This is a genomic window from Pseudomonas sp. Tri1, from assembly GCF_017968885.1.
In the GTDB taxonomy this organism is placed as follows: Bacteria; Pseudomonadota; Gammaproteobacteria; order Pseudomonadales; family Pseudomonadaceae; genus Aquipseudomonas.
This window is the reverse complement of the sequence record NZ_CP072913.1, coordinates 517,141-574,811: the sequence shown is the minus strand read 5'-3', so window position 1 is coordinate 574,811 and position 57,671 is coordinate 517,141. Positions and strand designations below refer to the sequence as shown.

40 protein-coding genes (2 of these 40 only partly in view) are annotated in these 57,671 nt (G+C 60.7%); 13 read left to right on the top strand and 27 right to left on the bottom strand.

What is annotated here, in order from left to right; all coding sequences use genetic code 11:
- From J9870_RS02485 to J9870_RS02455, 7 genes are all read right to left on the bottom strand, one after another.
- Positions 1–81 carry the 5' end (the start) of a hypothetical protein gene (locus J9870_RS02485; protein WP_210642557.1) on the bottom strand. The gene continues 621 nt to the left of window position 1, outside the view, so 81 of the gene's 702 nt are visible here — the first part of the coding sequence; it begins with the start codon at positions 79–81; the stop codon falls past the left edge of the window.
- 5 nt (positions 82–86) lie between these two features.
- Positions 87–1,061 (bottom strand): glycosyltransferase, encoded by a 975-nt coding sequence (locus J9870_RS02480; RefSeq protein WP_210642556.1) that lies wholly within the window; start codon positions 1,059–1,061, stop codon positions 87–89.
- Positions 1,062–1,169: 108 nt separating this feature from the next.
- Positions 1,170–2,591: a bifunctional D-glycero-beta-D-manno-heptose-7-phosphate kinase/D-glycero-beta-D-manno-heptose 1-phosphate adenylyltransferase HldE gene (gene hldE / locus J9870_RS02475; RefSeq protein WP_210642555.1), complete on the bottom strand. Its 1,422-nt coding sequence runs from the start codon at positions 2,589–2,591 to the stop codon at positions 1,170–1,172.
- Positions 2,592–2,691: 100 nt separating this feature from the next.
- Complete coding sequence (cysC, locus tag J9870_RS02470; protein WP_210642554.1) at positions 2,692–3,300, bottom strand: adenylyl-sulfate kinase; 609 nt, start codon at positions 3,298–3,300, stop codon at positions 2,692–2,694.
- Entirely contained in the window at positions 3,293–3,997 is a 705-nt protein-coding gene (locus tag J9870_RS02465) for a sulfotransferase family 2 domain-containing protein (protein WP_210642553.1), read from the bottom strand. Before J9870_RS02465 ends, cysC begins: the two co-directional genes overlap by 8 nt.
- A 179-nt stretch (positions 3,998–4,176) precedes the next feature.
- A complete protein-coding gene (gene msbA / locus J9870_RS02460; protein ID WP_210642552.1) occupies positions 4,177–5,982 on the bottom strand; it encodes a lipid A export permease/ATP-binding protein MsbA in 1,806 nt (601 codons plus the stop codon).
- Positions 5,983–5,997: 15 nt separating this feature from the next.
- Positions 5,998–7,170: an O-antigen ligase family protein gene (locus tag J9870_RS02455; RefSeq protein ID WP_210642551.1), complete on the bottom strand. Its 1,173-nt coding sequence runs from the start codon at positions 7,168–7,170 to the stop codon at positions 5,998–6,000.
- Positions 7,171–7,277: 107 nt separating this feature from the next.
- On the opposite strand from J9870_RS02455, the gene J9870_RS02450 reads away from it, so the two are divergent.
- Positions 7,278–7,883: a toluene tolerance protein gene (locus tag J9870_RS02450; protein WP_210642550.1), complete on the top strand. Its 606-nt coding sequence runs from the start codon at positions 7,278–7,280 to the stop codon at positions 7,881–7,883.
- Here the strand turns inward: J9870_RS02450 and J9870_RS02445 are convergent.
- The 14 genes from J9870_RS02445 to glnE form a co-directional block, all read right to left on the bottom strand.
- Positions 7,869–8,972: a glycosyltransferase family 4 protein gene (locus J9870_RS02445; protein WP_210642549.1), complete on the bottom strand. Its 1,104-nt coding sequence runs from the start codon at positions 8,970–8,972 to the stop codon at positions 7,869–7,871. The genes J9870_RS02450 and J9870_RS02445 overlap by 15 nt on opposite strands.
- Positions 8,973–9,345: 373 nt before the next feature.
- Entirely contained in the window at positions 9,346–10,302 is a 957-nt protein-coding gene (locus J9870_RS02440; RefSeq protein WP_210642548.1) for a glycosyltransferase, read from the bottom strand.
- Between the two features lie 84 nt (positions 10,303–10,386).
- Positions 10,387–11,790 carry a PIG-L family deacetylase gene (locus tag J9870_RS02435; RefSeq protein ID WP_210645080.1) on the bottom strand — a complete coding sequence of 468 codons (1,404 nt, stop codon included), beginning with the start codon at positions 11,788–11,790 and terminating at the stop codon, positions 10,387–10,389.
- Positions 11,791–11,797: 7 nt separating this feature from the next.
- The gene (locus tag J9870_RS02430) at positions 11,798–12,694 is read right to left on the bottom strand and encodes an antimicrobial resistance protein Mig-14 (protein WP_210642547.1); all 897 of its coding nucleotides are present in this window, start codon (positions 12,692–12,694) and stop codon (positions 11,798–11,800) included.
- Positions 12,694–13,824 carry a glycosyltransferase gene (locus J9870_RS02425; protein ID WP_210642546.1) on the bottom strand — a complete coding sequence of 377 codons (1,131 nt, stop codon included), beginning with the start codon at positions 13,822–13,824 and terminating at the stop codon, positions 12,694–12,696. The genes J9870_RS02430 and J9870_RS02425 overlap by 1 nt, the downstream gene beginning before the upstream one ends.
- Entirely contained in the window at positions 13,808–15,565 is a 1,758-nt protein-coding gene (locus tag J9870_RS02420) for a carbamoyltransferase (protein WP_047225903.1), read from the bottom strand. The genes J9870_RS02425 and J9870_RS02420 overlap by 17 nt, the downstream gene beginning before the upstream one ends.
- Positions 15,566–15,866: 301 nt before the next feature.
- Positions 15,867–17,318, bottom strand: a complete 1,452-nt coding sequence (locus J9870_RS02415) for a lipopolysaccharide kinase InaA family protein (RefSeq protein ID WP_210642545.1) — start codon at positions 17,316–17,318, stop codon at positions 15,867–15,869.
- On the bottom strand, positions 17,318–18,070 hold the full coding sequence (locus J9870_RS02410) for a lipopolysaccharide kinase InaA family protein (protein WP_210642544.1): 753 nt from the start codon (positions 18,068–18,070) through the stop codon (positions 17,318–17,320). The genes J9870_RS02415 and J9870_RS02410 overlap by 1 nt, the downstream gene beginning before the upstream one ends.
- A complete protein-coding gene (locus J9870_RS02405) occupies positions 18,067–18,801 on the bottom strand; it encodes a lipopolysaccharide kinase InaA family protein (RefSeq protein WP_210642543.1) in 735 nt (244 codons plus the stop codon). The genes J9870_RS02410 and J9870_RS02405 overlap by 4 nt, the downstream gene beginning before the upstream one ends.
- Complete coding sequence (rfaP, locus tag J9870_RS02400) at positions 18,801–19,607, bottom strand: lipopolysaccharide core heptose(I) kinase RfaP (protein ID WP_210642542.1); 807 nt, start codon at positions 19,605–19,607, stop codon at positions 18,801–18,803. The genes J9870_RS02405 and rfaP overlap by 1 nt, the downstream gene beginning before the upstream one ends.
- On the bottom strand, positions 19,604–20,728 hold the full coding sequence (locus J9870_RS02395) for a glycosyltransferase family 4 protein (protein WP_210642541.1): 1,125 nt from the start codon (positions 20,726–20,728) through the stop codon (positions 19,604–19,606). Before J9870_RS02395 ends, rfaP begins: the two co-directional genes overlap by 4 nt.
- Positions 20,728–21,786 (bottom strand): lipopolysaccharide heptosyltransferase I, encoded by a 1,059-nt coding sequence (gene waaC, locus J9870_RS02390; RefSeq protein WP_210642540.1) that lies wholly within the window; start codon positions 21,784–21,786, stop codon positions 20,728–20,730. The genes J9870_RS02395 and waaC overlap by 1 nt, the downstream gene beginning before the upstream one ends.
- Before the next feature lies 1 nt (position 21,787).
- Positions 21,788–22,822: a lipopolysaccharide heptosyltransferase II gene (gene waaF / locus J9870_RS02385; protein ID WP_210642539.1), complete on the bottom strand. Its 1,035-nt coding sequence runs from the start codon at positions 22,820–22,822 to the stop codon at positions 21,788–21,790.
- A gap of 192 nt (positions 22,823–23,014) precedes the next feature.
- A complete protein-coding gene (gene glnE, locus J9870_RS02380; RefSeq protein ID WP_210642538.1) occupies positions 23,015–25,954 on the bottom strand; it encodes a bifunctional [glutamate--ammonia ligase]-adenylyl-L-tyrosine phosphorylase/[glutamate--ammonia-ligase] adenylyltransferase in 2,940 nt (979 codons plus the stop codon).
- A gap of 383 nt (positions 25,955–26,337) precedes the next feature.
- Between glnE and aceE the strand changes: the two genes are divergently transcribed.
- From aceE to msrA, 5 genes are all read left to right on the top strand, one after another.
- Positions 26,338–28,983, top strand: coding sequence for a pyruvate dehydrogenase (acetyl-transferring), homodimeric type (gene aceE / locus J9870_RS02375; RefSeq protein WP_063323231.1), 2,646 nt, complete (start codon positions 26,338–26,340; stop codon positions 28,981–28,983).
- A gap of 11 nt (positions 28,984–28,994) precedes the next feature.
- A complete protein-coding gene (gene aceF / locus J9870_RS02370; protein ID WP_210642537.1) occupies positions 28,995–30,638 on the top strand; it encodes a dihydrolipoyllysine-residue acetyltransferase in 1,644 nt (547 codons plus the stop codon).
- Between the two features lie 420 nt (positions 30,639–31,058).
- On the top strand, positions 31,059–32,450 hold the full coding sequence (locus J9870_RS02365; RefSeq protein WP_210642536.1) for an alkaline phosphatase D family protein: 1,392 nt from the start codon (positions 31,059–31,061) through the stop codon (positions 32,448–32,450).
- Between the two features lie 194 nt (positions 32,451–32,644).
- The gene (locus J9870_RS02360; protein ID WP_210642535.1) at positions 32,645–35,338 is read left to right on the top strand and encodes a GGDEF and EAL domain-containing protein; all 2,694 of its coding nucleotides are present in this window, start codon (positions 32,645–32,647) and stop codon (positions 35,336–35,338) included.
- Positions 35,339–35,422: 84 nt separating this feature from the next.
- Positions 35,423–36,070, top strand: a complete 648-nt coding sequence (gene msrA / locus J9870_RS02355) for a peptide-methionine (S)-S-oxide reductase MsrA (RefSeq protein WP_210645078.1) — start codon at positions 35,423–35,425, stop codon at positions 36,068–36,070.
- Between the two features lie 139 nt (positions 36,071–36,209).
- On the opposite strand, the gene rlmJ is transcribed toward msrA, so the two are convergent.
- From rlmJ to tssI, 3 genes are all read right to left on the bottom strand, one after another.
- Positions 36,210–37,049, bottom strand: coding sequence for a 23S rRNA (adenine(2030)-N(6))-methyltransferase RlmJ (gene rlmJ, locus J9870_RS02350; protein ID WP_210642534.1), 840 nt, complete (start codon positions 37,047–37,049; stop codon positions 36,210–36,212).
- An 81-nt stretch (positions 37,050–37,130) separates the two neighbouring features.
- Positions 37,131–37,862, bottom strand: a complete 732-nt coding sequence (locus J9870_RS02345; protein WP_210642533.1) for a DUF4123 domain-containing protein — start codon at positions 37,860–37,862, stop codon at positions 37,131–37,133.
- Positions 37,859–39,913 carry a type VI secretion system tip protein TssI/VgrG gene (gene tssI / locus J9870_RS02340; protein WP_210642532.1) on the bottom strand — a complete coding sequence of 685 codons (2,055 nt, stop codon included), beginning with the start codon at positions 39,911–39,913 and terminating at the stop codon, positions 37,859–37,861. The genes J9870_RS02345 and tssI overlap by 4 nt, the downstream gene beginning before the upstream one ends.
- Before the next feature lie 265 nt (positions 39,914–40,178).
- Between tssI and J9870_RS02335 the strand changes: the two genes are divergently transcribed.
- Together J9870_RS02335 and J9870_RS02330 are read left to right on the top strand one after the other, a co-directional pair.
- Entirely contained in the window at positions 40,179–40,673 is a 495-nt protein-coding gene (locus J9870_RS02335) for a DUF2165 domain-containing protein (RefSeq protein WP_210642531.1), read from the top strand.
- A 224-nt stretch (positions 40,674–40,897) separates the two neighbouring features.
- Positions 40,898–41,662 carry a heparin lyase I family protein gene (locus J9870_RS02330; protein ID WP_210642530.1) on the top strand — a complete coding sequence of 255 codons (765 nt, stop codon included), beginning with the start codon at positions 40,898–40,900 and terminating at the stop codon, positions 41,660–41,662.
- A gap of 149 nt (positions 41,663–41,811) precedes the next feature.
- Here J9870_RS02330 and putP read toward each other — a convergent pair whose 3' ends face one another.
- A complete protein-coding gene (gene putP / locus J9870_RS02325; RefSeq protein WP_210642529.1) occupies positions 41,812–43,296 on the bottom strand; it encodes a sodium/proline symporter PutP in 1,485 nt (494 codons plus the stop codon).
- Positions 43,297–43,758: 462 nt separating this feature from the next.
- Here putP and putA point away from each other — a divergent pair, with 462 nt between their 5' ends.
- A complete protein-coding gene (putA, locus tag J9870_RS02320) occupies positions 43,759–47,712 on the top strand; it encodes a trifunctional transcriptional regulator/proline dehydrogenase/L-glutamate gamma-semialdehyde dehydrogenase (RefSeq protein ID WP_210642528.1) in 3,954 nt (1,317 codons plus the stop codon).
- Positions 47,713–47,954: 242 nt separating this feature from the next.
- Positions 47,955–49,757, top strand: a complete 1,803-nt coding sequence (locus tag J9870_RS02315; RefSeq protein WP_210642527.1) for an acyl-CoA dehydrogenase — start codon at positions 47,955–47,957, stop codon at positions 49,755–49,757.
- Positions 49,758–49,975: 218 nt separating this feature from the next.
- Here J9870_RS02315 and J9870_RS02310 read toward each other — a convergent pair whose 3' ends face one another.
- Entirely contained in the window at positions 49,976–50,278 is a 303-nt protein-coding gene (locus J9870_RS02310) for a cell division protein ZapA (protein ID WP_210642526.1), read from the bottom strand.
- A complete protein-coding gene (locus J9870_RS02305) occupies positions 50,275–50,505 on the bottom strand; it encodes a hypothetical protein (protein ID WP_210642525.1) in 231 nt (76 codons plus the stop codon). The genes J9870_RS02310 and J9870_RS02305 overlap by 4 nt, the downstream gene beginning before the upstream one ends.
- A 258-nt stretch (positions 50,506–50,763) precedes the next feature.
- Between J9870_RS02305 and J9870_RS02300 the strand changes: the two genes are divergently transcribed.
- The 3 genes from J9870_RS02300 to mscK form a co-directional block, all read left to right on the top strand.
- Positions 50,764–52,389 (top strand): methyl-accepting chemotaxis protein, encoded by a 1,626-nt coding sequence (locus tag J9870_RS02300; RefSeq protein WP_210642524.1) that lies wholly within the window; start codon positions 50,764–50,766, stop codon positions 52,387–52,389.
- 164 nt (positions 52,390–52,553) lie between these two features.
- Positions 52,554–54,296: a potassium/proton antiporter gene (locus J9870_RS02295; protein WP_210642523.1), complete on the top strand. Its 1,743-nt coding sequence runs from the start codon at positions 52,554–52,556 to the stop codon at positions 54,294–54,296.
- Positions 54,297–54,330: 34 nt separating this feature from the next.
- Positions 54,331–57,671: the 5' portion of a mechanosensitive channel MscK gene (gene mscK / locus J9870_RS02290; RefSeq protein ID WP_210642522.1), read on the top strand. It continues 22 nt past the right edge of the window; 3,341 of the gene's 3,363 nt are visible here — the first part of the coding sequence; its start codon is at positions 54,331–54,333; its stop codon lies beyond the right edge, outside the window.

Below are 57,671 nucleotides of genomic sequence, written 5' to 3'. Positions count from 1 at the left end.
CGCAGCGAGTACCGATTGATGACCACCAGGCAGCTCGTCGAGCGCCATTTCGTCACTGGTTTGAGCCCCTCGGTCATCCATGTCGTTTATTCCGGCACCTTCATGCCATAGCGCAGCTTGACCCACCAACGGGTGAACGCCGAAGGGGCTTGCCAGGGACGCATGTCACGTTGAATTTCATCGGCCAGGGCACGCCCGACGCGCGCAAAAGAATACCGGCTTTCGGCGAAGGCCTGGCCGTTATGAGCGATCCGCGCGGCCAGTTCCGGGTCTTGCTGCAGCAGCTCAAGCTTCTGTAGCGCCTCGTCCTCGGAGCGGTAGAAGACCACGTTAATCATGTCCTCAAAGCCTAGTAATCGATCTTCCTCGCCCTGACTCCAGGCCAATAGCACGCAGCCGCAGGCCATGGCCTCGAAGTTCTTGATCATGAACTCCCCCATGCCCAGGTCGGCGCTGACAAAGATCTTGATGCGGTTGAGCGTTTCCAGATATTCATTACCTGACTGAGTTCGGGTCACGAGCATGCCGGTGCGCCGAACCAGGGATTCAAGCAATGCTTTGCGCTGGGCGTATTCGGTGCTCTTGAGGCTTCCGAGAAATCCCACGGGAATATCGCGGACGCTGCCGGTGTTGCGCAGCATCTGTTCGTCATAGCCCTTGGAAACGAACACCGCATCGATGTTCTCGGCTTGCATCCGCCGGGCCACCACCGCCCCCGACACCAAGACACGACAACTGGGCAGACGCCGATACAAGCGCGAGTAGACACCTTTGTATTTACTTTCGCGCATGTAGTTCTGATAAGCGTCGTGCTCAAGGAAGATCAGCCCCGGAATGCACTTCAATACGCTCAGTTGTGGGACGAGGCGTTTAACTCGCGAAAAAATCACCACCCGATCGAAATCCACCCACTTGATCGACGCCAGGAACCGACCGAGGTTCATCTGTTGTTGCTTACTCAAGCGATAGATCGTGCAATCGTCGCAGCTCTCTCGCACGACGTCGTACAGGCGATCAAGGATCACACGCTGCTCATCCATAACCAGGAGCATGACCTTCATAAGAAAATTAACCGTAACTCAAAGAAAGTAGCACCGATGCCCGGCCTCCATTATCCGGGGACAGGCGCTTGCCACGCGAGGCCTCCCCCGGAGTGTAGGGTAAGTCCGTCAACGACTGCGGATCTTCTCGACAATCGCCGTCGTCGAGCTGTTTTCCACCAGTCCCAACACCTTCACCGTGCCGCCGTAGGCCGTGACGATGTCAGCTCCGACGACCTGATCGATCCCATAATCGCCACCCTTGACCAGCACATCCGGCTTGACCTGGCGCAGCAGGTTTTCCGGCGTGCCTTCACTGAAGCTTATCACCCAATCCACCGCACCAAGACCGGCCAGGACCGCCATACGCCGGTCGACGCTGTTGATCGGGCGGCCCGGCCCTTTGAGACGACTCACGGAGGCGTCGTCATTGACCGCGACGATCAGACGATCGCCCTGGGCCCTGGCCTGCTCGAGGTACGTCACGTGGCCGGCATGCAGAATGTCGAAGCAACCGTTGGTAAAAACGATTCTCTCGTTGTGGGCCCGAGCATCATCGACAGCCAGCAACAATTGCTCCAAGCCCAGGACGCCTCGCTCGGAACCCTCCTCGCGTTGGATGGCGCGCCGCAGTTCCGGGGCGCTGATCGCCGCCGTACCCAGCTTGCCGACGACGATGCCCGCCGCCAGGTTCGCCAGCGCCACCGCATGGGGCAGTTCCTCACCTGCGGCGAGCGCGGCGGCCAGGGTGGAGATCACGGTGTCGCCGGCCCCCGTCACGTCGAACACCTCTCGGGCACGGGCCGGCAGGTGCAGCGCAGGGTGATCGGGACGCAGCAGGGTCATGCCATGCTCGCCGCGAGTCACCAGCAAGGCGCCAAGCTCCAGGTCCTGCATCAACAGCGCGCCTTTGCTCACCAAGTCGTGCTCATCGACGCAACCGCCGACGATGGCTTCGAACTCGCTGAGGTTCGGTGTGATCAGGCTCGCGCCACGGTAGATGGAAAAATCCTTGCCCTTGGGGTCGGCCACTACCGGAATGCCACGGGCACGGGCGGCCTGGATCAGCGCCTGATGGTTTTTCAACGCCCCTTTGCCGTAGTCCGACAACACCAGCACCTTGACGCCTTCGAGCAAGCGATCGACCTCGGCTCCAAGAGCCAGGGGATCGGTGGCGAACGGTTCTTCGAAATCGATCCGCAGCAGTTGCTGGTGACGGCTCATGACCCGCAGCTTGACGATGGTCGGCTGGTGCGCAATGCGCTGGAATATGGCCCGCACCCCCGCGCCCTTGAGGCTGTTGGTCAGGCTTTCGGCCGCTTCATCGTCACCGGTCACACCCACCAAGGAGGCCGGCGCGCCGAGGGCCGCGATGTTCAGGGCAACGTTGGCGGCACCACCGGGGCGATCCTCGATGTGCTCGACCTTGACCACCGGTACCGGCGCCTCAGGGGAAATCCGTGAGGTACCGCCATGCCAATAGCGGTCGAGCATGACATCGCCGACCACCAATACAGGGGCTTGATCGAATCGCGGCATGGACAACTTCATGGAGCATCCCACATACAAAATGAACAGGGCGGGGATATTAGCACAGGGTTGGCGCAAGGCTCGCCCATGGCTACATCGGGATGCTGGAGGGCGTTTTCAATCAGCTCTTCAGGAGTACCGACAGTCGCTCACAGGCCTGGGCCAGCTCCACCTCGCAAGTATTGATCTCGCAGTCCGGCGCAAACGGCGCCTCGTAAGGGCTGTCGAGGCCAGTGAAATTCTTGATCCGCCCGGCACGGGCCTCACGGTACAAGCCCTTGGGATCGCGCTGGGCACAGACGTCGAAAGGCGTGCTGACATACACCTCGATAAAGGTGCCCTCGGGGAATAACTGTCGGGCCGCGTCCCGGTCGGCGCGAAACGGTGAGATAGCCGCAACGATGACGATCAGGCCAGCATCGACCATCAGACGCGCCACTTCGGCGATACGTCGGATATTTTCCTTGCGGGCTTCGGCATCCATTCCCAAGCCTCGGCACAACCCCTGGCGCAAGTTGTCGCCGTCGAGCAAGGCCGTATGCAAGCCTTGCTGGTTGAGCCGCACCTCCAAGGCATTGGCCAGCGTCGACTTGCCGGCCCCCGATAGCCCGGTCAGCCAGATGCAGCGTGGTCGCTGGGCTTTGATGGCGGCCCGATCCTGCGGCGTGAGCGCCGGCGCATAAGGGCGAATCCGCGCCTGTTGCATCGATACCTTTGACGTCTCATTCATAACCGAGCATCTCGTAGTCACGTTGGTACACCCGGCGCACCAGCCGACGGGTGCGCACCGAACAGATTTCCCGCACCGGCACCGAAGCACGCTGCTGGGAGAAATTCACATGGGGCAACGTCGCGCTCAGCCCCAGATGTTCACACACCCGCTGATAATCGCGCTCCAGATACTCCTGATAACCGATGAAGTCCATTGCCAGATGGCCAAGGGAGTCAGTAAGGAAGTCCGTCTGGGCGGCGAAGTGCATTTGCCGTGCAATGTTTTCTGGGTGCAGCCACCGGAGGACGAAATCATCGAAGTCGCGGTATTGGCTCACCAGTTTCTGCGCCGCATGGTCGCGCGCGCCCAATTTATTGCCCCGCAGAAAAGCATAGGCCGAATACGCACGTTCCAGCGGATCGCGAACAAAAGCAAACTTGAAACTGGCCGCATACTGCACTGGAAATTGCTGTTCATACCAATACAGCGGCAGGTGCCCGGGGCTGTAGCCATCGAACATGCCTACGCAAACGCTGCTGCCGGCGCATTTGGGCACATGGATGAACAAACAGGCGCGTTGGGCGAAGGCTTCGGGGAAACGGCAGTTGGCCGACATCGACTTGTTGACCACCTGTCGATCGACAACCGACAGGCGTCCCAATAAAAAGGAGCGCTGCGACTTGGGCAGCAGCTTCCAGAGATAACGTTGCAGCATTGCAGTACCCGCGCGAAGGGATGACTCCCTCGATCACTAAAGTTCGTTCAGGAAAGTCCTGTGGCCAGAACCTTACCAAGCGCGAGTCGCAGATTTATTGTGGATTGGTCAATGCGGGTATCTGTATCGATACAAATGCCTGTGGGCGCTTATCTTGCCCCCACAGGCATCAGCCGCGTTCAGGCGATGTCCTGGGCAGGAGCATCCAATCCCATGGCGTGAAGGCGCGCGTAGTAGCCGTTTTGCGCCAGGAGTTCGCTGTGAGAACCACGCTCGACGATACGACCTTGATCCATCACCAGAATCATATCGGCCTTTTCGATGGTCGACAGGCGGTGGGCAATGACCAACGTCGTGCGGCCTTTCATCACCTGGTCCAGCGCAGCCTGGATATGCCTTTCGGACTCGGTGTCCAGCGCCGAGGTGGCCTCGTCGAGAATCAGCAGCGGTGCGTTCTTCAGCAGTGCCCGGGCGATCGCCAGGCGCTGGCGCTGGCCACCGGACAGCAGGACTCCGTTTTCGCCCACCTCGGTGTCCAGCCCCTTGGGTAACTGTTCGATAAAGTCCATGGCGTAGGCGTCTCGAGCGGCCTTTTCAATGTCGGCTCGTGGCGCTCCGGCCAAGTCCCCATAGGCGATATTGTTGGCGACCGTATCGTTGAACAGCGTGACGTGCTGGGTCACCTGGGCAACGTGACGACGCAAGTTGCGCAAGCGGTAATCCTCGATTTCCACGTCGTCGAGCAATATCTGGCCGACATCATGGTGATAGAAGCGCGGGATGAGGCTCGCCAGGGTCGACTTGCCGCTGCCCGAGCGCCCTACCAGCGCAATCATCTGCCCGGGGGCCGCGGTGAAATTGATGTCCTTGAGCACCTCACGGTCAGCACCAGGATAGGTGAAGCTCAGGTTGCGCACCTCGAGACGGCCGCTCACGCGCGGCAACTCGACAGTGCCCTTGTCGACTTCCGGCTCGACGTCCAGTTGCTCGAAGATGCTCTCGGCACCGGCCACGCCCTTCTGGATGGTCGAGCTGACTTCCGAGAGTTGGCGAATGGGCTTGGGCAACAGGCCGGCTGCGGTGATGTAGGCCACCAGATCACCAGCCGTCGCATCACCGCGCAGGAAGAGCACGAGGAACATCAGGGCCGCCATGGCGGTGTAGATCACCAATTGCAACATCGGCGTATAGACAGCGCCAGTGCGAGTCATACGCAGCTGTTTATCGGTATTGCCCTGGCTCGCGCGGTTGAAACGCTGCTGCTCGTAAGCCTCGCCGCCGAAGCTGCGCACAACGCGGTAACCCTGGATGGTCTCGGACGCCACATGGGTGACATCGCCCATGGCCACTTGGATCTTTTTGCTCTGCTTGCGAAATTTCTTGCTGGCATTGCCGACCATCATCGCGATCAGCGGGAGGATCGCCAGCATCACCAACGTCAGTTTCCAGTTCATCCATATCAGGTAAGCGAAGAGAAACACCACGGAGAGCCCTTCGCGGATCACCACTTTGATGGCATCGGTGGCGGCGCCGGTGACCATCGTCACGTTAAACGTAATACGGGAAATCAGGTGCCCGGAGTTGTGAGTGTCGAAATAGCGGTTGGGCAGCACGAGCAACTTGTTGAATAACTCGACCCGCAGGTCATGCACCAACCCCAGGGAAACCCTGGCCAGGTAATAATTGCCCAGGAACGACCCAATGCCCTGCCAAGCAGCGATCAGAACGATCAGCAACGGCACGGCCATCAGCAGCTTCACGTCCTTGAGGTACGGTACGTTGGGAAAGAGCACCGCATCGGGGTTGCTCAAGCCGTCGACAAAGTACTTGAGGATCCCGGCCAGCATGGGCTGGGTGGAAGCAAATATTATGAAACCTACGATACTCAGCAGGAAAATGCCCGCGTAGGGTTTGACGTATCCCAGCAACCGAAAATAGATCTTCAGGCTGGAATCCTGTTCCGCTTTGGGCGGTGCGTCACTCATCGTCGGGCTCACTGGTTAAGAAGAACGCGGAATTTTATCACAGCCATTGGACTTGGCCTGCGCCCAGGTCAAAACGCTAGCCAGGCCAATCGGCAACCAACTGATGAACCATTCGGCACGCGGGGTTCCGGTCAGGCTCGCGGCGTCGAACTGCATCGCCAGGAAGGAAAACACCCACATACCGAGTACGCCGCGGCCCAGCAGGGTATCCCGGGCCCGCCAAGCTTCACGCAGCACGGCGAACCAGACGATGCACCAGAGCAACAGGCCCGGCAACCCGAGCAGAATGGCGACGTGATTGAACAAATTGTGGGCATGATCGAAAGATTGACTGACCGTGGCAACCCTGTAGTCGCTCGCCAGCCCCAGACCTCCCCATGGGTGCTCGGCAATCATGCGCAGGCTCGACATGAAAATTTCGGGGCGATAGGACGCACCACGTGCCATGACCAGCGGTTCAAGCAGCCAGAAGGTCAGCACGGCCAGTACCAGGGCTGCGGCGGCGATCACGCGGGTGCGCTGGTCCCGGCAGTAAAGTGGCATAACCAGCACACTGAGCAACAAGGCCAGCGCCGCACCACGACTCTGGCACAGCAGCACAAATACCCCCAGCAGGGCCAAGGCAATCGCCCAAACTGCTTGCAGCCCAATACGCCGCGGCACCCAGTGCAGCATCCAAATCGCCGCCAACCCAATCACATAACCGCCAAGAATAGGATGGGACAGCTCACCCAAGCCCTCCAGACGTGCCACCCAGGGATGGTTTGCAATACCGTAGAAGTGGACGATGGCTATCAAAGCGGTCAGTGCAAGACCCACCCCGCCCCATTGCATGAGACGAATCACGCGCTCAGGCTGGCCGTCGGCAAAGATAGGGAAAAACAACAGGAACACCAGGATATAGAGCAGCCGCTTGGCCTCTCGGGCGGGCTCCGGCGCCTCGGCCCAGAACAAGGTAATCAACGCCCAGACCGCCAGCGCCAGCAATGCCGTGTAGATCAAGCGTTGTGCACGCCACAGCTCCAGCAGTCGGTGACGCGCCGGCCAGGCGAATAGAATCGCCGGTAACCAGACAAATGCAACCAACCCCTGTTGATAAACTTTATTAGTCGGTGCCAAGGCTATCGCCAGCAAAAACCATAAAAAGCCAAAAGCCATCCATACCTGCGCCCAACGTGTTGCTTGCATCTATCGCTCCTAAACGGTCTACCAGCCGAACCGGCATGGTTAAAACAAAAACTTTTGGGCATCATGGCCCGCCACGGCACCGGTTCTTTCAACAAGGTTTCCCTACGATGCAATCCTCACGGCTTCCCCAAGCCGCTTTGAATCAATTGATTGAAGGCGCCAGCATTCTGGAGGCCGACAGCTACGGCCCAAAAGTCTATCTGTTGCAGGATGGGAACATCCTCAAATTGTTTCGCCGCAAGCGGCTTTTTTCTTCGGCTCTTTTACGGCCTTACTCAACGCGATTCATCAATAATGCGGCCCGCTTGCAAACGCTCGGCGTACCGACGCTCGACGTCCTGGCCTCCTACAAATTGCAAAAGTCCGGCATGACCGCCGTACTGTATCGGCCGCTTCCAGGAAAAACCCTGCGTCAATTATCGAATCAGGAAAACTTCAACTGGCAGCAGACCCTTCCGGCACTCGTCGAGCTGATCCGCAACCTGCACGCCAGCGGTATCTATTTCCGCTCGCTGCACTTGGGCAATATCGTCGTTACGCCTGAGAACAAACTGGGCTTGATCGATGTGGCCGACATGCGCTTCCTGCGCGCGCCATTGCCACGTTACCTGGCTCACCGCAACTTGCAGCACTTTGCTCGTTATATTGCCCGGGAGAACCTGAACGAGAGCTTTCCGATGCAGGCGCTGGAAAACGCTCTATTGGCTGCCTGAGATCAATTGCCTGGAGGTCTGGCTGAAATTCAGCCAGGCCTCGTCAGGCGCCAGCGCCTGGTACTGGAGCGCAGCGACCGCATCGGCTGAGGCCAGTGAAGCCCGTACGATTGCCTCGCTCCAGGCTGCTTCGTCATTTACCGGTGCATACCAGCCAGCATCGCCCAACTGTTCACGGAATACGGCAAGCTCGCTGGCCAGCACCGGGATACCAGCCAGGACCGCCTCCTGGAGGATCAGGCCAAGCCCCTCGTCGAGGGACGGAATCAACACCCAGTCGAATGCCCTGTAAAGCTTCGCGACATCCTCCAGATGCCCTGTCAGCAACACCTTGTCGATCAGATCCGGCTGGGCAATTCGCGCCTGCAAGGCCTCACGCGCAGGCCCTTCGCCGACGATCACCAAGCGCCAGTCGGGCTGGCTGGCTGCCGCTCGCGCAAACGCTTCCAACAGGCAGGCGAACCCCTTGTTGTCCACCAATCGTCCTACGGCGCCAAATATCCGCGTGCCCGTCGGAGGCAAACCCAGTCGGGTGCGCGCTTCTTCGCGAGACATGAGTAAAGACTGAAAAACACCTGGATCGAATGCGCTGCGCAGGACAGTGACCTGAAGGTCCAGTTTGTCCTGGAGCGACTTTGCCAGGGTCTCGGAGACCGCCACTATTCTCAGACGCGAGGCTGGGAACCCACGCAGCAGTTCACGGCCTGCGGCATTGAGCCGCGTCACGCCATGGAAAATCACGACCACGCGTATCTGCGGCATACCCTCGAGAACCGGCAACAGGAGGCGAGCGACACCAAGGCCATCGAGCAGCACCACACGGGCATCGCTATCGAGCAAAGCCTGACGGAAACGGCTACGCATCCAGGGTTTGAACAGGCGCCAGAGATGTCGGCCCTTGAGCCGGGCGGAGGTTAGATTCCACTCCAGCACTGACCCCACATCGACCTGGCAGACGGACTTGGAGCCCTGCAAGAGCCATGTCTTGACGGGCGTTGCAGGCTCGGCCTGCGAAAGTATCTGATGATGGACCTTGTGTACCGAAGCGAACGGTAAACCGCCCGCCCACATGACATTAATAATGCTCATCGAGCAGCAAACCTTTTATCGCGAAACAAGACTCGTGCGTCGAAGCATTGAGCAGTTGATAAGCCAGCCAACGCAGGCGCCGAACAGAGAACCAGGGACAATTTGATTTGCTCGCAGCGCCTGCCGCCCGCCAAGTGCTGACACTCAACGGGCACGTTCTCACATCGAAGCAGCATCCCTTCCAATATCACCACCGTCAAGTCAGCTGCACATAACAAAAAGCGTCAAGGCTTCTTCACGAGCGAAGCCGGCGTGGGTATGAGCCGATCGCAATTGACTATTAACGGGGTAATGCTCCTGTTACCAAAAGGCTGATCAGAAATACCATTGAGCCAAACGGTGCCTGAACATCAATTGACCAAACGGCTCCTGATCAAACACCCAGCTTCTGGCGCAACTTTTCCAGCAGACTCAACGGCGCACGCGGACGCAGAGGTGCTCCCAACGCCTCAACGATTTTCTGCCCGATGCGCGCGAAAGTGAACTGCTCCAGTGCCAGCTCCTGACCGTTGCGCGCCACATTGCGCGCCAGCTCGGGGTCGGCACGCAGGCGGGAAAGCTTTTCCTGCAACTGCGGGATGTCGCGGTACAACACCACGTTATGCATGTCCTGCAGACCCAGGGCACGAGCCTCCTCGGCCCCTTGATCGAACGCCAGCAATACGCAGCCGCAGGCCATGGCTTCGAAATTCTTGATCATGAATTCGCCCATGCCTACGTCGGCGCTGACGAAAAACCGAATACGGTTGAGGGTTTCGCAATATTCCTCACCGGACTTGGTTCGGGTCACTACCAGCGGTTCAACACGACCCAGTTCATCCAGCAGTGCCTTGCGGCCGCTGTAAGCGACGCTGTTGGTGCTGCCGACGAAGGCCAACTCGATATCCCGTTCACGACCCCGATCCTGCAATAGCGACTGGTCGTAGCCCTTGGGTACGAAAACCGCATCGAAACCTTCACTGCGCAGACGTTCGGTCACCATGAAGCCGGAACTGATCACCCGTACCCACGGCAGACGACGATAATGCGCACTGAACTTGCCGGTGTATTTGCAGGGGATGTAATTCTGGTAGGCGTCGTGCTCGAGGATCACCAGGTTGGGGATCGTGCGGATGAAGCCGACCTGACGGATCTCCTGCTTGAAGCGCAGGAAAAACACGATCCGGTCATAACGCGATACGTCCACATGGCGGCGGAAATATCCCCGCAGGTTGCGTTGCTCCTGGCTGTCGAGCCAACGCAGGTCGCACTCGCAATGAGCGGCCACACCTTCGTAGAGCCGATCCAGGATGGCCCGCTGTTCTTTCTGCACCAGAAATAGAACTTTCATCGTCTTCCTTGCAGCACCGAACCACTTGATAAATAACCGGAGGCCTTTTTGTGCTGCAGCGCAAAAAGGCCCCGCCTTGGGCCCTTACAGCCACCAGAACAGTTCATGGCGCCGCACAGCCTTACGAAAAAACTCGTTCTCGCCATACGCGGAACCGGTGCGCCCGGCCAGCAGGCGCTGGATCCTGCGGCGAAGGCGCCGCTTGAACGGCGCTTGCGGCTGCAGATCGTGCATCATGCCCAACGCCATGGCCTTGTCGCGCTGGGCTGCCAATGTCAGTGGCAGGCTGACGGGATGCATCGGCCGGGCCGGGTCGAAGAACGGCGGCAACGCAATGCCCGTGCCCGCATCGCCCATGGGCCAGCGGTCATTGTCGTGCAGGTGATTGGCGTAACCGAGCAGTATGCCGGGCTGCCATTCCAGGCCTTCGAGGGCTTGCATGACAGCGTGATGCGCGCAGAGGTGATCGGGGTGCGGGTCGAGCGTCGGGTGCGGCAGCACTAGCACCTCGGGACGCGCCTTGAGCAACAGTTCGCGCAGGTCTGCCAGCAGGTTGTTCCAGGTCGGTGCGCCGTCGGCATCGCCTGGCAGCACAAACGGGTTCAACTGGCGAAACAGCCGGGTATCGCTCAGGTCCGCCTCGCGAGAGCCTTGGGGCTGGCTTGGTGCCGCTTGCATGGCCGCCAGTTGCAGGCAGAAGTACCCAAGCTGCACACAACGGGATTCGGGCACCCCGGCCCAACGGGGCACGGCAATGCTGTCCCAGGCGCGCAAACGGCCCTTGAGCCGCGCGGCTTCGACGCGGTCCAGGCCCATCTGCTGATAATGTTCGGCTTCGATTTCACCCGCGGTCAGGGTCACGATCCAGGTTTCATCAGCCTGGCTGTACAACCCATAGGCGGCCAGCTCCGCATCGTCGGCGTGGGGGGCGATGACCATCGTCCGCTGACGCTGCACATCCGCAGGGGCGAAAGACCAGAGCTTCGGCTCGCCCAGCAAGCGACAGAAGCGCCCGCGCAGACGCAGATCGCCTCGGGACAGCACGTCTCCCTGCTCGCTGAGGTTGAGATAACGCAGGCCGTTGACCCCACGTTCGAAGGTTTGTCGATCCGGATGTTCACCGCCCGACAACTCGACGACCGGGTCGAGGAAGCGACCCAGCCAGGTACTCTTGACCCGCAGCGCGAGGACCAGCGTCGCGCCATCGTCCAGGATCACACCCTCGTCCAATCGTAGCCGTCCGGCGTTCAAATGCACCTTGGGTTGCTGGGTGAAGGGCGGGAAGCTGTACTGGTAATCGTCCTTGGGCGAATAGAACAGATGATCGGCGAACCACGCCTCGTGGGCGATCCAGCCGAGCACCGCGAGCACCAGCGGCAGCCACCAGGCCAGCGCGACACCCAGCAAGACCAGCACGATGAGGGCGAGCAACAACCCCACGCGCTTATTGCGACGATGGCGCTTGAGTAACTGTTGCTTGCGGCTCAGGGGGGGGTCATACGGTAAACACCGGCACGGGGTTGCACCAACGGTCCTTGTACTCCCGGTCCGCCCGGCCGAATGAAAAGCGCAACGGCTTGCCGGCGGCACGGGCGTGTTCCCACGCGCTTTGGGTGTTGAGGAAGCTCAACACGCTGCCAGGGCTGAATTCGCGGGTCTGCGGGTCGACGCCACCGTTGATGTACTCGACACTGATCCACTGCGGCGCTTCGACGCGATACACCAGTTGAATGGCAATCGGTGCATCGTTGAGAAAGATCACCGAGCCGATCAGCCATTCGCGCAGCAGCTCGATCACCTCGCCCATGCGTTCGGCACCGGTGGCCGCAAAGCCCCAGCGACGCAGGAACAGGTCGCAGTAGATCGACGCCAGTTCTGCGCTGGAAAACTCGCTGACCGGCCGCACCACCCCGCCCGCTTCTTCCAGCAAGCGCAGCTCACGGCGCTGGTTGTAGCGAAACTTCTTGGACAGCTCCTCCGGCGTGCGGGCCATGGCCAACTGTTCCTGCTGCAGTTTCAAGCCACTGAAGCGCCCCTCGTTGAGGGCCGACAGGTAACGGCCTCGATGGCGCAACGGCGCCAGTGCATCAGGTGCCGCCGGCAGAATCAGTTCGGCATTGCCCAGGTCGAACAAGCCTTTTTTACCGCTGCGTTTGAGCACATCCTTGGACAGCGCCAGGTCGCGCCCCCAGGTTGGAATCGCCGCCTTGAGTTCGCCGCCCTGCTCGAATGCCAGATAACGCACGGGAATCCCAGCCAGGGCCGCCAGACGCTCGACCACCAGGGGGTGGGTGGCCACGCTGCCGCCAAAACGCTGCCAGGCCTGGGCATAAATCGATGCGTCTACGGCTGTCCAGCCGCGCTCGCGCCAGCCTTGGAATCGGTTGAGCATCAGCCCCTCGGCGCCAGTTCGGTAACTTGAGGCAAACGCCAGAATGCCTCGCGCACGGCGCGATCCGAGAAGCGCTCGCGCAAGCGATCGAGCATCAGCTCGGCGCATTGGCGACGCTGCAAATCATCCATCACCGCCAGGTGTTGCAGTGCCTGGGCCATGTGGTCGGCGTCGCCCATTGGAAACAGGATGCCCACGCCTTCGACCACTTCCTTCGCCCCGCCACAGGCCGTCGCCAACAGGGGCACGCCAGCGGCCATGGCTTCGAGCAGCACCATGCCGAACGGTTCATGATCGGAACTCAAGGCAAATACATCAAAGGCACGGAAATAGCGGCGCGCCTCGGGTACTTGGCCAAGGAGCAGCACGCGGTCGGCAATGCCCAACTCCAGCGCCAACTCCCTGAGATCCTGCTCCAGACGGCCCTTGCCGAGAATCGCCAGCTGGCTGTTCGCCGGCAGGTACGCCAGCGCCGCAGCAAAGGCGCGCAACAGCGTGGCCTGGTCCTTGTCAGGATGCAGGCGGCCGACGTTGCCGACGATCCAGGCGTCCATGTCCAGCCCCAAGGTCTGCCGTGCCTCCTCGCGGGAGACCTGGCTGGCCTGCACGGCATCGAGGTCGATGCGGTTGTAGAGGGTCTGGATCCGGGTGGCCGGCCATTTCGGCAGGCAGCGGCGCATATCGTCACGCACCGCATCGGAAACCCCGAGCAAGCTCAGGCGCTTGTGAAAGAACTGGGCGAACATCCGACGAGGGCGCCGTTGGTAGTCACCAAAGGCATGATGCACACCAATCACCGGCAAACCCGTGCCGAGCAGAGCGATGTAGATCGGCTTGAAGCGATGGGCAATGCAAAAACTGAAATTGCGCGAAGCAGCGATCTTGCGCAGATCGCTGATGGCGCCCAGCTTCAGGCCGCGAATGGCGCTGGAGCTGTATTCCATGAACAGCACCTCGTCCGAGGCACAACCAGCGGCGACTTGCGCATCCGCCACCCCGGTCAGAAACACTGTGGTGACACGATAGCCAGTGCCAGCGAACAGGCTGGCGTACTGACGGGCGCAGTCCAGGAACGGCCCGTCATAACCGTGACAGAACTGCAGCACATGTCGCTCAGCCGAACGTGTCATAAGCATCCACGCCGTCTTTGACCACCAGGATATCTTCCATGATCAAGTACTGCAGGTCGGAGCCAAAAAACATGTTCAACGCGTCGGTCGGCGAGCAGATCATCGGTTCGCCACGACGATTGAGCGAGGTGTTCAGGGATACGCCGTTGCCGGTCAGGACTTCCAGCGCCTTCATCATGTCGTAGTAGCGCGGGTTGTATTCGCGCTTGAGCACCTGGGCCCGGGACGTGCCGTCCTCATGGACGACTTCCGGCACACGGGTCTTCCACTCTTCAGCCACTTCAAAGGTGAAGGTCATGAACGGCGCCGGGTGATCGACCTTGATCATCTGAGGTGCGACGGTGTCCAGCATCGACGGGCAGAAAGGCCTCCAGCGCTCGCGGAACTTGATCTGTTCGTTGATGCGATCGGCTACACCGCTGGCGCTTGGGCAACCAATGATCGAGCGACCGCCCAAGGCACGCGGGCCAAACTCCATGCGCCCCTGGAACCAGGCCACCGGGTTGCCATCGACCATGATCTTGGCGATGCGCTCAGGGGTGTTGTCGATCTTGCGCCATGCAGGCTTGCTCGGATGACGAGCGCAGGCGGCGATCACGTCTTCGTTGCTGTAGGCCGGGCCGAGATAGACGTGCTCCATCTTCTCCACCGGCACGCCACGGGCGTGGGACACATAAGCTGCCGCACCCACTGCGGTACCGGCGTCACCGGAAGCCGGTTGCACGAACAGTTCCTTGACGTCGTCGCGGGCGATGATTTTCTGGTTAAGCTTGACGTTCAACGCGCAGCCGCCAGCGAAAGCCAGCTTGCCGGTTTCCTTGAGTACGTCGCCCAGGTAATGGTCGATCATTTGCAGCGCGAGCTTCTCGAACAGCGCCTGCATGCTGGCCGCGTAGTGGATGTACGGCTCGTCGGCGATGTCGCCTTCACGTTTCGGGCCGAGCCATTCGATCAGCTTCGGCGAGAAGTAGAAACCCTTGCCCTTCTCTTTATAGCGACGCAGGCCGATCACGTTGGCGTAGTCGGTGTTGATCACCAGCTCGCCGTTTTCGAACGAAGCCAGACGCGAGAAGTCGTACTTGCTGGCATCGCCGTAGGGGGCCATGCCCATGACCTTGAACTCACCGTCGAGCATTTCAAAGCCCAGGAACTCGGTGATCGCGCCGTACAGGCCGCCAAGGGAGTCTGGATCGAAGAATTCCTTGATCTTGTGGATCTTGCCGTTTTCACCGTAGCCAAAGAAGGTCGTGGCGTATTCGCCTTTGCCGTCGATGCCCAGGATCGCGGTTTTCTCCTGGAAGCCCGAGCAGTGATAGGCACTGGAAGCGTGGGCCAAGTGGTGCTCGACCGGCTCGATCTTGATCTTTTTCGGATCGAAGCCCAGTTGCTCCAGGCACCAGACGATCTTGCGGCGATAGCGCTTGTAGCGACGGTTACCCATCAGGATCGCATCGAGGGCGCGGTCCGGGGCGTACCAGTAACGCTTGGCGTAGTGCCAACGGGCTTCGCCGAACAGGCTGATCGGGGCGAACGGGATCGCTACCACGTCAACATCGGAAGGCTTGATGCCGGCCTGCTCCAGGCAGAACTTCGCCGACTCGTAGGGCATGCGGTTCTTTGCATGTTTATCGCGTACAAAGCGCTCTTCCTCAGCCGCCGCGATCAGCTTGCCGTCAATGTACAGCGCTGCGGAAGGATCATGGCTAAGGGCGCCGGACAGGCCAAGAATCGTCAATGCCACAGGGGTCTAGCCTCTTATGTCTGCAAACGGGCGACAAGCGCCGCGAAAAATTGATGTGCCGCTCGCCAGGGCGCGGGGCAGAAAGGGCGGGATTATAGCTTAAAAGCGGCCTTAAGCCTCTAGGGACACGCGGCAAGCTTGGGGAGTACCGTTTTGAGGAACCACGGCAAGTCGGCCCCAGGATTTTGATCGCTCCCATGCTCCGAGTGGGAATGCATCCCGTGACGCTCTGCGTCACCTCCCAAAAGCGGAACGCGGAGCGTCTCTGGCGGCGTTCCCTCGCGGGAGCGTGGCAACGATCTCATGGCGCGCTTTCGACATCCTTGGGCAACCGCCCATCAATCACCCGATACAACGCACTACTCTCCGGCCAATTGCGCATGAACCGTGCGCGATCCCGGGCGTAGGCCGGGGCGAAGCTGGCGTGGGTGCGGTGTTGGCACATGGAATCCAGGTCGATCAGCGCCCAGCGGTCCTGCTGCCAGAACAGGTTGTGGCCCTTCAAATCGCCGTGGCTGATGCGCTCGCGTATCAGGTCGGCGAACAGCCGGTCCAGCGCCAGCAATTCAGGCTCTGGCGCATCACCACTTTCCACGTAGGGGGCGAAGCGCTCGATGATGTCAGGGCCCGACAGATGCTCGGTCACCAGATAGGCGCCGCGGCGCAGCCACAGGAAACGCTTCTCCAGCAAGGCCAGCGGCTTGGGCGTGGCGATGCCGAGGAACGCCAGGCGATGGCCTTCGCGCCAGGAATGCCAGGCGCGGCTCGGACGCCAGAAGCGCTTGAGCCAATGGGCGAAGTTCTTGATGTTGTAGCGTTTGATCACCAACGTGCGGCCATTCACATTGACTTTGCCGACACTCGCCGCGCCACCGGTCTTGTACAGGTGACCCTGGTCGAGCAAGGCATCAGCCTGTTCCAGCACCGGCATCATGGCCGCTTCTTCATCGCGCCGGATCGCCCGTAGGCCGAAAGGCCCGCGCCGTACACTGAACAGGCTGCATTCGCGCCCAACCTTCGCCAGGAAGTCCTTCAGGCGCCAGGCGTGGACCTTATCGATCTGTTTTTGCAACGCTTCCATGGGCAGCGCGTGTTCGGCGTTGCCCAGCAGGTAATACACCAAGAGTTCTTCATTGAACGGCTCGATGGATTTGGGAAGCTGGGCAAAAAACACCCCCAGGTTCTCCAGGACTTTGTGCCGTGACAACGGTTGCCCTGGGGTTTCAGCGCGGATGCCAGCACCGTCGATCAAATAGAGCTTGCCGTCGTGGCGCAGCAGATTGTCCAGGTGCAAGTCTTCTTGCCACAGGCCTTTGCCGTGCAGTTGTGCAATGGCCCCCAGAGCTTCGGCCAATACCGCTGTTTGTTCATCAGCCAGCAACGGCAGGTGCTCGACCTGTTTCCAGGCATCCCCCAGGCTCTCGGCACCTTCGAGCAACTCGAACAACAACCAGCCGCCCTCGCCCTCTTTCAGGCCATCGGCCAACAACAACGGGGTTGTCAGCCCTTGCTCCGCCAGCAGGCGCACGCCTTGCAATTCCCGTTGAAAATGCCGGGCAGCCTTGCTGCCCACCAGCAACTTGGCCAGCACCGGTCGCCCGCGCCAGACGCCCGCACCGACATAACGCTGCCCCGGCAACACCCGCAACAGCGTAAGCAGCTGCAACTTCGCCGGGCCGGCGGCATCGGCCAGCTCCAGGCTCAGAGGCAGGCCGGGGCTGCGGCCGGCGCTCTTCAATTCGGACAAGTGCATCAACGGGCTTCCTTATGGTTGCGCCGGGCGCTCAGGCGGGTCATCCAGCTGTCGACCAGATCACTGTCGAGCGGCTGGTCCAAGTAGGTCGCCAGCAGCTGGCGCACATCGTCCTGATTCCAGATCGAGGCGCGACGCAGCAAGGGCTCCAGGTCCTTGACCCGATCCCGCTGGCCGAACAACAGCGGCCGGGTCTTTTCCAGGTCGATCAGTTGCGCCTGATAGCCGCTGGCAGTGGTTTGCAGAAAGATGTGCTTGGGATAGAAGCAACCGTGAACCTGATGCATGCCGTGCAGGCGCCGCGCCAACTGGCCGCAGGCTTTCAAGATGGTGGCGCGTTGCGCCGCCGTCAGGGTCGGCCAGCGCTGTAGCAGCGAGTCCAGGTCATCCCAGCCGTCCAGGGCACGGGTCAGCAGGATCGCCCGCACCTCGCCGTCGACCTTGCGCTGGCCATAGAACACCGCTTGCAGCGCCGGAATGCCCAACCGCCGATAACGGCTGATGTTACGAAACTCCCGGGAAAAACTCGGCTCGCCAAACGGGTGGGACAAGGTCCGGGTCAGGTAATTGCTCTGGCGCTTGAGGTAATAGCCTTGCCCTTCCAGGTCCAGCCGGAACACGCTGCTCCAGCCACCACCCGAGGTATTGGGCTCATCCACCGCATCCAGTTGCCGCGCCCACAGGGCCTCGAAGTTGTCCAGGCCATGACGTTGCAGCAACGCCCGGTCTTCAGCGGCCAGGAAATCAGTCATTCACGCCCCTCGAAAAATCTCACCACGTGACGGATGCGTTTCTTGTCGCACGCATCGAGCCGCTCACGCTGGCGATATTGCAGGTAAAAACGCAGGCGCTGGGTGGCCGACAAGTGGTATTTGGCTACTTTATCCAGGCACGCCAAGTCCTTGGTGATGCGGTACTTGAGCCAGAAACCGCGCCAGAAATCGCCATTTGGGCAGTCAATCAGGAACAGCTTGGCTCGGTCATCGATCAGCAGGTTGCGCCACTTCAGATCGTTATGGGTGAAGCGGTGGTCGTGCATGGTCCGCGTGTAGCCAGCCAATTGCCGACTCACCTCGTCGACCCAGGCTCGATCGGCCAGGCGCGAATCTTGACGATCGGCCAGGGCCGAGAGGTCTTCGGTATGAGGCAGTTCGCGGGTGATCATCGCGCCACGGGCATAGGCTGCACCGTTTCGCTCCAAGCCCCAGGCGACGATTTCGGCGGTGGGGATGCCCCATTTGGCGAAGCGCTTGAGGTTCTGCCATTCGGACTTGACCCTTGGCTTGCCCAGATAACGGCGCAAGCCCTTGCCGGCCCCAACGTAGCGCTTGACGTAGTAATTCACGCCGTTGCGCTGCACCCGAATCACCTCTGAGAGCGGGTCGCGCGTCAGACGCTCGCCCTGGAGGGCAAACACGGCCTCCAGGCTACCGAAATCCTGCGCCAGCTCGGCATAGGCCGGTTCCAGTTTCCAACCCGACATCAGAGCGCGTCCCCGTACCGCTGTTTTCGGGCGTAAAGCTTGTTGGCCTTGCCTTCGAGCCAGGCCAGCAACGCAGCCTCTTCGGCGAGGATCCGGCGCAGCGGCTGCTGGAAATAGCCCTTGAGGAAACGCAGCTTGTCGCGGCGGGTCAGACCGATGTCCAGCGCCGAGAAATACAGCGCCGCCAGATCCTTGTTGCGCCAACGGGTCGTAATGGCCGCACGGGTCTGGGCGCGGTGCAGGTCGATCACCGAGAGTTTGAAATCCCCCGGAGTCACCGGTTTGTCGGTATGCAGCAAAAAGTGGCAGATATAGCAGTCACGATGGTTGACCCCGGCACGGTGCATCATGCCGGTCATGCGTGCGACCTCGGCGATCAGCGCATGCTTGAGTGCCGGCTGCGGCGGCTGCTTGAGCCAATCGATGCTGAAGTCTTCAAGGCTGACGGTCGGCGCCAGTTCCTCGGTGACAATGAACGAATGCTGGTCCGCCGGGTTGCTGCCCTTCTCGCCATAGGCGACAGCGGTCATGGTCGGCACGCCGACTTCCTGCAAGCGCTGGATCGCCTTCCATTCCTGGCCCGCACCGAGTACCGGCAGCTTGGCGGTGAACAGATTCTTGAAAATTTCGCCCCAACCGATGCCGCGGTGAATCTTCACGAAAAAGCCGCGACCGTCCACCTCCGTGCGCAAGGTGCGCCGGGCTTCCAGTTCACGATAGACCTCGCCCTTGAGCGCCTCGACTTCGGCGAACGCATCGCGCCCGGCCCAAAGGCTCTTGAACGGTTCGGCCAGCATCAATTTCATTGCGAGTGCTCCGCCAATATCACGTCCGCCGCGTGCTGCGGCATGCTGTAGAGGTCGGCCGTCTCGGCGAAGGCCAGACCGTTGCGGCTCCAGGTCGCCCGTGCGTCGGCGTCGCTCAACATACGGCCCAGGTATTCGGTGAGCTGGGCCTGTTCGAATGGCTCGTCGAGCACCAGGCCGCTGTCGGCCTCGGCGATGTAATGGGCATACCCGCACACCGCGCTGACCAGCACCGGCAAACCGGCCACCAGCGCTTCGAGCAGTACGGTGCCGGTGTTCTCGTTGTACGCCGGATGGATCAACAGGTCGGCGCCCAGCAGGAAACGCGGAATATCACTGCGACCCTTGAGGAACCGCACGTTGTCACCGAGCCCCAGCGCGGCGCTCTGCAGTTGGAATACTTTGGGGTCGTCCTGGCCAATTACAAACAGCCGGGTGCGTTTTCTCAACTCGGTGGGCAAGGCGGCCAGGGCCTTGAGGCTACGATCCACGCCCTTGGTCTTGAACCCGGAACCGATTTGCACCAACAACAGGTCATCGTCGGCCAGCTCGAATTCGGCACGGAACGCGGCGCGGATCTCGTCGGCATCGGCGGGGCGGCGCCGGTCCTGGGCGATGCCCGGCGGCAGCAGGTGAAAGCGTTCCAGCGGCGTGCCGTAGTGCTTGATGAACAGCGGCTGCTGGACTTCGGAAATCATCAGCACGTCGGTCTTGGCATCCTTGGCGAACACCGCCCGCTCGTACTCAGCGAAGTGCCGGTAGCGGCCCCAACGCCGGTACAGCGAGTTACGCAGGTTCTGCGCCTTGTCTTCGAAGCAGCCGTCGGCGGCGTAATACACATCCAGGCCGGGCATCTTGTTGAAGCCAATCAAACGGTCCACCGGGCGCTTGGCCAGGTCGGCTTCCATCCACGCGCTGAGTTTTTCGTTGCGACGGTGGTTGAACAGCGCCTTGACCGGCGCCACCAGCACCTCGAAGCCCGGCGGGACGTCACCTTCCCAGATCAGCGTATAGACGCGGATCTGGTGACCGCGTCGCTGGCATTCCAGGGCGATGCGCATGAAATCACGCTGCAAGCCTCCGAAGGGGAAGTACTTGTAAAGGACAAAAGCCAATTGCATCAGCGCGGCTCCTCAGCCAATAACGTGCTCAGGTGGCTGGCAACACGCTCGGGGTTCAGACGCGTGAAGCACAGGGGCTGCTCGCGTTTCAGGTCAAACCGACGGGCATCTTCGGCGGTCGGCGGGTAGGTGCATTGTTTCTGCATGCAGGGCGCGCAAGGGAAATCGCTGGCGAGGTGAACCTGGCTCTTGCCATAGGCGCCAGTCAGCCTCGGGTTGGTGGGGCCGAGCAGCGAGATGGTCGGTACGTCGAGGGCTGCGGCCAGATGACCGAGACCGGTGTCCACCGCCACGCAGGCCTGGGCACCGGCGAGTACCTTGCCGACGCCGCCCAGGTTCAGTTTCGGCAAGACCTCGACATTGCGCAGGCCCTTGGCGATGCGTTCGGCCCGGGCCTTTTCCAACGGGTTGCCCCACGGCAGCTTCACCACCACGCCGAGCTGCCCCATGCGTTCGGTGAGCTGACGCCAGTAGAGCTCGGGCCAATGCTTGGATTCCCACGTCGTGCCATGCAGGAATACGACATAAGGGTATCTGCGCGGCAATTCCACCAGGCGATCGACGTTCAGGCCGTAGCTGCCCTGGGTCTTGGGCAGGTCATACCCCAGCGCCAAGGCGAACAGTTGCCGCACGCGTTCCACCGCATGCTGACCACGGGCCACTGCCAGGCGGCGCGAATAAAAACGCGCGGCCAAGGGTTCGCGGGCCGAGTGCTGATCCAGGCCCGCGACCGGCGCCTTGACGTAACGGGTCAGCCAGGCACTTTTCAGCAGGCCTTGGGCGTCGATGACCAAGTCGTACTTTTCGGCCCGCACGCCCTGCTTGAAGCGGCGCCACTCGCCGCTCTTGATGGTTTGCCAGAGGTTCTTGCGCCAGCGACGAATCGCCACCGGGATGACCTTGCCCACAGCCGGGTGCCAGGTGGGGATTTCGGCGAAGCCTTCCTCCACCACCCAATCGAATTTAATGCCAGGAATCGCCCGCGCCGCGTCAGTCAGTGCCGGCAGCGCGTGAATCACATCCCCCAGCGAAGAGGTCTTGATCAGCAATACCCGCAAGTTACTGAACCTCCACGGGTGTGCCCTGCAAACGCTCCAAGGCCTCGTTCACCGACAATGGCATGAGCTGGCGCAGGCAGTTGTAATGACCGAAGCGGCAGGTGCGGTCGAAGCACGGGCTGCATTCGATGCCCAGGCGCACGATTTCGACCTTGTCGGCCAGCGGTGGCGTGAAGCCTGGCGACGTGGAGCCGTAGACCGCCACCAATGGGCGGTTCAGGGCAGCGGCCACGTGCATCAGGCCGGAGTCGTTGGACACCACGCAATCGGCGCAGGACAACAAATCAATGGCCTCGGCCAGGGACGTATCGCCGCTGAGGTTCACTGACTCTTCCCGAAGGCCTGGAATCAGCCGCGAGCGGATGTCTTCGCCCACCGGGTGATCCTTTTTCGAGCCGAACAGCCAGACTTGCCAACCGTCGCGAATCTTCGCTTCGGCGACCTGGGCGTAATGTTCCGCCGGCCAGCGCTTGGATTCACCAAACTCGGCACCTGGGCACAGGGCCAGCACCGGGCGATCCAGGCTCAGGCCGAACTTGGTCAACGCCGCCTCACGGCTGACCGGGTCGATCGCAAGGCTGGGGCGCGGGTACGGTTTGGGTAGCTCGGCACCCGGTTCGTAGGCCAGGGCCATGAAGCGCTCGATCATCAGCGGGTAGCGGTCTTTGTCCAGCGTACGCACATCGTTGAGCAGACCGTAGCGAAACTCGCCACGCCAGCCGGTGCGTTTGGGGATGCCGGCGAAGAACGGCACCAGCGCCGACTTCAAGGAGTTGGGCAACAGGATCGCCTGGTCGTACTGACCGGCCAGGGATTTGCCGATGCGTCGACGGGTTGCCAGCTCCAATACGCCATGGCCAAGCGGGAAGCTCAAGGCCTTGCGTACCTCGGGCATACGCTCGAGAATCGGCCGGCTCCACTCCGGAGCCAGGACATCGATTTCGCACTGTGGATGGCGCTGCTTCAGGCACTGGAACAGTGTCTGCGCCATCACCATGTCACCGACCCAACTGGGCCCAACGATCAGAATATTCATGTGGTTTCCAAAAACGATACGGGGAGGCCTACGCCTCCCCGCCTCGAGAATCACTGTGGCTTAGGTCGTTGCCTGCTGCCTTCAATCTACAACTGTGGGAGCGGGCTTGCTCGCGAAGGGGCCAACACACCCAACATCAAGGTTGCCTGACAGTCCGCCTTAGCGAGCAAGCCCGCCCCCACATTCAAACCTTCAGCTCAGGCCCAGCTCTCGCCAGATCCGCACTACCTGCCTGCGCTCATCCATGAACTGGTCGCCTGCAATCACCCCGGCTTCTTTCTGCAAGGCCTGGCGGTGAGCGGCGGAGCGGTAGGCTTTATAGGCCTCGCGCAACAGGGTGGCGTCCTCAACCGGCATCAGCCCGACCTCCTGCAACCCTTCCAGGATGCGGATGTTGTCGGTGTAGCGCAGCAGTGACGGGTGTTCCTCGGACCACGCCAGGGCCGCGTATTGCACCATAAATTCAATATCGACGATACCTCCGGCATCCTGCTTGAGGTCGAAGGGTGCCGTGGCCTCGAAGGCATTTGCCGCAGTCCCGGCGGCGGTGGCCTTGCTGCCCAGATTATCGCGCATCTTGGCGCGCATCTCGCTGACCTCCTGGCGCAGCGTCGGCAAATCACGCTTGCGTCCCAACACCTGGGCGCGGACTTTCTCGAACGCCTGCCCCACGTCCTGGCTGCCCACCAACACTCGGGCCCGCACCAGCGCTTGGTGTTCCCAGGTCCAGGCTTCGTTCTCCTGATAACGAGCAAACGCCCCGAGGGAACTGACCAACAAGCCCGACGCCCCGGACGGTCGCAGGCGCATGTCCACTTCATACAGCTGCCCGGAGTTGGTCTGGGCGGTCAGCAAGTGAATGATCCGCTGGCCGAGCCGAGTAAAAAACTGCGCGCCGTCGATAGGTTTCGGGCCATCGGTTTCCGCCTGTGGGTCGCCATCGTGGATGAACACCAGGTCCAGGTCGGAACCATGCCCCAATTCCAGGCCGCCGACTTTCCCATAACCGACAATAATGAAGCCCGGATCGCACAGGCTGCCATTGGTGCGCAACGGCACGCCATGCTTGGCCACCGTCTGGCGCCAGGCCAGGGCCAGTACCTGCTCAAGGATCGCCTCGGCCAGCCAGGTCAGGTAATCGCTGACTTTCATCAATGGCAGGCTACCGGCGATTTCCGAGGCGGCCACCCGCAGACGGTGCGCCAACTTGAAATGCCGCAGCGCCTCCATTTGCTGCTCGAGGTCATCCTCGGGAATTCGCGTCAGACGCTCACGCAACTCTGCCGCCAGTTCCGGCGCCAACGGCGGCTTGAACAAGCGGCCCTCATTGAGCAACTCATCGAGCAGCAACGGAAAACGAGTGATCTGCTCGGCGATCCACGGGCTCGCCGCGCACAGCGTCAGCAAACGCCGCAGGGCACCGGGGTTTTCCGTGAGCAGGACCAGATAGGCCGAACGGCGGGCCACGGCTTCCACCAGCGGCAGCACCCGTTCCAGCACCAGATCCGGATTGGCATGCTCCACCGCCTGGGCCAGCAGCCGCGGAATGAACGCATCCAGACGCTCACGCCCCAGGCGCTGCATGGCACGCAATTGCGGGCTGGCGCGCAGGGCAGCCAGGGCCTTGAGGGCTTTGGGCCCATCGACAAACCCACCCTCTTGCAGTTGACGACACGCAGCCCCTTCGTCCTGACTGTCTTCCCACAATGGCAACCATTCGCCACCCACCACCACTTCACTTTCGCTGCCCTCGTCTTCATCCGGGTCAGCGATGACCTGGCCGAAATGCCAGGCCACACGTGTGCGCCAGTACATCAATTGTTCATGGAACGCCGCCCAGTCGGCAAAGCCCAGCATGAACGCAATGCGCGCCTGGTCCTGCGGGTTGTCCGGCAACATCTGGGTCTGACGGTCGGCAATGGCCTGGATCGCATGTTCGGTATAACGCAGGAATTCGTAACCCTGGCGCAGCTCATCGACCACCTTGGCCGGCAGATAGCCCTGGCCTTCCAGGGTGCCCAGCACTTTGAGCAACGGGCGTTGCTGCAAGCTCAAGTCGCGACCGCCATGGATCAACTGGAACGCCTGGGCGATGAACTCCACCTCGCGAATGCCGCCCGAGCCCAGCTTGATGTTGTCGGCCATGCCTTTGCGCCGCACTTCCTGCTGGATCAGCTGCTTCATGGTGCGCAACGCTTCAATGGCGGAAAAATCCAGGTAACGGCGATAAACGAATGGACGCAGCATGTCGAGCAACTGCGCACCCGCCACCTGATCGCCGGCCACCACCCGCGCCTTGATCATCGCGTAGCGTTCCCAGTCGCGGCCCTGGTCCTGGTAATACTGTTCCAAGGCATTGAAGCTCAGCACCAGCGCACCGGCCGAACCGTAGGGGCGCAGGCGCATGTCGACGCGAAATACGAAACCGTCGACGGTCATCGGGTCCAGGGCCTTGATCAGGCGCTGGCCAACGCGAATGAAAAACTCCTGGTTATCCAGCGGACGCTTCGCACCGACGGTTTCGCCACCCTCGGGGTAGGCGAAAATCAGGTCGATGTCCGACGAAAGGTTCAGCTCCACCGCACCGAGCTTGCCCATGCCCAGGATGACCATCTGCTGCGGCTCACCGCTACGCCGGCCAGTGGGCGTGCCGAATTGCTGGCTGAGGCGCTGGTACAGCCATTGATAAGCCTGGTCGATGCAAGTGTCGGCCATATCCGAAAGGTCGCGGCAGGTCTGGACCAGATCGGCCTGGCGGGTCAGGTCACGCCAGATGATCCGCACCTGCTGACGGGTGCGTTGGCGGCGCAGGACGCGCCCCAACTCATCCTCGGTCTCGGCGGCCCGCACTGCGGCGCCGATCTGTGCGCACATTTCACCGGGGCTGAGGCTGCGATCCAGCTCGCCGCTGCGCACCAGATCCAACAGCATCGCAGGGTCACGGAGACTCTGCTCGATGACAAAATCACTGGCAGCGGCAACACGCTTGAACGCGTCCCAACGCTCGGGCGTCCAGGCAGATAACCCGTGGTCGTCGTTGAACAAGGCGACCGCCGCACGGAACGACTGCTCGGCACGACTGACCAATGACTGGAGAATGGCCGGTACTTCGGCAAGCGTGGGCAGGCTCATGGTCTATCCTTGATCGGCGCGGGGAAGACTGGATGTAGTGTTTTTTCAAAAGACACTACCTGATTGACTGTCGAACAAAGATGATAAATAGCTGAAAATCTGATTTTATTGGCAGCCGGCATCAAGTTTTTACCTGTTCGTGTTGGCTAAAGACCAACAGTAACGATTATTCTCACAACGAAACGAGGGGCCACGAGCCGCTCATGTGTAGTTTTACTACTCGTCTATACATTCGAAAGGCTGAAACGGCCGACGATTTGTAGTAAAACTACACGCCGCCGAGCCAACCTTCGGCAATCCAAGAATTTATAATCGTCTGCCCACAAGGCCAGTCGCAAACTCAGGCAACCGATTCTGGTAGCCTTTCCGCCCTGGAGCAAGCCATGCAAGACCTCGATCCCGTCGAAACCCAGGAATGGCTGGACGCCCTGGAATCGGTTCTCGACAAAGAAGGCGAAGACCGTGCTCATTATCTGATGACCCGTATGGGCGAACTCGCAACCCGCAGCGGTTCGCAACTGCCTTACGCCATCACCACGCCATACCGCAACACGATCCCCGTAACCCACGAAGCACGCATGCCTGGCGACCTGTTCATGGAACGCCGCATTCGCTCGCTGGTACGTTGGAACGCGTTGGCCATGGTCATGCGTACCAACCTGAAAGATTCTGACCTGGGCGGTCACATCTCCAGCTTCGCCTCCAGCGCGACGCTGTATGACATCGGCTTCAACTACTTCTTCCAGGCCCCGACCGACGAACACGGCGGCGACCTGATCTACTTCCAAGGGCACGCATCGCCAGGCGTCTACGCCCGTGCGTTCATGGAAGGCCGCATCAGCGAAGACCAGATGAACAACTTCCGTCAGGAAGTGGACGGCAACGGCCTGTCTTCGTATCCACACCCTTGGCTGATGCCTGATTTCTGGCAGTTCCCCACCGTTTCCATGGGTCTGGGCCCGATCCAGGCGATTTACCAGGCACGCTTCATGAAGTACCTGGAAGCTCGTGGTTTCATCCAGCCAGGCAAGCAGAAAGTCTGGTGCTTCATGGGCGACGGCGAGTGCGACGAGCCGGAATCCCTGGGCGCGATCTCCCTGGCTGGCCGCGAGAAACTGGACAACCTGATCTTCGTCATCAACTGCAACCTGCAGCGCCTCGACGGCCCGGTTCGCGGCAACGGCAAGATCATCCAGGAACTCGAAGGCGTGTTCCGTGGCGCTCAGTGGAACGTCAACAAAGTCATCTGGGGCCGTTTCTGGGACCCGCTGCTGGCCAAGGACGTCGACGGCATCCTGCAACGCCGCATGGACGAAGTCATCGACGGCGAATACCAGAACTACAAGGCCAAGGACGGCGCGTTCGTCCGTGAGCACTTCTTCAACACGCCTGAACTCAAGGCAATGGTTGCAGACTTGTCCGATGACGAGATCTGGAAACTCAACCGTGGCGGCCACGACCCGTACAAGGTCTATGCGGCGTACCACGAAGCGGTCAACCACAAAGAACAACCAACCGTCATCCTGGCCAAGACCATCAAGGGTTATGGCACCGGTGCCGGCGAAGCGAAGAACACCGCGCACAACACCAAGAAGGTCGATGTCGACAGCCTGAAGTTGTTCCGTGACCGCTTCGACATCCCGGTCAAGGACAGCGAGCTGGAAAACCTGCCGTTCTTCAAACCCGAAGAAGGCAGCGCCGAAGCCCGTTACCTGGCCGAGCGCCGTGCCGCGCTGGGCGGTTTCGTACCACAGCGCCGCGCCAAGAGCTTCAGCGTCCCGACCCCACCCCTGGAAACCCTCAAGGCGATCCTGGACGGCTCGGGCGACCGTGAAATCTCCACCACCATGGCCTTCGTGCGGATCCTCGCGCAACTGGTCAAGGACAAGGAAATCGGCCAGCGCATCGTCCCGATCATCCCGGACGAAGCCCGTACCTTCGGTATGGAAGGCATGTTCCGCCAGTTGGGCATCTACTCCTCCGTCGGCCAGCTCTACGAGCCAGTCGATAAAGACCAGGTGATGTTCTACCGCGAAGACAAGAAGGGCCAGATCCTCGAAGAAGGCATCAACGAAGCGGGCGCCATGAGCTCCTTCATTGCCGCCGGCACTTCGTACTCCAGCCACAACCAGCCGATGCTGCCGTTCTACATCTTCTACTCGATGTTCGGCTTCCAGCGTATCGGTGACCTGGCCTGGGCCGCCGGCGACAGCCGTACCCGTGGCTTCCTGATCGGCGGTACCGCCGGCCGGACCACGCTGAACGGCGAAGGCCTGCAACACGAAGATGGCCACAGCCACATGCTGGCCGGGACCATCCCGAACTGCCGCACCTATGATCCAACCTATGGCTATGAGCTGGCGGTGATCATCCAGGACGGCATGAAGAAGATGACCGAAGAGCAACAGGACGTCTTCTACTACATCACCGTGATGAACGAGTCCTACCAGCAGCCAGCCATGCCGGCCGGCGTCGAGGCGGGCATCGTCAAGGGCATGTACCTGCTCGAGGAAGACACCCGCGAAGCGGCGCACCACGTCCAACTGATGGGCTCCGGCACCATCCTGCGCGAAGTGCGTGAAGCAGCGAAGATCCTGCGTGAAGAGTTCAACGTCGGCGCCGACGTGTGGAGCGTTACCAGCTTCAACGAACTGCGTCGCGACGGTCTGGCCGTAGAGCGCAGCAACCGCCTGCACCCTGGCCAGAAGCCTAAGCTGAGCTACGTCGAAGAATGCCTGAACGGCCGTAAAGGTCCGGTCATCGCCTCTACCGACTACATGAAGCTGTTCGCCGAGCAGATCCGCCAGTGGGTTCCTTCCAAGGAATTCAAAGTGCTGGGCACCGACGGCTTCGGCCGTAGCGACAGCCGCAAGAAGCTGCGTCACTTCTTCGAAGTCGACCGTAAGTTCGTTGTGTTGGCAGCCCTGGAAGCCTTGGCTGACCGTGGCGATATCGAACCCAAGGTGGTGGCCGAGGCCATCGTCAAGTTCGGCATCGATCCAGAAAAACGCAACCCACTGGACTGCTGAGGAGAATTTTCGTGAGCGAACTCATTCGCGTACCTGACATCGGCAGCGGTGAAGGTGAAGTAATTGAACTGTTTGTGAAGGTCGGCGACCGTATCGAAGCCGACCAGAGCATCCTGACGCTTGAATCGGACAAGGCCAGCATGGAAGTGCCTGCGCCGAAGGCCGGTATCATCAAGAGCCTGAAAGTGAAGCTGGGCGACCGCCTGAAAGAAGGCGACGAACTGCTGGAGCTGGAAGTCGAGGGCGCCGCTGCGGCGCCTGAAGCGACGGCTCCTGCTGCCGCCCCGGCGGCGGCTGAAAAGCCTGCCGCTGCTGCACCGGCTGCCGCGGCAGCTCCCGCCCCGGCCGCTGCGCCTGCCGCTGCCACGGTCCAGGACATTCATGTTCCGGACATCGGCTCGGCGGGCAAGGCCAAGATCATCGAAGTACTGGTCAAGGTCGGCGATACCGTCGAAGCCGACCAGTCGCTGATCACCCTGGAATCCGACAAGGCCAGCATGGAAATCCCGTCGCCAGCCGCCGGTGTGGTGGAAAGCGTCGAGATCAAGCTGGAAGACGAAGTGGGCACCGGTGATCTGATCCTGAAGCTGAAAGTGGCCGGTGCTGCCGCACCTGTCGCACCAGTCCAGGCCGATGCACCGGCTGCCAAGACCGAAGCTGCTCCGGCACCGGCCGCTGCCGCGCCTGCTGCCAAGGCTGAGGCGGCTCCAGCCCCTGCCGCCGCGCCTGCGCCAAGTGGTGCCAAGGTGCACGCCGGTCCTGCGGTACGTCAGCTGGCCCGTGAATTCGGCGTCGAGCTGTCTGCCGTCGGCCCGAGCGGCCCACACGGCCGCGTGTTGAAAGAAGACGTGCAGGCTTACGTCAAGGCCATGATGCAGAAGGCCAAGAACGCACCGGCCGAAGGCGCCACCGGCGGCGCAGGTATCCCGCCGATCCCGGCGGTGGATTTCAGCCGCTTCGGCGAAACCGAAGAAGTGGCCATGACTCGCCTGATGCAAATCGGCGCGTCGAGCCTGCATCGCAGCTGGCTGAACATTCCGCATGTGACTCAGTTCGACCAGGCCGACATCACCGAGCTGGAAGCTTTCCGCGTGGCACAGAAAGCCGTGGCGGAAAAGGCCGGCGTGAAGCTGACCGTACTGCCGCTGCTGCTCAAGGCGTGCGCACATCTGCTCAAGGAACTGCCGGACTTCAACGCCTCCCTGGCCCCAAGTGGCAAGGCTGTGATCCGCAAGAAATACGTACACATCGGCTTTGCCGTCGACACCCCGGAAGGCCTGCTGGTACCGGTCATCCGCAACGTCGACCAGAAGAGCCTGCTGCAACTGGCTGGCGAAGCCGCTGCCCTGGCTGAAAAGGCCCGGAACAAGAAGCTCACCGCCGACGACATGCAGGGCGCCTGCTTCACCATCTCCAGCCTCGGTCACATTGGCGGCACCGGCTTCACGCCGATCGTCAACGCGCCGGAAGTGGCGATCCTGGGTGTCTCCAAGGCCACCATCCAGCCGGTCTGGGACGGTAAAGCTTTCCAGCCGAAGCTGATGTTGCCGTTGTCGCTGTCCTACGATCACCGTGTGATCAACGGCGCCGCCGCTGCACGCTTCACCAAGCGTCTGAGCGACCTGTTGGGCGACATCCGCACCATCCTGCTGTAACACCGGGCGGCCCTCCCTTGCGGAGGGCCATTCGGACCACCGTTTTCCGAGCGCCACGCTCGTACCTCAACCCCGCCCGTTTGGCGGGGCTTTTTTTGCCTGAAATTCAAGTCGAACATCATGGAGGTGTGGGTATGCCGGCCTCATCGCGAGCAAGCTCGCTCCCACAGGGGCCTCATTTATTGCAAGTACGATGTGCAGCACCGCAAATCCATTGTGGGAGCTAGCTTGCTCGCGATAGCGGAACAACGCGGCAATTTTCCTACCACACAAGTTTTAAATGACTACGCCTTCTATTAGCCATTACCCACAACTTGCGCCCACTTCCCTATCAATATTTATGGCTCACCGGGCTTTAGCATCAAACCGCCGAGGCAACTTGATACTTGCACCCAATAAAAACTTCGAATGGATTCGAATATGTTCACACCTACCGTCGGCCCTATTGTCGGCCACACAACAACTGATCACGCACGGATATTCCTGCGCGGCGACCATGACAACAATCTGGCATTCGCCGGCATTCGTTATAGACGCCAGGGTGATACTGCCTGGTCGAAAGGGCACTTCGTGCAACTCAAGGCCTACCGCGACATGACCGATGTCATCGTCTTGCAAGGCCTTCAACCCGACACCACCTATGAATACCAGGCAGGCTGGCTCAGCCCCTTAAGCCCAACCCATACCGTGGAAACGGTTCAGGAACTGCCGCTGCAATGGCCCAGGAAAACCTACCATCTACGCACGCAGCCCCGTGAAACCAGTACGCCACGCGCTTATATCGTGGGCTCTTGCCGTTACTTGCGAATCACTCGCGGCGTCCCGCTGCTTCCCGGACTGGGAGACCGCACTTTTGCCGGTATCAACCGTGTCGTGGAGCAGGCCGACCCGCCGATCAATGCTGTCTTGATGACCGGCGACCAGATTTATCTGGACGATTTGAATGTCATTGCTCCGGACCGAAACTATAAAAACATTCTCTTTAAATACCGTACCGCCTTTACCCAGCCGCACATCAGAAAGTTAATGTCCTCGGTACCGACTTACATGATCCTCGACGACCATGAAATCGAAGACAACTGGCCAGCCAATAAAACCGGCAATGACGAAGTGTTGTATGCGAATGCCATGAGTGCTTATTCGCTTTACCAGGCCAGCCATAGTCCCGCCCATGAACTTTCAAGCGCGGGTACATTCAATAAATCATTGAAACGCTACTGGTATCTCGTTACCCACGGCGATATTGAATGGTTCGTCACCGACAGCCGGACGCAACGCAACCTGGCGGCGGATGATCGACGCATCCTGGACGATGAACAGGAACAGACCCTGCTCAAATGGCTTATCCACAGCCCCGCCCGGGTCAAATTCGTCGTGACCAGCGTCATGTTCTTCCCTGACAGCAAACGCAATGACGGGGACGCCTGGCAGGCCTTCGCGAAACAACGTCTTCGCCTGCTGGAAACCATTCGCAACCAGGGGATCAAAAACGTGATTTTCGTATCCGGCGACGTCCATGGCTCCATGACCAGTCGCCTGTACCACAGCCAGGATCCTGATTTCGAGGTCAACACCGTCGTTTCCTCGCCGTTTTACAACAGCAAATTGCTGCCGTTTGCAAAAGCCTCGGATTTTATTTTTGACCTACCCCTGGCCCGGACTGAGCACGGTGAATATCACTATGCGCTCACCAGCCCGGTGGTCAGCCAGGACAACTTCGCTCGCCTGCATGTCGCGGCGCAGAGCGTTCAAGTCATCTTCCACGACCGCGACGGCCACCCATTGCAAACGGTCGATATCCCATTGCGCTGACGGGTGGTATAACCCCCCATGCCCTCTGATCGGCTGGCAACTGCAGAAATCCCCCTGTCGGCCGATATAAGGTTTATAGCACTTGGCCTTCATCTCTCTTGTCAGCCAGTGCCGCAATGATGCAACCTTGCCGCAGTCCGTAATAACAAGGGCGTCAGCCCGGCGCGATCAGCATTTTCGAAGCGAGTTTCCTCATGAAAAGCCAACCCGATGCCGCCAGCCGTATGGCGGCCGAGGTAGTGACGCAGTTACCGGTGCCCTCGCGGCTCGGCATGCTGCGTTTCGAACGGCTGAATGAAGCAAGCTGGGCGCTATTGTTCCTCGACCCCAACTGCGAACGTTACTTCGGCCTGCCGGCAGTAGAGCTGTGCTCGCTGGTCAGCGCCCCCTATGCCAGCCTGATGGAGCCCGAAGCGCGCTATCAACTGCACGACGCGATCCAGCAACAACTGGCCCAGTCCTCGCATTACCAGATCCGCTATACGCTTCATACCACCAAGGGCCCCATGAACCTGCTGGAAACGGGTGAAGCCTACAAGCAGCACACCCGCCATCTGTTGCGCGGTTACCTGCTGGTGGTGGACGGCTTGCTGCAAAGCGGACCGTCGATGCCGTCCCTGGACCTGGAAACCCAGAACTCGCGCCTGCAGATCGCCCTGGAATTGAACCAGCGAGCCCAGCAAGAGCAGCTCCAGCATCTGGACCGGGTGCGCGCCCAACAAGACCTGATCCTGCTGCTGACCCGTCAGCGCTACAGCGCTAACAATTCGCTGCACGAAGCCGCCGAACTCATTACTCGCAGCGCCTGTGATATCTACCAGATCGACTGTGCCAGCATCTGGGACTTGGTAGACGGCAAGCTGGTGCCGATTTCGGCCTTCAGCCGCGGCTCCCAGGAATACTTCCTGCCGGACGTGATCGACGTCACCCAGTATCCCGATTACATGGAGGCGCTGCAGACCTGTCGCGCCATCGACGCCCACAATGCGATGCGCGACCCACGCACCCGGGAACTGGCCGAGAACCTGCGCGCCCGCGACGTCAACGCCATTCTCGACGCCAGCATTCGTATCGACGGCCAGGTGGTCGGCGTATTGTGCCTGGAACAGGTGGGCGTCACCCGCGCCTGGCAATCGGACGAAATCGCCTTTGCCGGTGAACTGGCCGACCAGTTCGCCCAGGTAATCAACAACCACAACCGACGAACCGCGACCAGCGCCCTGCACTTGTTCCAGCGCGCCGTGGAGCAGAGTGCCAACGCATTCCTGCTGGTCAATTGCGACGGCGTGGTGGAGTACGTCAACCCGAGCTTCACCGCCATCACCCAATACTCCACCGAAGAAGTCCACGGCCAGCGTCTGTCGGAGCTGCCAGCCCTGGAGAACCTCAGCGAGCTGCTGTTCGACGCACCGTCGGCCCTGGCCCAGAGCAATAGCTGGCAGGGGGAGTTCAAAAGCCGACGCAAGAACCTGGAACCTTACTGGGGCCAATTGTCGATTTCCAAGGTCTACGGCGATAACCGCGAACTGACCCATTACATCGGCATCTACGAAGACATCACCCAGACCAAACTGGCCCAGCAGCGCATCGAGCGCCTGGCCTACACCGACAACCTGACCAACCTGGGCAACCGCCCAGCGTTCATCCGCAACCTCGATGAACGCTTCGCCCGGGACAGCAATTCGCCCATCAGCCTGCTGCTGGTGGACATCGACAACTTCAAGCGCATCAACGACAGCCTCGGCCACCAGACCGGTGACAAGCTGCTGATCAGCCTGGCCCGACGCTTGCGCAACAGCCTGAGCCCAAGCGGCAGCCTCGCACGGTTCGCCAGTAATGAATTCGCCGTGTTGCTCGATGACACCGACCTGGAGACCGGGCAACAGGTCGCCAGCCAGTTGCTGATGACGCTCGACAAACCGATGTTCGTCGATAACCAGTTGATCAGCGTGACAGGCTCCGTGGGCCTGGCCTGCGCGCCGCTGCACGGCCGTGATCCTCAGACGCTGATGCGCAACGCCGGGCTTGCCCTGCACAAGGCCAAGGCCAATGGCAAGCATCAGGTCCAGGTCTTCACCGAGGCGCTGAATGCCGAGGCCAGCTACAAGCTGTTTGTGGAAAACAACCTGCGCCGCGCCCTGACTCAGAACGAACTGGACGTGTTCTACCAGCCCAAGCTGTGCCTGCGCAGCGGCCGCCTGCTGGGCATGGAAGCGCTGTTGCGCTGGAACCATCCGGAGAAGGGCATGATCCGCCCGGATCAGTTCATCAGCGTGGCCGAAGAAACCGGCCTGATTATTCCCATCGGTAAATGGATCGCCCGTCAGGCCTGCCGCATGAGCAAGCAATTGACCGCCGCCGGCCTGGGCAACCTGCAAGTGGCCATCAACCTGTCGCCCAAGCAGTTCTCCGACCCGGACCTGGTCGCTTCCATCGCCAGCATCCTCAAGGAAGAGCAACTGCCAGCCCGCCTGCTGGAATTGGAGCTGACCGAAGGCTTGCTGCTGGAAGCCACCGAAGACACCCACTTGCAGCTCGATCAGCTAAAGCGACTGGGCCTGACCCTGGCCATGGACGACTTCGGCACCGGTTATTCATCCCTGAGTTACCTGAAAAAATTCCCGATCGACATCATCAAGATCGATCGTAGCTTCATCCATGAGATCCCGGACAACCAGGACGACATGGAAATCACCTCCGCCGTGATCGCCATGGCCCACAACCTGAAACTCAAGGTCGTGGCCGAAGGCATCGAAACTGCCCAGCAACTGGCCTTTCTGCGCCGTCACCGCTGCGACGTCGGCCAGGGCTACCTGTTCGACCGCCCGATTCCCGGCGCGGAGCTGGTCGAGAAGCTCAAGCGTTACCCCCGCGGGCCGCTCGTCTGACGGCAACTTATAGCTCGAACCGGCGTTTCTAAGGCACACTGACGGTCTTATTCACTCAACTCAATCTGACTGAGAGGACTGATGATGGTCTTGCGCTCGGAAATTCTGGTGAACAAAAACGTGCTCCCTACTCAAGAACAAGCTTTGCCTGGCCGCGAAACTCCAATGACCGTGCCGGAAAAACACTTCGTCCACGACGCACCACTGCTCGGCCCATTTGCCATGGACGTGGATTTCGCGATCTTCGGCCTGGGCTGTTTCTGGGGTGCCGAGCGCAAGTTCTGGCAGCGCGAAGGCGTGGTCAGTACCGCGGTGGGTTACGCCGGAGGTTTTACGCCGAACCCGACGTATGAAGAGGTCTGCTCAGGCCTTACCGGCCACAGCGAAGTGGTACTGGTGGTCTACGAACCGGCAAAGGTCAGCTACGAGGAGCTTCTGAAGATGTTCTGGGAACTGCACAACCCGACCCAGGGTATGCGCCAGGGCAATGACATCGGCACCCAATACCGTTCGGTCATCTATGCCACCAACCCGGCACAACTGGCGGCGGCCAAGCACAGCGAGCAAGTGTTCCAGGCCGAGTTGACCAAGGCTGGCAAAGGCACCATCACCACCGAAATCGAAGAGGCACCGACGTTCTACTTCGCCGAGGCCTATCACCAGCAATACCTGGCGAAGAACCCCGAAGGTTATTGCGGGATTGGCGGGACAGGCGTGACTTGCCCGATCTGACTTTTGCCGCTGAAAAGCTTCGCGAGCAAGCTCGCTCCCGCAGGTCCGGTGGCGAACACAAATATTGCTGATGCCTCAAAACCAATGTGGGAGCGAGCTTGCTCGCGATGGCGTCCTTCCAGACGCCATCCAATGCTGATCAGCCTTCAGCAATCAACCAATCCATCTGCCACCCACCCTGGGTCTGCCCAAGTTTTTTCGACAGCCACGGCAACAGCTCACGCAACTCTTCCTCCAGCCCCCATGGCGGATTGGCAATCGCCAGGCCGGAGCCGTTCAGGCTGTTGGGCGTCGCCAGCGGGTGCACCAGCAGCTCCACCCGCAACAATTTCGGCGCCCCCGTGCCGGCCAGGTCCTGGTAGAAGCGGCGCAACATCCGCTGGTCCTTCACCGGGTACCAGATGGCAGCCACTGTCTGGCGCATCCGGCCAATGGCCTCCTTGAGCGAAGCGGCGCAGCGCTGCATTTCGTCAAGCTGCTCGAAGGGCGGATCGATCAGCATCAGGGCTCGCTTCTCCGCCACCGGCAGCAGCGCCCGCGACACATGCCAACCTTCACCCAGGTGCACCGCCACGCGACGGTCACCTTTCATGTTGTCCTTGAGCAACACACCGTCTTCAGGGTGTTTCTCATTGAGCAGCACCCGGTCCTGCGGCCGGGTCAGGCGCCGCGCCAGCTCCGGCGAACCCGGGTAGTAGCGCAACTGCCCGTCCGGGTTCATCTCGTGCAGCACCTTCATGTAATCGGCGGTCAACGGCGGCAGATTGCCCTCGCCCCACAATCGTGCGATGCCTTCCAGGTACTCACCGGTACGGTTGGCCTGGTCACCCTGCAAGTCGTACAACCCGATGCCCGCATGGGTATCGAGGTAGGCGAAGGGTTGCTCCTTGCGCGACATCAAGGCGATGAGGCGGGTCAAGGTCAGGTGTTTGAACACATCGGCGTGATTGCCGGCGTGGAAGGCGTGGCGATAATTCATGGCGGCTCCTGCGAAGGGCGACGAGTTTACCTCGAAGCGCGTCGGACGTCAGGCGTTCGCAGCCCGGCGGACAGGCCACAATCAGCCCAGCTCTCGCGCCAGATACGCCAGCAATGGCGCCTTTGACGCCTCAACCGGCTCCGATCGCTCAAGAAAGTAGGCAATCTTGCAACGCAGGACGCTGTCGTCGACCCGCTCGAACAAATACGGATGCTCTTCGCCCAGCCAAGTGAGCAAGTTATCCAACAGACAGTCCGTCGGCACCTCGGCCATTGTCTCCAACAGCGCGACGGGTACTTGCCACCACGGAAAAGCCCGGGCCGCCCGCTGGGCATTCCCCACGATCTCAAGGGATTGCCCGTTGATCAGGCAGCGCGTGATGACCGGCAAGAGTTGCCCGGCCTCCACCTCCGTCGACTGCAGGATCGACCGCATAAAGCGCCCATCCCAAAACCGCAGGAAGACCGGCTTGCCGCCCGGCAACAACACTTGCGTGAGCCCCCGCAAATGTTCGGCAAGGGTCTGCTGGCTCACACACGAAACCGCCAGCCAGCCCCAATCGAGCGAGTCGGTGGCGGCTATCCAATCAAGAAATCCGTTGTCCACGCTAACAAGCCCTACATAGGGCATGACCGATTCCCATTCGGCGTATGGCGTGTCGGCCCAGATCGGGCTCGCCTCCGAGTTCATCGAGCGCTTCCAGGCCGACAACACCCCGGCGCTACTGGCATTGCTGAAGATGACGAAAAGTTGCTCGCCGGCCTGCAAAGGATGGTCCTCAAGCCAGGCGCGGGGAGATTGACCGCTGTTCATGGTCGCTCCTGGATATCGACAGGTTTGCGAAAGACCGATGGCGCTACGCAGACGCCGCTTCTGCAACGTTCACACTCCTCGCAGAACGGCGCCGAGCCCTGGAAACTGAGGATTTGCGCGAGGGAAAGCGCAGGCAGCGCAGCGACCCGCTTCTCGGCACTGCCTGGAACGCCGGATGCCGCACTCATGACCGCCATCGGCGCCCCACCGACCTCGATCGGCACGCTGCTGGAGATCCCGCCGGCCCCGATGTTGATCCAATGACCGCCAGCCTGGAGGGTCACACTGGCACCCGCCTCCAATACCACGTGTTGGCCGGCGCTGACATGAAACTGTTGGCTGGCACTCAGCACCTGGCTGCCGACACGAATATGCCGCTCGCCACTCACCAGCAGATGATCATCCTGCCGGACTTCAGCCCGGCGCCGACCATGGGTAAGGCGCTGTTCATCGGCCTTGAGCTCGTGTCGCGCCGTACCGGTGACGACAATGCTGCGCTCATGGTCGACCTGCACCCGCTGGTCGTGCAGCACATGCTGGGTCCAGTTTCGCTGGGCCCTCAGGTAGATCTCCTCGGCACCCTTGCGATCCTCGATGCGCAGTTCGTTGTAACCTCCCCCGCCAGGGCTGCTTCGGCTGCGCAACAGGCTGCGGGTCTTGTCCGCCGGCAAGTCCAGCGGCACCGGGTTGGCGCCATTGGGCAGGCAACCCACCACCATCGGCTTGTCCACGTCACCGTCGATGAACCCGACCAGGACTTCCATGCCAACCCGGGGGATCATCACCGCGCCATAGTGATCGTGGGCCCAACCGGAGGCCACACGCAGCCAGCAGCTGGAATGTTCGTCGTGTTTACCGTCGCGATCCCAGGCCAACTGCACCTTGACCCGCCCGAACTCATCGCAATGGATCTCGCTGTCGACCGGCCCGGTCACCACCGCCGACTGATAACCATGGGCCCGAGGCTTTTCGTGATACAGGGGTGGCCGAAAGAACACATCCCAAGGCGTGGCGAGAAAGGTATTTTTGTAACCCTGGAATTCATCCGGGACGGCACTGGCGACTTCTTCCAGCACCTGCGGTTGACGGCCATGATGGTCGACACGCGTCAGGAGCCAGAGATCATTCCATTGCTCCCGAGGATGTTCCCTGATGCACATGAAATGTCCGCTGACGAAGGCGCGTTCATCGCTACTGCCCTCTGCCACGCGGTAGTCGGCGCCATGGCGCTCAAGGGCGCGCCGAGTCAGATACATGCCGTCGTCACGGGCAGAGAAACCGCCGGGATAGCGATAGTCCTCAAGGGCAGGACGCTGCCGATTATCCAGGTGCGTTTCCAATAACAAGCCGGGCTTGCGGAAGTCGTAATCGCGCAACGTCACGGCAGTGCTGCGGGTCTGGAGCCGCACCGCCAGGCGCTTGATTGCCGGCTCGTCGGCGACCATGCCGCTGTCCGGCAGGTACAGCGTCGATTCGGGCAGGCGGGGAAACACCGTCTGGTCGTCACCGAACACCAGCAGATGGCCGTCAGGGCGGTGCCTGAAGTGGTAATGGATACCGACTTCGGCGCAAATCCGCTCGATGAAGGCCAGGTCGCTTTCGCCATACTGCACACAATATTGGCGCTCGGGGTACTGCCCGCCAAGCGTGAACTGGCAGGCATCCGCCAGGATCCCGTGTTCCTTCAACACCCGGGCGACAATATCGGGCACGCTCAGGTGCTGGAAAATCCGCTGATTGATGCGATGGCGCAGGTAGGCCAGGCGGGGCACCAGGCTTATCTGGTAACGGGTCAGGCGCTTGCCCGAATCCCCCTGGGTTGCGCTATAGACCTGACCGTGTATGCCACCTTCCCCTTCACCGAAACCCAGAAATGACTGGCGATGCAGGAGTTCTTCCAGTGCCAGGTCAGACCGCTCACTGACCAGCTCCAGGTCAAAACGATAGGGTTGACTGATAGCTTCCGTACCCTTGAACTCAAGCACCTTGAGCTCATTCGGTCCGCTGTCGAGCGTCAACGTGAAACGCGGTTGGTTGGCAGGCGGGAACATCCGATGTGCCTCTGCAAAATGGAGGCGGGGGATTGTGCATGAGCCCCATGGAAAGCTGATCAACCGTCATGAAAAACAGATTTGCCTTACACCCAAGAAGATAAAGGCATGCGGTATCCGCTGTGTTTTCCGACAGACATTCCTTGCGTGACGGCAAACTGAAGTCGCCGCACGAACAATCAGCAACTTCCTACACATTGACGGGCTCGGGACTGCAACTGGCCGTGCTAACGTTCTTTCGTCGCAAAAAGCAAAGGACGCACCAATGACGATCCGTTACGCAAAAATCGCAATGATTCTGGCGCTCGCAGCGTTCGCCTTCCTGACTGTGTTCAACAACGTCACGGACTACAGCTCCAACTTCAATTTCGTCCATCACGTGCTGAGCATGGACACCACATTCCCCGACAATTCCGCCCGATACCGGGCCATCGATCAACCCTGGATGTGGCATGGCGCCTATTGGCTGATCATCTTCGGCGAAGCGCTGACAGCGGGGCTTTTGGGTTACGGCGCAGTGAAGCTGTGGCAGGCACGCCGGGCCGAGGCCTCGGTGTTCGCCCGTGCCAAGGGGTGGGCCGTTGCCGGTCTGACAGTGGGCTTCTTCGTCTGGTTTTTCGGCTTCATGGTCGTCGGTGGGGAATGGTTCCTGATGTGGCAATCAGAAATCTGGAACGGCCAGGATGCCGCGTTCAGGTTCTATATGGCAATTTTGGGCGTGTTGATCTTTCTCAACCAGCCTGACACCCACACGAAGTGACATGAGGAATGACGGAGAGGATCGCAAGTACCAGCAGATCCTTTCCAGCAAAACCAAAAATTCTCTTACCAATAACTTCATATAAAAAACAACATTAAAAACTGTCAGGACTGACAGCTTCAAAAAAAGCAAAAAAAGAAATGATCGACAGCACGATTCACTGGCTGCCAAGCCTACCCATATTCAAAAAAAGCTAAAAAGATCACAACACTTAGGAGCGCACCATGAAGCCCTCTTTGTTCGCCGCTACATGTCTGATGATTTTGTTTGATCTTTGCCCCCTCGCAGAAGCCCAATTGATTTGGGATGGAGACGCCGCCAATCCTATTGGTAAAGAAAAAATATTTGGGAATGCCGTGAGCGAATGTCCGGCTCCCTCCAGCATCACCGTGATAGACGATACGGTCCGAGGCAAGTCCTGGTTATTCCATAAGAGTTCCGGCGAACCCCGCTGCGAAGCGCGCAATATCAGGACCGGTGCCAATCACACCCTCTATAGATTCGAAAAAAATAAAACCTACTTCATTGGCTGGTCATTCAAACTGAATGACACCCAGAGCAATCATCACCCGTTCCAGTGGAAGTCCTATGAAACGGGGTATCAACAAAACTATCCATTCCTGATGAGCGCCAAGGACGGCAACCTGAGGCTTTTCTATTACGGCACACCAGCCGAGACATCCGGCATTATCTGGAGCAAACCCATTGAGCCGTTCAAATGGTATTGCCTTGTCTTGGCCATACATACCTCCAATCAATCGAGCAGCGGCTGGGCGGAGCTATGGTTCGATGGTCAAGCACAGGCATTCAGCAATGGCCAGGAACGTTTTTTCGGAAGAACCTGGGACGGCACGAACATAGGCGCGAACGAACCTAAATGGGGCGCTTATAACAAACATCAGCCAGGCGTCATGGAGGATGTAAAAACCTATATTTCCGGCCTGAAGATAGGCACCACATACGACGATGTCAGACAGGCATGCGACTGATATGTGCTGCGAAGGGCGGACTGCGGAACCAGACGCTTTACCCCAGCCAGGCCCCCGACTGATATCCCATAAAAAACGGCCCGCCTCCAGTGGAGACGGGCCGTTTTTATTGACACCTTCAGCGAGCCATCCAGGCCTCGCGGAAGATCTTACTGGTTCAGGCGAAAATCTTTCTCGGCCGCATCGAAGCGCTGCAGCATACCGGCGGTAGGCGAACCCATCTTGCTGACGAGGTAGATGGCCAGGCTGGCGAAGATGAAACCCGGGATGATTTCGTACAGACCCAGCAACGAGAAGTGCTTCCAGACGATCACGGTGATCGCACCCATCAGGATGCCGGCCAGCGCGCCGTTACGAGTCATGTTCTTCCAGATCACGGAAATCAGGACAACCGGGCCGAAGGCGGCACCGAAACCAGCCCAGGCGTAGCTCACCAGGCCCAGTACGCGGTTTTCCGGGTTGGCAGCCAGGGCGATGGCAACCAAGGCCACCAGCAGCACCATGGCGCGACCGACCCAGACCAGTTCCAGCTGTGAAGCGCTCTTGCGCAGGAAGGTCTTGTAGAAGTCTTCAGTCAGGGCGCTGGAGCACACCAGCAACTGGCAGCTCAGGGTGCTCATCACCGCCGCCAGGATGGCCGACAGCAACACGCCGGCAACCCATGGGTTGAACAGGATTTTCGCCAGCTCGATGAACACTCGCTCAGGGTTATCGGTCACGGGACCGGCCACGTCGGGGTGTGCCGAGAAGTAAGCGATACCGAAGAAGCCAACGGCCACGGTGCCACCCAGGCAGAGGATCATCCAGGTCATGGAGATGCGACGGGCGTTGGCGATGGACTTGACCGAATCAGCCGCCATGAAACGCGCCAGGATGTGCGGTTGGCCGAAGTAGCCCAGGCCCCAGCCCATCAGCGAGATCACGCCGATGAAGGTGGTGTTTTTCAGCATATCGAACGACGTAGGATCTTTTGCTTCGATCGCCAGGAAAGTGGTGTCCACGCCGCCAGTGGCCAGCAACACGATGATTGGCGTAAGGATCAACGCGAAGATCATCAGGGTGGCTTGTACGGTGTCGGTCCAGCTCACGGCCAGGAAACCACCGACGAAGGTGTAGGCAATGGTCGCTGCTGCACCGGCCCACAGCGCTGTCTCGTAGGACATGCCGAAGGTGCTTTCGAACAGACGGGCACCGGCCACGATGCCGGAAGCGCAGTAGATGGTGAAGAACACCAGGATCACCACTGCCGAGATGATCCGCAGCACACCGCTCTTATCTTCGAAACGGCTGGAGAAGTAGTCCGGCAGCGTCAGTGCATCGCCGTTGTGCTCGGTCTGTACCCGCAGGCGACCGGCCACGAACAACCAGTTCAGGTAGGCACCGGCGATCAGGCCGATGGCAATCCAGCTTTCCGACAGGCCGGACATGTAGATCGCGCCGGGCAACCCCATCAACAACCAACCGCTCATGTCGGAAGCACCGGCAGACAGTGCCGTCACGACGCTACCCAGGCTGCGACCGCCCAGGATGTAATCGGAAAGGTTATTGGTGGAGCGATAAGCCATCAGCCCGATCAGGACCATGGCTGCGATGTAGATCACAAAAGTGATCAAGGTGGGATTACTTACACTCATGAGTTACGCCCTGGCTTTGTTTTTATGTAGCGGTGGCAGTTGAAAGCGCCGACAACACAGAGGCTGTAGCGACGATTTGCAGTCCCGCGAATTTATGACTGATGTTTCCCCAGGAAAGCCATCAGCCGATGCCCCTCGGCGGACAGCCGGTTGCACCTTGGCCGCGAATGCTATTCAACAAATCAAATAAGGTGCAACCAGTTTCGCTCGAATAAGTTGCACCTGATCGGTTTTATCGCAAAACCTGTGCTTCTTGCCCCCTTTTAGTGCAGTTTCCAGCACTCAGCTGGCAGCCAAAGCACTAAGCCGGTGCAGGATCAACCGAACAGCATTCGCTTCCGGATGAGCTGCCTGTCATTTCGAGAAAAAAAGGGTTGCACCCGGTTGCACCTCAATCATCCCACAGCTAATCTTGCCGCCAGCTGATGCCACGCGATACGTGGTAAACATGAGGATAAAAATATGGCTACCACCACCCTTGGGGTCAAACTCGACGACCCGACCCGCGAACGCCTCAAGGCGGCCGCGACCTCGATTGATCGCACACCGCACTGGCTGATCAAACAGGCAATTTTCAATTACCTGGAAAAACTCGAGGGTGGTGCAACCCTGACCGAGCTGAACGGTTCGCCCCGCGTCGACAGCGATGACGCCGGCGACGTCCAGGTCGACCACGCCCACCAATGCTTCCTGGAGTTTGCCGAGAGCATCCTGCCGCAGTCGGTTCTGCGCGCCTCCATCACCGCCGCTTACCGCCGCCCAGAGCCGGAAGTGGTGCCGATGCTGATCGAACAGGCACGCCTGCCAGCCGAAATGGCCGAAGCCACTAACAAGCTGGCCGCCTCGATTGCAGAAAAGCTGCGTAACCAGAAAAGTGCCGGTGGCCGTGCCGGTATTGTTCAGGGCCTGTTGCAGGAATTTTCCCTGTCGTCCCAGGAAGGCGTGGCACTGATGTGCCTGGCCGAAGCGCTGCTGCGCATCCCGGACAAAGGCACCCGCGACGCACTGATCCGCGACAAGATCAGCACCGGCAACTGGCAACCGCACTTGGGCAACAGCCCATCGCTGTTCGTCAACGCCGCCACCTGGGGCCTGTTGCTGACCGGTAAGTTGGTCGCTACCCATAACGAAGCCGGCCTGACCTCCTCCCTGAGCCGGATCATCGGCAAGAGCGGCGAGCCGATGATCCGCAAGGGCGTCGACATGGCCATGCGCCTGATGGGCGAGCAGTTCGTCACCGGCGAAACCATCGCCGAAGCCCTGGCCAACGCCAGCAAGTTCGAAGCCAAAGGCTTCCGCTATTCCTACGACATGCTGGGTGAAGCCGCACTCACCGAACATGACGCCCAGAAGTACCTGGCCTCGTACGAACAAGCCATCCATTCGATCGGCAAAGCGTCCCACGGCCGTGGGATTTATGAAGGTCCGGGCATTTCCATCAAGCTCTCGGCTCTGCACCCGCGTTACAGCCGTGCCCAGTACGAGCGTGTGATGGAAGAGCTGTACCCGCGCCTGCTGTCGCTGACCCTGCTGGCCAAGCAATACGACATCGGCCTGAACATCGACGCCGAAGAGGCGGACCGCCTCGAACTGTCCCTGGACCTGCTGGAGCGCCTGTGCTTCGAGCCGCAACTGACCGGCTGGAACGGCATCGGCTTCGTGATCCAGGCGTACCAGAAGCGTTGCCCATACGTGATCGACTACGTCATCGACCTGGCGCGCCGCAGCCGTCATCGCCTGATGATCCGCCTGGTGAAAGGCGCGTACTGGGACAGCGAAATCAAGCGCGCCCAGGTCGAAGGCCTGGAAGGCTACCCGGTCTATACCCGCAAGGTGTACACCGATGTTTCCTACATCGCCTGCGCGCGCAAATTGCTGTCGGTGCCGGAAGTCATCTACCCGCAGTTCGCTACGCACAACGCCCATACCCTGGCAGCCATCTACCATATCGCCGGCCAGAACTATTACCCGGGCCAGTACGAGTTCCAATGCCTGCACGGCATGGGCGAACCGTTGTATGAACAAGTTGTAGGCAAGGTTTCCGAAGGCAAGCTGAACCGTCCGTGCCGCGTATACGCACCAGTCGGCACCCACGAAACATTGCTGGCTTACCTGGTACGTCGCCTGCTGGAAAACGGCGCGAACACCTCGTTCGTCAACCGTATCGCCGACCAGTCCATCTCGATTCAGGAGCTGGTGGCCGATCCAGTGGCCAGCATCGAGCAGATGGCGACGCTGGAAGGCGGCTTCGGCCTGCCACACCCACGTATTCCGCTACCTCGCGACTTGTACGGCAGCGACCGCGCCAACTCCAGCGGCATCGACCTGGCCAACGAACATCGTTTGGCTTCGCTGTCCTGCGCCTTGCTGGCCACTGCCCATAACGATTGGAAAGCCGTGCCGATGCTCGGCTGTGCCGCCAGCGAAGAAACTCCGGCAGCGGTGTTGAACCCGTCCGATCATCGTGACGTGGTCGGCCATGTGCAGGAAGCCACGATCACCGACGTCGACAACGCCATTCAGTGCGCCCTCAACGCCGCGCCGATCTGGCAGGCCACCCCGCCAGCCGAACGCGCCGCGATCCTCGAGCGTGCCGCCGACCTGATGGAAGGCGAGATCCAGCCACTGATGGGCCTGTTGGCCCGCGAAGCCGGCAAGACCTTCGCCAACGCCATCGCCGAAGTACGTGAAGCCGTGGATTTCCTGCGCTACTACGCGGTGCAGGCCCGCAACGACTTCACCAACGACGCCCACCGCCCACTGGGCCCGGTGGTCTGCATCAGTCCGTGGAACTTCCCGTTGGCGATCTTCAGCGGCCAGGTGGCCGCTGCCCTGGCCGCCGGTAACCCGGTATTGGCCAAGCCTGCCGAACAGACGCCATTGGTTGCCGCACAAGCAGTGCGCCTGATGCTCGAAGCCGGCATTCCGGAAGGCGTGCTGCAACTGCTGCCGGGCCGTGGCGAAACCGTCGGCGCCCGCCTGGTGGGTGACGACCGGGTTAAAGGCGTGATGTTTACCGGTTCCACCGAAGTCGCTCGCCTGTTGCAGCGCAACATCGCCGGTCGCCTGGACAACCAGGGCCGTCCGATCCCGCTGATTGCCGAAACCGGCGGCCAGAACGCAATGATCGTCGACTCCTCGGCGCTGACCGAGCAAGTGGTCATCGACGTGGTGTCCTCGGCCTTCGACAGTGCCGGCCAACGCTGCTCGGCCCTGCGGGTGCTGTGCCTGCAGGAAGATTCCGCCGACCGCGTCATCGAAATGCTCAAGGGCGCCATGGCTGAATCACGCCTCGGCAACCCCGAGCGCTTGTCGGTAGACATCGGCCCGGTGATCGACGCTGAAGCCAAGGCCGGCATCGAGAAACACATCCAAACCATGCGTGACAAAGGTCGCACCGTGTACCAGATGGCCATCGCCGACAGCGACGAGTGCAAGCGTGGCACCTTTGTGATGCCGACCCTGATCGAACTGGAAAGCTTCGACGAGCTGCAACGCGAGATCTTTGGCCCGGTGCTGCACGTGGTGCGTTACAAGCGCAAGGAGCTGGATCAGTTGATCAGCCAGATCAACGCCTCCGGCTATGGCCTGACCCTCGGCGTGCACACCCGTATCGACGAGACCATCGCCAAAGTGGTCGACAACGTCCATGCCGGCAACGTCTACGTGAACCGCAACATTGTCGGGGCCGTGGTCGGTGTACAGCCGTTCGGTGGTGAAGGCCTGTCGGGCACCGGCCCCAAGGCGGGCGGTCCGCTGTACCTGTACCGCCTGCTGTCGACCCGTCCAACCGATGCCATCCAGCAATCCTTCGTGCGTGGCGACGCCCTGACTGCGCCGGACCTGCGTTTGCGCGATGCCATGAGCAAGCCGCTGACGGCCCTGCAAGCCTGGGCCGACAGCCAGAAGCTGGCCGAACTGAGCGCCCTGTGCGTGCAGTTCGCCGCCCAATCGCAAAGCGGTATCACCCGGACCCTGACCGGCCCGACCGGCGAGCGCAACAGCTACGCCATCCTGCCCCGCGAGCACGTGCTGTGCCTGGCGGACGTGGAAGGCGATCTGCTGACGCAACTGGCGGCCGTGCTGGCCGTAGGTGGCTCGGCCGTGTGGCCGGAAACCGACACCAGCAAAGCCTTGTTCGCACGCTTGCCGAAGGAGATTCAGGCACGCATCCAGCGAGTGGCCGACTGGGCCAAGGACGACGTGCTGTTCGACGCCGTCCTGCACCACGGCGACTCGGACCAACTGCGCAGCGTTTGCCAGCAGGTGGCCAAGCGCGCCGGCGCCATCGTTGGAGTGCACGGTTTGTCCCAGGGTGAAACCAACATTGCGTTGGAGCGCTTGGTGATCGAGCGGGCGTTGAGCGTCAACACCGCTGCGGCGGGTGGTAACGCCAGCCTGATGACCATCGGCTAAGCGAGGGATTAGCTGAGCATCTGCAATAGATGCTCAGCCCCCTATCCTGTGGGAGCGAGCTTGCTCGCGATAGCGGTGGTTCAGTCAGGAATGTTGTCGACTGATCCACCGCTATCGCGAGCAAGTTCGCTCCCACATTCGATTAGCAGCGCCCTCACTCCTCCATCACCCAAATCAATCATCCTGTTCAGCCTCTATTCCCACGCCTAGACTCGGCCCATTCCAAAAAAAGGTAGGCCGCCATGTCCGAGACGTTGCTCAGTTCCCGCAATCTGGCTTTCGAGCTGTATGAAGTCCTTGATGCCGAGGGCCTGACCCAGCGCGAGCGGTTTGCCGAACACAATCGCGAAACCTTCGACGCGGCCCTCGGCACGGCCCGCAGCATCGCCGAGAAATTTTTCGCCCCGCACAACCGTAAGAACGATGAAAACGAACCGCGCTACGAGAACGGCCAGGCGATTCTGATTCCAGAAGTGAAGCCGGCAGTGGATGCTTTCCTCGAGGCCGGTTTTCTCAACGCCGCGCGCAGCTTCGACGCCGGCGGCATGCAACTGCCGACGTTGCTGTCCCAGGCCTGCTTCGCGCATTTCCAGGCGGCCAACGCCGCTTCCACCTCTTACCCGTTCCTGACCATGGGCGCGGCGAACCTGATCGAAAGCTTCGGCAGCGAGGAACAGAAGCAACGCTTCCTGCAACCGATGATCGACGGGCGTTTCTTCGGCACCATGGCCCTGACCGAGCCTCACGCGGGCTCTTCGCTGTCGGATATTCGCACCCGTGCAGAGCCGGCGCCTGACGGCAGCTATCGGCTCAAAGGCAACAAGATCTTCATCTCTGGCGGCGATCATCCGTTGTCGGAAAATATCGTGCACATGGTCCTGGCGAAACTGCCGGACGCGCCGCCTGGCGTTAAGGGTATTTCGCTGTTTATCGTGCCCAAGTTCCTGGTCAATGACGACGGCAGCCTCGGCCAACGCAACGATGTGCTATTGGCCGGGTTGTTCCACAAGATGGGCTGGCGCGGCACCACCTCCACGGCGCTGAATTTCGGTGACAACGGCGAATGCGTCGGTTACCTGGTAGGAAAACCGCACCACGGCCTGAGCTACATGTTCCAGATGATGAACGAGGCACGGATCGGTGTCGGCATGGGCGCGGTAATGCTGGGTTACGCCGGCTACCTGTATTCCCTGGAATACGCCCGCGAGCGTCCCCAAGGACGGGTGCCCGACAGTAAGGACCCGACCACTGCCCCCGTGGCGATCATCCAGCACGCCGACGTACGCCGCATGCTGCTGACCCAGAAGGCCTACGTCGAGGGTTCGTTTGACCTGGGCCTGTACGCCGCGCGACTGTTCGACGACACCACCACCCTTGAGAGCGAAGTCGAGCGCCGGCGCGCCCATGAGCTGCTGGACTTGCTGACCCCCATCGTCAAATCCTGGCCCTCGGAGTTCTGCCTGAAGGCCAACGAGCTGGCGATCCAGATTCTCGGCGGCCACGGCTACACCCGCGAATACCCGGTGGAGCAGTATTACCGCGACAACCGCCTGAACCCGATCCACGAAGGCACCCACGGCATCCAGTCCCTGGACCTGCTAGGGCGCAAACTGGCACAAAACGGCGGCGCCGGGCTCAAGCAACTGATCCGCCTGGTGGCCGACACCAGCGAACGCGCCCAGGCCCATGAATCACTGACGTCGTTGCGCCAGCCGCTGGAAGCCCTGGTAGCGCGCCTGCAAACGGTCACCCTCGGCCTGCTGACGGACCTGGGCCAGGGCAAGGTCAACAGCAGCCTCGCCAACTCGGCGCTGTACTTGAAGGTGTTTGGGCACATGGTGATTGGCTGGCGCTGGCTGGAACAGGCGATTCGCGCCGAGGAAGGCTTGGCCAAGGGGAATGCGGCGGACAGCGACTTCTATAAAGGCAAGCTGCAAGCGGCGCGCTACTTCCTGACCTGGGAAGTACCGGGTTGCCACCATGAGTTGGACCTGCTTGAGGCGCGGGATGATACGTGCCTCGGGATGCGGGATGAGTGGTTCTGATCCAGCTTTGGTGGCGCGGCTGCAACCCAATCGCGAGCTTGCTCGCTCCCACAGGGGATTCCCGGTGAACACAAAACCTGCGTTCACCACCGATCCACTGTGGGAGCGAGCTTGCTCGCGATAGCGGTGTTTCAGCCAACACACAGGTAGCCGTGCTGACGCCATCGCGAGCAGGCTCGCTCCCACATAAGCCACACAGTCAACATTCGCTAACGGTTTCAGGCCTGCTGGATCGTCTTGGAAATCACCTCGACCGTGGCGCTGACTTGCTCTTGATAACGGTCGAGTTCCGCTTGATGAACCTTTTGCATTTCGATCTGTTGCGAGCACAGGTTCATCGCTGCCAGTACCAGCAGGCGATCACCGATCAGCGTCGGGTATTTCCTCTTGGTGTCGGCCAGGGCGGCCTTGAGCATCGATGCGGCGTCCAGCAGGGCCTGTTCCTGCCCGGCCGGTGCCTTGATTGAATAGTCCTCTCCCAGGATCGAGATGACTGTCACCCCATCAGCACCGTGCTTCATGCGCTGACAGGACCGGTGCTGGCGCGCTCGATCAGGGCCTGGATACGGGCGGCGGTGGCGCCGTGCAGTTCTTCCTGCTCCATCAGGCTCAGTTGCAGGCTTTCGTTTTCATCCTTGGCCCTGGCAAGTTCCGCGCTCAGGGTTTCGTTCTGGCCAGTGAGATGACGGTTCTGTTGCACCAGGTCGTTGACCAGTTGCTCCAGCTGGCTGAGGGATGCTTCCAACATATTGATTTCCAGGCTTTTTCAAGGGGCGCGTACGATAAAGAAAAGTCACTGCCAATACCACGCTTTACCGGGCGGCAGTGCTTTTGCGGCGAGTTTTAGAGACTGCGTATGGGGAATCTGGTTCCGACCCTTCGTCGCACCGCGGTCTTTGCTCAGTGACAAAAGCACAGGGTGCCCTCAAGACTTTAGTCGTATGACCGATAAGTCAGGGAACAGTAGTCAAGCCCAGCACGGACGCGTCTCTTCCCGGTACTTTCCATGTCTCTACGTAATATGAATATCGCGCCGCGGGCGTTCCTCGGGTTTGCCCTGATCGGCGCCCTGATGCTGGCCCTGGGGGTGTTTGCCCTGACCCAGATGAGCAACATTCGATCGTCCGGCCAAAACATCGCCGAGAACAGCGTGCCCAGCATCAAGGCCCTGGATGAATTCACCCAGCTCACTCTGCGCCTGCGGGTGCTGTCCTATCGTTTGCTGACCAACCGCGAACCGGACATCCAGCAGAAAACCTATGAGCTGTTCGAGCAACGCAACCAACAGATCCGCGCCGCCCAGACGGCCTACGAAAAACTCATCAGCGCCCCGGAAGAACGGGCCGCCTACGATCAATATGTGCAACTGCTGGGTCAGTACCGTCAGCTCGAAGAGCGGATGAAAACCCTGTCGCGCGGTAATCAGATCGAGGAACTGCGGGCATTGCTCAACACCGAACTGCTGAGCAACTCCGAAGCCGTCAACGCAGTCCTTGGCCGCCTGTTGGACATCAATAACCGCCAAGCCGAGGCTTTCAACCAGAACGCGGAGCAACAATATTCGAAAGCGTTCAATCTGGTCGTCGCGCTGCTGGTCATCGCCACCGGCCTGACCCTGCTGTTCGCCTGGCTGCTGACCAACAGCATTACCAAACCGATTGCCAACGCCCTGGACGCCGCCGAGGAAATCGCCAAGGGCAACCTGACCCGGCCGATTACCGTCGACGGCAGCGACGAGGCTGGTCGCCTGCTGCGGGCAATGTCGACCATGCAGGAAAAACTGCGCGACACCCTGCAGCGGATCTCCGGTTCAGCCACTCAACTGGCTTCCGCCGCCGAAGAACTCAACAGTGTCACCGATGAAAGCGCCCGCGGCCTGACCCAGCAGAACAACGAAATCGAACAGGCCGCCACCGCAGTCAACGAAATGACCAGCGCCGTGGAAGAAGTGGCGCGCAATGCGGTCAGCACCTCCGAAGCGTCGAAAAACGCCACCACTTCCGCTGGTGACGGTCGTGATTTGGTGCAGGAAACCGTCAGCGCCATCGAACGCATGAGCGCCGACGTGCAAAGCACCGCAGCATTGATCGGCAACCTGGCCGATGAGTCCCGTGACATTGGCAAGGTGCTGGACGTGATTCGCGGCCTCGCCGACCAGACCAACCTGCTGGCGCTGAACGCCGCCATCGAAGCGGCCCGTGCTGGTGAAGCCGGTCGCGGTTTTGCCGTGGTGGCGGACGAAGTACGCGCCCTGGCTCACCGCACCCAGCAGTCGACCAGCGAGATCGAGCGCATGATCGGCAGCATCCAGAGCGGCACCGAACACGCCGTGGATTCGATGCGCAACAGCACCGAACGTGCCGAGTCGACCCTGAATATCGCTCGCGGTGCAGGTATGTCCCTGGACACGATCAACAGCGCCATCGTCGAGATCAACGAGCGCAACCTGGTGATCGCCAGCGCCGCCGAAGAACAAGCCCAGGTAGCCCGTGAAGTGGACCGCAACCTGGTGAACATCCGCGACCTTTCAGTGCAATCGGCCACCGGTGCCAACCAGACCAGCGCCGCCAGCGCCGAACTGTCGCGCCTGGCTGTGGACCTGAACAGCATGGTTGGGCGGTTCAGCCTTTAAGCCCCATCTCTGATCTGATCGTTCCCACGCTCTGCGTGGAACGATCAGCTACCCACTCTCCCAACCTTTTTTGACAGCATCACATTTCAACAGGTTAGAATCGCTGGCACGCAGACTGCATGGTCAGTCTGTGCCCGCCCTTCAGTTTTCCCGGAGTAACGCCTTTGACTGCAACGACCATCAACAGCCTGTTCTTGATCGGCGCGTTGCTGGTAGGTGCGAGCATTCTGGTCAGTTCTCTTTCGTCCCGCCTGGGCATCCCGATTCTGGTGATTATCCTGGCCGTGGGCATGGTGGCCGGTGTCGACGGCGCCGGTATTCTTTTCGATAACTACGCCACGGCTTACCTGGTGGGCAACCTTGCACTGGCGGTCATCCTGCTGGACGGCGGCTTGCGCACGCGGGTCTCGAGTTTTCGCGTGGCCTTGTGGCCGGCGCTGTCGCTGGCCACGATCGGGGTATTGATCACCACCGGGCTGACCGGATTGGCGGCGGCATGGCTGTTCAACCTGAACCTGATCCAGGGCCTGCTGATCGGCGCGATCGTCGGCTCGACCGATGCCGCGGCAGTGTTCTCGCTGCTGGGCGGCAAGGGCTTGAATGAACGGGTCAGCGCCACTCTCGAGATCGAGTCCGGCAGCAACGACCCCATGGCGGTGTTCCTCACCGTGACCCTGATCGGCATGCTCGCCAGTGGCGAAACCGGCCTGCACTGGAGCCTGCTGGGCCATCTGGTGCGCGAGTTCGGCATCGGCGCGGTGATCGGCCTGGGCGGTGGCTGGCTGATGCTGCAACTGGTCAATCGCATCAACCTGGCCAACGGCCTGTACCCGATCCTCGTCATCAGCGGCGGCCTGGCCGTGTTCGCCTTGACCAACGCCCTGCACGGCAGCGGCTTCCTCGCGGTGTACCTGTGCGGCCTGGTGATCGGCAACCGTCCGGTGCGCAGCCGCCACGGCATCCTGCACATGCTCGACGGCATGGCCTGGCTGGCGCAGATCGGCATGTTCCTGGTGCTGGGGCTGCTGGTCACGCCCCATGACCTGCTGCCCATCGCCCTGCCCGCCCTGGGCCTGGCATTGTGGATGATTCTGTTTGCCCGCCCGCTGTCGGTCATGGTCGGCCTGTTGCCGTTCAAGGCTTTCCACGGTCGCGAAAAGGCGTTCATTTCCTGGGTCGGCCTGCGCGGCGCTGTACCGATCATCCTGGCGGTGTTCCCGTTGATGGCCGGCCTGCCCCATGCCCAGCTCTATTTCAACCTGGCGTTCTTTATCGTGCTGGTTTCGCTGCTGGTGCAGGGCACAAGCCTGCCATGGGTCGCCAAGTTGCTGCACGTGACCGTCCCGCCCGAGCCCCTGCCGATTTCCCGGGCCGCGCTGGAAGTCCACGTCACCAGTGAGTGGGAGCTGTTCATCTATCGCCTCGGTGCGGAAAAATGGTGCATCGGCTCGCCCTTGCGAGACCTGAAAATGCCCGACGGCACGCGCATCGCGGCGCTGTTTCGTGGCCAGCAATTGCTCCATCCGTCGGGTAGTACCGTGCTGGAAGTCGATGATTTGCTGTGTGTTATCGGCCATGAACACGATTTACCGGCCCTGGGAAAACTGTTCAGCCAAGCGCCGCAACGGGGCCTGGATCTGCGCTTCTTCGGCGACTTCGTACTCGAAGGAGATGCCCAGCTGGCCGCGGTTGCGGCGCTGTACGGGCTGCAACTGGACGGTATCGATCCCGACATGTCCCTGGGCCGCTTCATCGCCCAGAAAGTCGGTGGCGCACCGGTAGTCGGTGACCAGGTGGAATGGAACAACACCCTGTGGACCGTCGCGGTCATGGACGGGAACAAGATCGGCAAAGTGGGCGTCAGATTCCCCGAAGGAAGTCGCCCGGGTCCCGGCTTGTTCCTCTAAACTGCTCCCACTCTCACTTGCTTGACCGGTCTCTATGCCTACCCTGCGCTCCTTTTTCGCCATCGCCCTGCTGGGCCTGAGTCTTTCCATCTGCTCGCTGCAAGCCGCTGAACCGCTCACCAGCGCCTCGGTAGAGGCCAGCCTGGACAAGATTGCCGACCGCAAACTGCCGGAAGCCGAGCAGAAAGCCTTGCAGGCAGTGCTGCAAAACACCCTGACGCAGCTCAACAACAAGGCCGACTACGAACAGAAGCTGCTCGCGCTCAAGCAGCAGTTGGCAACCGCTCCCAAGCAGAACATCGAAAACCAGCGCGAGCTGGCGCGGCTCAAGGGCAGCACGGTGGTGCCGGTTGCGCAACGTTACGCCAACCTGCCGATTCCCCAGCTCGAGCAGATGCTGACGGATCGCTCCACCCAGCAGGGTGATCTGCAAAAAGCCCTGGCCGATGCCAACAGCCTGGTCATCACCGCCCAAACCCGCCCCGAGCGCGCCCAGGCGGAAATTTCCAACAGCCAGACCCGCATCCAACAGATCAACGCCACACTCAAGGCCGGCAGGGACGCCGGCAAGACCCTGAGCAGCGAACAACGCGACCAGCTCACCGCCGAACTGGCAGCACTCAATGCGCTGATTCCACTACGCCGCCAGGAACTGGCCGGCAACAGCCAGTTGCAAGACCTGGGCAACGGCCAGCACGACTTGCTGATGGAAAAAATCGCCCGCACGGAGCAGGAAATCCAGGACCTGCAAAACCTGATCAACCAGAAGCGCCTGGCCCAGTCCCAGGAGACGGTGACGCAGCAGTCCATCGAAGCCCAGAAGGCTGGCGGCAGCAGCCTGCTGGCGACCGAAAGTGCGGCCAACCTGAAGCTCTCCGATTACCTGCTCAAGAGCACCGACCGTCTCAACGAGGTCACCCAGCAGAACCTGCAAACCAAGCAACTGCTGGACAGCGTCACCCAGACCGACGCCGCCCTGGACGAGCAGATCAGCGTGCTAAAGGGCAGCCTGCTGCTCTCCAAGATCCTCTACAAGCAACGCCAGACCCTGCCACGCTTGAAGCTGGACCAGAACCTGGCCGACCAGATCGCCGACATCCGCCTGTACCAGTTCGAAGTCAGCCAACAGCGCGAGTTGCTGAACAATCCAAGCGCCTATGTCGACAACCTGCTGGCCTCCCAGCCGTCGGAGCAAGCCACACCGCAACTGCGCAAGACCCTGCTGGACCTGGCACTGACCCGCGTCGACCTGCTGGAACGCCTGAACCGCGAATTGAGCGCAGTGCTCAACGAATCCATCACCTTGCAGCTCAACCAGAAACAACTGCTCAGCACCGCCCAAAACCTGCGCGAAACCCTTGAAGAACAGATGTTCTGGATCCCCAGCAACAAACCGCTGGATTTCGAATGGATGCGCAGCGTGCCAGTGCGCCTGGAGAAACAGGTCGACTCACTGCCCTGGGCTTCGAGCCTCAGTGAACTGGCCGATGGCCTGACCCAACGGCCGCTGCTGTTCCTGCCCTTGGCACTGCTGATCGGGGCGCTGCTGTGGCGGCGCAAGAGTCTCTATGCCCGGCTGAACAAGGTTCACCAGGACGTTGGCCACTTCAAGCGCGACAGCCAGTGGCACACGCCCCAGGCAATCCTGATCAATATCCTTTTGGCGATGCCGTTGGCGTTGGCCCTGGCGCTGTGCGGCTACGCCTTGCAGATCGACGCCCGTGGCCAGAACGCCAACCTCGGCGCGGCGCTGCTGCAAATCGGCCAGGCCTGGCTGGTGTTCTACACCGCCTATCGCGTACTGGCCCCAGGCGGCGTGGCCGAATTGCATTTCCGTTGGGAGAAACCCCAAGTCGAATTCCTGCAGGGATGGATCCGTCGCCTCGGGCTGGTGGTACTGGCGCTCGTGGCCGTGGTGGCCGTGGCCGAACTGCAACCCTCGGCCCTGGCCGATGACGTGCTCGGCATGCCGGTGGTGCTGACCTGCTACGCCCTGATGGCGTGGCTGCTCAGTCGCCTGCTGCTCAGCAGCCCGACGCACCAGAACACCTCGCTGTTTCGCAAGGCCGTCGGGGTGATGTTCACGGCCCTGCCGATCGCGCTGTTCGTGGCCGTGTGCTTTGGCTACTACTACACCGCGCTGAAACTCAGCGACCGGCTGATCAACACTTTGTACCTGCTGATGTTCTGGCTGGTGATCGAAGCTACCTTCGTGCGCGGTCTGTCGGTCGCGGCACGGCGCCTGGCCTACCAGCGCGCCCTGGCCAAGCGTCAGGCGGCCAAGGAAGCCGGCGACGGCGAAGCGGTGATCGAAGAACCGACGCTGGACATCGAGAAGGTCAACGAACAGTCCCTGCGCCTGATCCGCCTGGCCCTGCTCGGTGGCTTCATCGCCGCGCTGTATTGGGTCTGGTCGGACCTGATCAGCGTGTTCTCGTACCTGGACAACATCACCCTATACGAATACACCAGCGGTACCGGCGCCAACATGAGCATGGTGCCCATCAGCATCGGTGACATGCTCGGCGCGCTGATCATCATCGGCATCACCTTCGCCCTGGCGCGCAACCTGCCGGGCCTGCTGGAAGTGTTCGTACTGTCGAAACTGAACCTGGCCCAGGGCAGCGCCTATGCCACCACCACATTGCTGTCTTATGTGATTGCTGGCGTCGGCTTCGTCACCACCCTGTCCACCCTCGGCGTGAGCTGGGACAAACTGCAATGGTTGGTGGCCGCGCTGTCGGTGGGCCTGGGCTTCGGCATGCAGGAGATCTTCGCCAACTTCATCTCCGGGATCATGATCCTGTTCGAGCGCCCGGTGCGGATCGGCGACACCATCACCATCGGCAACCTGTCGGGCACGGTCAGCAAGATCCGCATTCGCGCGACCACCATCACCGACTTCGACCGCAAGGACATCATTGTCCCGAACAAGACCTTCATCACCGGGCAGTTGATCAACTGGTCGCTGACCGACACCGTGACCCGGGTGACCCTGAAACTGGGCGTGGACTACGGCTCGGACCTGGATCGGGTGCGCGAACTGCTGCTCAAGGCCGCCCGCGAGAACCCGCGGGTGTTGAAGGAACCGGAACCGATCGTGTATTTCCTGAATTTCGGTGAAAGCACCCTGGACCATGAGCTGCGCATGCACGTACGCGACCTCGGTGACCGCAACCCGGTGCTGGATGAGATCAACCGCTTCATCAACCGTGAATTCAAGAAGGAGCACATCAACATCTCCTTCCGACAAATGGAAATCTATCTGAAGAACCTGCAGGGCCAGGAATACAAACTGGTGCCCGCCGAGCCTGATAAAAAAACCGTCACGCCCGTGCCCTCGACCGTAGCCAACATCAAACCGGTGCCCGAGCC

Coding starts and splice junctions, on each gene's coding strand:
- J9870_RS02410 (WP_210642544.1), bottom strand. CDS start 18,070: ATGACTGATTTCCTGGCCGCTGAAGACCGGGCGTTGCTGCAACGTCAT.
- rfaP (WP_210642542.1), bottom strand. CDS start 19,607: ATGAAATTGATGCTGGCCGAACCGTTCAAGAGCCTTTGGGCCGGGCGC.
- J9870_RS02330 (WP_210642530.1), top strand. CDS start 40,898: ATGAAGCCCTCTTTGTTCGCCGCTACATGTCTGATGATTTTGTTTGAT.
- J9870_RS02395 (WP_210642541.1), bottom strand. CDS start 20,728: ATGCAATTGGCTTTTGTCCTTTACAAGTACTTCCCCTTCGGAGGCTTG.
- J9870_RS02430 (WP_210642547.1), bottom strand. CDS start 12,694: ATGCTCAACCGATTCCAAGGCTGGCGCGAGCGCGGCTGGACAGCCGTA.
- J9870_RS02440 (WP_210642548.1), bottom strand. CDS start 10,302: ATGAAAGTTCTATTTCTGGTGCAGAAAGAACAGCGGGCCATCCTGGAT.
- msbA (WP_210642552.1), bottom strand. CDS start 5,982: ATGAGTGACGCACCGCCCAAAGCGGAACAGGATTCCAGCCTGAAGATC.
- J9870_RS02480 (WP_210642556.1), bottom strand. CDS start 1,061: ATGAAGGTCATGCTCCTGGTTATGGATGAGCAGCGTGTGATCCTTGAT.
- hldE (WP_210642555.1), bottom strand. CDS start 2,591: ATGAAGTTGTCCATGCCGCGATTCGATCAAGCCCCTGTATTGGTGGTC.
- J9870_RS02300 (WP_210642524.1), top strand. CDS start 50,764: ATGTCTCTACGTAATATGAATATCGCGCCGCGGGCGTTCCTCGGGTTT.
- glnE (WP_210642538.1), bottom strand. CDS start 25,954: ATGAGCCTGCCCACGCTTGCCGAAGTACCGGCCATTCTCCAGTCATTG.
- J9870_RS02335 (WP_210642531.1), top strand. CDS start 40,179: ATGACGATCCGTTACGCAAAAATCGCAATGATTCTGGCGCTCGCAGCG.
- J9870_RS02465 (WP_210642553.1), bottom strand. CDS start 3,997: ATGCTGCAACGTTATCTCTGGAAGCTGCTGCCCAAGTCGCAGCGCTCC.
- J9870_RS02450 (WP_210642550.1), top strand. CDS start 7,278: ATGCAATCCTCACGGCTTCCCCAAGCCGCTTTGAATCAATTGATTGAA.
- J9870_RS02425 (WP_210642546.1), bottom strand. CDS start 13,824: ATGACACGTTCGGCTGAGCGACATGTGCTGCAGTTCTGTCACGGTTAT.
- tssI (WP_210642532.1), bottom strand. CDS start 39,913: ATGTTCCCGCCTGCCAACCAACCGCGTTTCACGTTGACGCTCGACAGC.
- aceE (WP_063323231.1), top strand. CDS start 26,338: ATGCAAGACCTCGATCCCGTCGAAACCCAGGAATGGCTGGACGCCCTG.
- putP (WP_210642529.1), bottom strand. CDS start 43,296: ATGAGTGTAAGTAATCCCACCTTGATCACTTTTGTGATCTACATCGCA.
- msrA (WP_210645078.1), top strand. CDS start 35,423: ATGGTCTTGCGCTCGGAAATTCTGGTGAACAAAAACGTGCTCCCTACT.
- J9870_RS02415 (WP_210642545.1), bottom strand. CDS start 17,318: ATGCACTTGTCCGAATTGAAGAGCGCCGGCCGCAGCCCCGGCCTGCCT.
- J9870_RS02305 (WP_210642525.1), bottom strand. CDS start 50,505: ATGTTGGAAGCATCCCTCAGCCAGCTGGAGCAACTGGTCAACGACCTG.
- J9870_RS02315 (WP_210642527.1), top strand. CDS start 47,955: ATGTCCGAGACGTTGCTCAGTTCCCGCAATCTGGCTTTCGAGCTGTAT.
- putA (WP_210642528.1), top strand. CDS start 43,759: ATGGCTACCACCACCCTTGGGGTCAAACTCGACGACCCGACCCGCGAA.
- J9870_RS02365 (WP_210642536.1), top strand. CDS start 31,059: ATGTTCACACCTACCGTCGGCCCTATTGTCGGCCACACAACAACTGAT.
- J9870_RS02310 (WP_210642526.1), bottom strand. CDS start 50,278: ATGAAGCACGGTGCTGATGGGGTGACAGTCATCTCGATCCTGGGAGAG.
- J9870_RS02405 (WP_210642543.1), bottom strand. CDS start 18,801: ATGTCGGGTTGGAAACTGGAACCGGCCTATGCCGAGCTGGCGCAGGAT.
- J9870_RS02360 (WP_210642535.1), top strand. CDS start 32,645: ATGAAAAGCCAACCCGATGCCGCCAGCCGTATGGCGGCCGAGGTAGTG.
- rlmJ (WP_210642534.1), bottom strand. CDS start 37,049: ATGAATTATCGCCACGCCTTCCACGCCGGCAATCACGCCGATGTGTTC.
- J9870_RS02445 (WP_210642549.1), bottom strand. CDS start 8,972: ATGAGCATTATTAATGTCATGTGGGCGGGCGGTTTACCGTTCGCTTCG.
- cysC (WP_210642554.1), bottom strand. CDS start 3,300: ATGAATGAGACGTCAAAGGTATCGATGCAACAGGCGCGGATTCGCCCT.
- waaF (WP_210642539.1), bottom strand. CDS start 22,822: ATGAATATTCTGATCGTTGGGCCCAGTTGGGTCGGTGACATGGTGATG.
- J9870_RS02345 (WP_210642533.1), bottom strand. CDS start 37,862: ATGAACAGCGGTCAATCTCCCCGCGCCTGGCTTGAGGACCATCCTTTG.
- J9870_RS02455 (WP_210642551.1), bottom strand. CDS start 7,170: ATGCAAGCAACACGTTGGGCGCAGGTATGGATGGCTTTTGGCTTTTTA.